56 protein-coding genes and 1 tRNA gene are annotated in these 55175 nt (G+C 49.6%); 41 read left to right on the forward strand and 16 right to left on the reverse strand.

The genetic code is table 11. From position 1 onward, the window contains the following. Window positions 1–291 precede the first annotated feature (291 nt). From AAH187_RS00920 to AAH187_RS00970, 11 genes are all read right to left on the reverse strand, one after another. Window positions 292–3426: a CusA/CzcA family heavy metal efflux RND transporter gene (locus AAH187_RS00920; RefSeq protein ID WP_342346553.1), complete on the reverse strand. Its 3135-nt coding sequence runs from the start codon at window positions 3424–3426 to the stop codon at window positions 292–294. Further along, a complete protein-coding gene (locus AAH187_RS00925; RefSeq protein ID WP_342346554.1) occupies window positions 3423–4640 on the reverse strand; it encodes an efflux RND transporter periplasmic adaptor subunit in 1218 nt (405 codons plus the stop codon). Before AAH187_RS00925 ends, AAH187_RS00920 begins: the two co-directional genes overlap by 4 nt. Continuing rightward, window positions 4637–5902, reverse strand: coding sequence for a TolC family protein (locus AAH187_RS00930; RefSeq protein ID WP_342346555.1), 1266 nt, complete (start codon window positions 5900–5902; stop codon window positions 4637–4639). Before AAH187_RS00930 ends, AAH187_RS00925 begins: the two co-directional genes overlap by 4 nt. A 735-nt stretch (window positions 5903–6637) precedes the next feature. Then, complete coding sequence (locus tag AAH187_RS00935; protein ID WP_342346556.1) at window positions 6638–7840, reverse strand: hypothetical protein; 1203 nt, start codon at window positions 7838–7840, stop codon at window positions 6638–6640. A gap of 363 nt (window positions 7841–8203) precedes the next feature. Then, the gene (gene mgtE / locus AAH187_RS00940; RefSeq protein WP_342346557.1) at window positions 8204–9508 is read right to left on the reverse strand and encodes a magnesium transporter; all 1305 of its coding nucleotides are present in this window, start codon (window positions 9506–9508) and stop codon (window positions 8204–8206) included. Continuing rightward, window positions 9505–10368 carry a CBS domain-containing protein gene (locus AAH187_RS00945; protein WP_342346558.1) on the reverse strand — a complete coding sequence of 288 codons (864 nt, stop codon included), beginning with the start codon at window positions 10366–10368 and terminating at the stop codon, window positions 9505–9507. Before AAH187_RS00945 ends, mgtE begins: the two co-directional genes overlap by 4 nt. Before the next feature lie 4 nt (window positions 10369–10372). Next, window positions 10373–11206: a hypothetical protein gene (locus AAH187_RS00950; protein WP_342346559.1), complete on the reverse strand. Its 834-nt coding sequence runs from the start codon at window positions 11204–11206 to the stop codon at window positions 10373–10375. 224 nt (window positions 11207–11430) lie between these two features. Then, window positions 11431–11907, reverse strand: a complete 477-nt coding sequence (locus AAH187_RS00955) for a hypothetical protein (protein ID WP_342346560.1) — start codon at window positions 11905–11907, stop codon at window positions 11431–11433. Between the two features lie 172 nt (window positions 11908–12079). Further along, window positions 12080–12217: a hypothetical protein gene (locus tag AAH187_RS00960; RefSeq protein WP_342346561.1), complete on the reverse strand. Its 138-nt coding sequence runs from the start codon at window positions 12215–12217 to the stop codon at window positions 12080–12082. Window positions 12218–12361: 144 nt separating this feature from the next. Beyond that, window positions 12362–13243: a mechanosensitive ion channel domain-containing protein gene (locus AAH187_RS00965; protein WP_342346562.1), complete on the reverse strand. Its 882-nt coding sequence runs from the start codon at window positions 13241–13243 to the stop codon at window positions 12362–12364. A gap of 990 nt (window positions 13244–14233) precedes the next feature. Further along, complete coding sequence (locus AAH187_RS00970; protein ID WP_342346563.1) at window positions 14234–14551, reverse strand: hypothetical protein; 318 nt, start codon at window positions 14549–14551, stop codon at window positions 14234–14236. A gap of 171 nt (window positions 14552–14722) precedes the next feature. Between AAH187_RS00970 and AAH187_RS00975 the strand changes: the two genes are divergently transcribed. The 22 genes from AAH187_RS00975 (at window position 14723) to AAH187_RS01080 (ending at window position 33035) form a co-directional block, all read left to right on the forward strand. Then, window positions 14723–15301: a CDP-alcohol phosphatidyltransferase family protein gene (locus tag AAH187_RS00975; protein WP_342346564.1), complete on the forward strand. Its 579-nt coding sequence runs from the start codon at window positions 14723–14725 to the stop codon at window positions 15299–15301. Between the two features lie 15 nt (window positions 15302–15316). After that, a complete protein-coding gene (locus tag AAH187_RS00980; protein ID WP_342346565.1) occupies window positions 15317–17134 on the forward strand; it encodes an ATPase, T2SS/T4P/T4SS family in 1818 nt (605 codons plus the stop codon). 24 nt (window positions 17135–17158) lie between these two features. Further along, a complete protein-coding gene (locus tag AAH187_RS00985) occupies window positions 17159–18271 on the forward strand; it encodes a type IV pilus twitching motility protein PilT (protein WP_342346566.1) in 1113 nt (370 codons plus the stop codon). A 49-nt stretch (window positions 18272–18320) separates the two neighbouring features. Continuing rightward, complete coding sequence (locus tag AAH187_RS00990; RefSeq protein ID WP_342346567.1) at window positions 18321–19553, forward strand: type II secretion system F family protein; 1233 nt, start codon at window positions 18321–18323, stop codon at window positions 19551–19553. A gap of 33 nt (window positions 19554–19586) precedes the next feature. After that, window positions 19587–20519 (forward strand): 4-(cytidine 5'-diphospho)-2-C-methyl-D-erythritol kinase, encoded by a 933-nt coding sequence (ispE, locus tag AAH187_RS00995; RefSeq protein WP_342346568.1) that lies wholly within the window; start codon window positions 19587–19589, stop codon window positions 20517–20519. Between the two features lie 112 nt (window positions 20520–20631). Further along, complete coding sequence (locus tag AAH187_RS01000; protein WP_342346569.1) at window positions 20632–21573, forward strand: ribose-phosphate pyrophosphokinase; 942 nt, start codon at window positions 20632–20634, stop codon at window positions 21571–21573. A gap of 51 nt (window positions 21574–21624) precedes the next feature. After that, entirely contained in the window at window positions 21625–22347 is a 723-nt protein-coding gene (locus AAH187_RS01005; protein WP_342346570.1) for a 50S ribosomal protein L25, read from the forward strand. A 12-nt stretch (window positions 22348–22359) separates the two neighbouring features. Further along, window positions 22360–22929, forward strand: coding sequence for an aminoacyl-tRNA hydrolase (gene pth, locus AAH187_RS01010; RefSeq protein WP_342346656.1), 570 nt, complete (start codon window positions 22360–22362; stop codon window positions 22927–22929). A 208-nt stretch (window positions 22930–23137) separates the two neighbouring features. Then, window positions 23138–23497, forward strand: a complete 360-nt coding sequence (rpsF, locus tag AAH187_RS01015) for a 30S ribosomal protein S6 (RefSeq protein ID WP_342346571.1) — start codon at window positions 23138–23140, stop codon at window positions 23495–23497. Beyond that, window positions 23475–23891, forward strand: a complete 417-nt coding sequence (gene ssb, locus AAH187_RS01020) for a single-stranded DNA-binding protein (RefSeq protein ID WP_342346572.1) — start codon at window positions 23475–23477, stop codon at window positions 23889–23891. Before rpsF ends, ssb begins: the two co-directional genes overlap by 23 nt. A 23-nt stretch (window positions 23892–23914) precedes the next feature. Then, window positions 23915–24142 carry a 30S ribosomal protein S18 gene (gene rpsR / locus AAH187_RS01025; protein ID WP_312646208.1) on the forward strand — a complete coding sequence of 76 codons (228 nt, stop codon included), beginning with the start codon at window positions 23915–23917 and terminating at the stop codon, window positions 24140–24142. Window positions 24143–24196: 54 nt separating this feature from the next. Further along, window positions 24197–24817: a DUF177 domain-containing protein gene (locus AAH187_RS01030; RefSeq protein ID WP_342346573.1), complete on the forward strand. Its 621-nt coding sequence runs from the start codon at window positions 24197–24199 to the stop codon at window positions 24815–24817. A gap of 38 nt (window positions 24818–24855) precedes the next feature. Beyond that, the gene (gene rpmF / locus AAH187_RS01035) at window positions 24856–25038 is read left to right on the forward strand and encodes a 50S ribosomal protein L32 (protein ID WP_312646209.1); all 183 of its coding nucleotides are present in this window, start codon (window positions 24856–24858) and stop codon (window positions 25036–25038) included. A 45-nt stretch (window positions 25039–25083) separates the two neighbouring features. Further along, window positions 25084–26079, forward strand: coding sequence for a phosphate acyltransferase PlsX (gene plsX / locus AAH187_RS01040; protein ID WP_342346574.1), 996 nt, complete (start codon window positions 25084–25086; stop codon window positions 26077–26079). A 21-nt stretch (window positions 26080–26100) separates the two neighbouring features. Continuing rightward, window positions 26101–27075 carry a beta-ketoacyl-ACP synthase III gene (locus tag AAH187_RS01045; protein ID WP_342346575.1) on the forward strand — a complete coding sequence of 325 codons (975 nt, stop codon included), beginning with the start codon at window positions 26101–26103 and terminating at the stop codon, window positions 27073–27075. 121 nt (window positions 27076–27196) lie between these two features. Beyond that, the gene (locus AAH187_RS01050) at window positions 27197–28012 is read left to right on the forward strand and encodes an SDR family oxidoreductase (RefSeq protein ID WP_342346576.1); all 816 of its coding nucleotides are present in this window, start codon (window positions 27197–27199) and stop codon (window positions 28010–28012) included. A 74-nt stretch (window positions 28013–28086) separates the two neighbouring features. After that, window positions 28087–29022 carry an ACP S-malonyltransferase gene (gene fabD, locus AAH187_RS01055; protein WP_342346577.1) on the forward strand — a complete coding sequence of 312 codons (936 nt, stop codon included), beginning with the start codon at window positions 28087–28089 and terminating at the stop codon, window positions 29020–29022. Between the two features lie 37 nt (window positions 29023–29059). Continuing rightward, window positions 29060–29806, forward strand: a complete 747-nt coding sequence (gene fabG / locus AAH187_RS01060; protein WP_342346578.1) for a 3-oxoacyl-[acyl-carrier-protein] reductase — start codon at window positions 29060–29062, stop codon at window positions 29804–29806. 59 nt (window positions 29807–29865) lie between these two features. Further along, complete coding sequence (gene acpP, locus AAH187_RS01065; RefSeq protein WP_312646215.1) at window positions 29866–30096, forward strand: acyl carrier protein; 231 nt, start codon at window positions 29866–29868, stop codon at window positions 30094–30096. Window positions 30097–30217: 121 nt separating this feature from the next. Continuing rightward, window positions 30218–31471: a beta-ketoacyl-ACP synthase II gene (gene fabF / locus AAH187_RS01070; RefSeq protein WP_342346579.1), complete on the forward strand. Its 1254-nt coding sequence runs from the start codon at window positions 30218–30220 to the stop codon at window positions 31469–31471. Window positions 31472–31642: 171 nt separating this feature from the next. Further along, window positions 31643–32392: a ribonuclease III gene (gene rnc, locus AAH187_RS01075; protein WP_342346580.1), complete on the forward strand. Its 750-nt coding sequence runs from the start codon at window positions 31643–31645 to the stop codon at window positions 32390–32392. A 16-nt stretch (window positions 32393–32408) separates the two neighbouring features. Next, on the forward strand, window positions 32409–33035 hold the full coding sequence (locus AAH187_RS01080; protein ID WP_342346581.1) for a peptidylprolyl isomerase: 627 nt from the start codon (window positions 32409–32411) through the stop codon (window positions 33033–33035). Window positions 33036–33078: 43 nt separating this feature from the next. Here the strand turns inward: AAH187_RS01080 and AAH187_RS01085 are convergent, their stop codons facing one another. Together AAH187_RS01085 and AAH187_RS01090 are read right to left on the reverse strand one after the other, a co-directional pair. Beyond that, on the reverse strand, window positions 33079–33651 hold the full coding sequence (locus AAH187_RS01085; RefSeq protein ID WP_342346582.1) for a hypothetical protein: 573 nt from the start codon (window positions 33649–33651) through the stop codon (window positions 33079–33081). Window positions 33652–33742: 91 nt separating this feature from the next. Continuing rightward, a complete protein-coding gene (locus AAH187_RS01090) occupies window positions 33743–34720 on the reverse strand; it encodes a hypothetical protein (protein ID WP_342346583.1) in 978 nt (325 codons plus the stop codon). A gap of 411 nt (window positions 34721–35131) precedes the next feature. Here AAH187_RS01090 and folD point away from each other — a divergent pair, with 411 nt between their 5' ends. The 17 genes from folD (at window position 35132) to AAH187_RS01175 (ending at window position 51116) form a co-directional block, all read left to right on the forward strand. After that, window positions 35132–35989, forward strand: a complete 858-nt coding sequence (folD, locus tag AAH187_RS01095; protein WP_342346584.1) for a bifunctional methylenetetrahydrofolate dehydrogenase/methenyltetrahydrofolate cyclohydrolase FolD — start codon at window positions 35132–35134, stop codon at window positions 35987–35989. A gap of 31 nt (window positions 35990–36020) precedes the next feature. Beyond that, complete coding sequence (gene panB / locus AAH187_RS01100; protein WP_342346585.1) at window positions 36021–36809, forward strand: 3-methyl-2-oxobutanoate hydroxymethyltransferase; 789 nt, start codon at window positions 36021–36023, stop codon at window positions 36807–36809. 352 nt (window positions 36810–37161) lie between these two features. Beyond that, the gene (locus AAH187_RS01105) at window positions 37162–37734 is read left to right on the forward strand and encodes a hypothetical protein (RefSeq protein ID WP_342346586.1); all 573 of its coding nucleotides are present in this window, start codon (window positions 37162–37164) and stop codon (window positions 37732–37734) included. After that, window positions 37701–38114 (forward strand): hypothetical protein, encoded by a 414-nt coding sequence (locus AAH187_RS01110; RefSeq protein ID WP_342346587.1) that lies wholly within the window; start codon window positions 37701–37703, stop codon window positions 38112–38114. Before AAH187_RS01105 ends, AAH187_RS01110 begins: the two co-directional genes overlap by 34 nt. A 151-nt stretch (window positions 38115–38265) precedes the next feature. Further along, complete coding sequence (locus AAH187_RS01115; protein ID WP_342346588.1) at window positions 38266–38565, forward strand: hypothetical protein; 300 nt, start codon at window positions 38266–38268, stop codon at window positions 38563–38565. Between the two features lie 372 nt (window positions 38566–38937). Next, the gene (locus tag AAH187_RS01120) at window positions 38938–39930 is read left to right on the forward strand and encodes a class I SAM-dependent methyltransferase (RefSeq protein WP_342346589.1); all 993 of its coding nucleotides are present in this window, start codon (window positions 38938–38940) and stop codon (window positions 39928–39930) included. A gap of 155 nt (window positions 39931–40085) precedes the next feature. Beyond that, complete coding sequence (gene pheA / locus AAH187_RS01125) at window positions 40086–41168, forward strand: prephenate dehydratase (protein WP_342346590.1); 1083 nt, start codon at window positions 40086–40088, stop codon at window positions 41166–41168. A 133-nt stretch (window positions 41169–41301) separates the two neighbouring features. Beyond that, a complete protein-coding gene (hisC, locus tag AAH187_RS01130; protein ID WP_342346591.1) occupies window positions 41302–42387 on the forward strand; it encodes a histidinol-phosphate transaminase in 1086 nt (361 codons plus the stop codon). Between the two features lie 22 nt (window positions 42388–42409). Next, window positions 42410–43423 (forward strand): 3-deoxy-7-phosphoheptulonate synthase, encoded by a 1014-nt coding sequence (gene aroF, locus AAH187_RS01135; RefSeq protein ID WP_342346592.1) that lies wholly within the window; start codon window positions 42410–42412, stop codon window positions 43421–43423. Between the two features lie 37 nt (window positions 43424–43460). Next, entirely contained in the window at window positions 43461–44348 is an 888-nt protein-coding gene (locus tag AAH187_RS01140; protein ID WP_342346593.1) for a prephenate dehydrogenase/arogenate dehydrogenase family protein, read from the forward strand. Continuing rightward, window positions 44345–45640, forward strand: a complete 1296-nt coding sequence (aroA, locus tag AAH187_RS01145; RefSeq protein WP_342346594.1) for a 3-phosphoshikimate 1-carboxyvinyltransferase — start codon at window positions 44345–44347, stop codon at window positions 45638–45640. Before AAH187_RS01140 ends, aroA begins: the two co-directional genes overlap by 4 nt. Before the next feature lie 67 nt (window positions 45641–45707). Next, complete coding sequence (gene cmk / locus AAH187_RS01150) at window positions 45708–46367, forward strand: (d)CMP kinase (RefSeq protein WP_342346595.1); 660 nt, start codon at window positions 45708–45710, stop codon at window positions 46365–46367. Further along, window positions 46364–47029, forward strand: coding sequence for a lysophospholipid acyltransferase family protein (locus AAH187_RS01155; RefSeq protein WP_342346596.1), 666 nt, complete (start codon window positions 46364–46366; stop codon window positions 47027–47029). Before cmk ends, AAH187_RS01155 begins: the two co-directional genes overlap by 4 nt. 60 nt (window positions 47030–47089) lie before the next feature. Further along, entirely contained in the window at window positions 47090–48796 is a 1707-nt protein-coding gene (locus AAH187_RS01160) for a 30S ribosomal protein S1 (protein WP_342346597.1), read from the forward strand. Between the two features lie 96 nt (window positions 48797–48892). Next, entirely contained in the window at window positions 48893–49732 is an 840-nt protein-coding gene (gene sppA / locus AAH187_RS01165) for a signal peptide peptidase SppA (RefSeq protein ID WP_342346598.1), read from the forward strand. Between the two features lie 100 nt (window positions 49733–49832). Then, window positions 49833–50126, forward strand: coding sequence for an integration host factor subunit beta (locus AAH187_RS01170; RefSeq protein WP_342346599.1), 294 nt, complete (start codon window positions 49833–49835; stop codon window positions 50124–50126). A 3-nt stretch (window positions 50127–50129) separates the two neighbouring features. Continuing rightward, a complete protein-coding gene (locus AAH187_RS01175) occupies window positions 50130–51116 on the forward strand; it encodes a PCP reductase family protein (protein WP_342346600.1) in 987 nt (328 codons plus the stop codon). Between the two features lie 64 nt (window positions 51117–51180). Here AAH187_RS01175 and AAH187_RS01180 read toward each other — a convergent pair whose 3' ends face one another. The 3 genes from AAH187_RS01180 to AAH187_RS01190 all read right to left on the reverse strand — a co-directional run bounded on the left by AAH187_RS01180 (window position 51181) and on the right by AAH187_RS01190 (window position 53337). Further along, on the reverse strand, window positions 51181–51807 hold the full coding sequence (locus AAH187_RS01180; protein WP_342346601.1) for a ribonuclease H family protein: 627 nt from the start codon (window positions 51805–51807) through the stop codon (window positions 51181–51183). Between the two features lie 95 nt (window positions 51808–51902). After that, window positions 51903–53084 (reverse strand): tetratricopeptide repeat protein, encoded by a 1182-nt coding sequence (locus AAH187_RS01185; RefSeq protein WP_342346602.1) that lies wholly within the window; start codon window positions 53082–53084, stop codon window positions 51903–51905. A gap of 178 nt (window positions 53085–53262) precedes the next feature. Beyond that, window positions 53263–53337, reverse strand: a tRNA-Val gene (locus AAH187_RS01190). 137 nt (window positions 53338–53474) lie between these two features. On the opposite strand from AAH187_RS01190, the gene AAH187_RS01195 reads away from it, so the two are divergent. Both AAH187_RS01195 and AAH187_RS01200 read left to right on the forward strand, forming a co-directional pair. Beyond that, on the forward strand, window positions 53475–53678 hold the full coding sequence (locus AAH187_RS01195; RefSeq protein WP_342346603.1) for a ubiquitin-like protein Pup: 204 nt from the start codon (window positions 53475–53477) through the stop codon (window positions 53676–53678). Between the two features lie 328 nt (window positions 53679–54006). Continuing rightward, window positions 54007–55175: RelA/SpoT family protein (locus tag AAH187_RS01200; RefSeq protein ID WP_342346604.1), on the forward strand; the 1169-nt coding region annotated here is incomplete at its 3' end.

A 55175-nucleotide genomic window follows, 5' to 3' on the forward strand; every position in this document is an offset into this window, starting at 1 on the left:
GGACACCAGTGGTGGCAATGCGCTCGCGTCCTTGGAGCGGATGCGCCTGGCCTAAGCTTGGACTAAATCGGTTGTCAAATTCTGATGCTAACCTATCCCAGCCGATTTCTGCCGACTCCATCTGAGGAATCGCCCCTCCTGGCATAGAGAAGATTGAAATCCACCATCCACCCGCTCGGTCAGATGAGGATGCTGCCAAATCACCGTTCATTCAATGGTGAATGAGTTGGCGGGTTTTCCGAAAATTGGGAGGATCGAGTATGGAGTTGTGAGGGCAAGCCATGCCAATTGTTAAGGATGCTCGCTTCTGTGAGTAGTGTCCGGGGCAGTGAGTTCATGATCTTCGGGATCGGGTTGAGATCGAGAACTTCTTTTAGAGTACTGACTGGTCAATTGGTACAAGATGGGAACAACGAATAAAATGAGGAATGTGGCGGTCAACATGCCGCCCACCACCACACGGGCCAAGGGTTTTTGAGCCTCCGAACCGATGCCACTCGCGAGCGCGGCGGGAACTAAGCCCAACGCGGCTCCCAGGGTGGCCATTAACACCGGTCGCATCTGCAACTCGGCTCCTGAAAGGATAGCCTCCTTGAGGGGGATGCCATTTTGTTCCAACTCCCGGATACTGGAGACGATTAAGACGCCGCCCAGAATGGCGATCCCCAATGTGGAAATGAATCCTACGGCTGCGGAAATGCTAAAGGGCGTATGAGTCAGGACCAGAGAGAGGACCCCTCCGATCATGGCAAAGGGAACGGTGGCGAGCACAATAAAGGCGTACCGGAATGATCCAAACGTGAGGTATAGCAAAAAGAGAATGAGAATCATGGTGAGGGGTACGACAATCATCAGGCGTTGTTGTTCTTTGACCAATTGATCATATTGTCCGGCCCATTCGAGATGATAGCCTTCCGGGAGTTGAATTTTTTTCTGTAAATGCCGTTGGGCTTCTCGAATCGTACTCACGAGGTCCCGGTCGCGGATACTGAACATGATAGGGATATATCGCTCGTGATTTTCTCGATAGATCATAAAGGCGCCGGTTTGTCGAACGATCGTGGCCAACTGCTTGAGCGGTATGCCGACGCCTTCAGGAGAACTGACTTGGATCTGTCCAATGGTCGTTTCGTCTTGCCGGTATTGGGGAAGGAATCGCACCACTAATTCAAATCGTCGGTCCCCTTCGATCACTTCCGTGACGGCTTCCCCGCCAATAGCGGCTTGAACCATGGCATTCACATCGCCGACTTGTATGCCGTACCGGGCACAGGCTTGCCGGTCAACTTGAATGAGGAGGTTGGGTTGTCCCATGGTCCGGTTGATACTGAGTTCCTTCACTCCCCGGATGTTTTTAAGTTCGCCCTCGACTTTTTCCGCAAGGGTTTGAAGTTCTGTTAGGTTGTGCCCATAGAGCTTAATGGAGTTTTCGCTTTTCACGCCGGACATGGCTTCTTCCACACTGTCTTGGATGAGTTGGGAGAAGTTGACCTTGAGCCCGGGGATCGTTTCCAGGCGTCCCTCAATTTCCTCGATCAGGCCTTCTTTGGTCAGGCCGGGGCGCCATTCATCCCGGGGTTTAAGATTGACGTAATATTCCACATTGAAAAAACTTTCTGGGTCTGTTCCATCATCCGGACGTCCGAGCTGTGAGACCGCAGTGGCGACTTCAGGGGATTCCATAAACATGTTCCGCATACGGCTGGCCAAGGCTGCGGCATCTTCAAACCGGATATCGATCGGCATGCGAATACGAACCCAGATGTTGCCCTCCTCTAGCGCCGGCATAAACTCTCCACCCATGAAGTTGAGTGCTAAAACGGTCACTACCAATAGGATACCCACCGCGCCTAGTACCAGCTTTTGATGATGAAGTCCCCAACGAAGAGCGGTCAGATAGCTTTGCCTGAGTATCGAAACCAGTTTAGGTTCTTGTTCGCGCATGGGTCCATTGAGCAGGAAGGAACACATGGCAGGCGCGAGGGTACAGGCCAGAAGCAGCGAACCAGCCAGGGCCAGGCCATAAGTAATGGACATGGGCGCAAAAATTTTTCCGGGCACTCCCGTCATCGTAAAAAGGGGAATGAACGCCACCACGATAATCACCGTGGAAAATAGGATCGGTCGTCCCACATGACGGGCGGCCCTCGCAATGAGCTGAGGAGGGGTGACCCCGGGTTTGGCATGGTGGCAGAGGTAATAGAAAATACTTTCGACCATGACCAGGGGGGCATCGACGATGATTCCGAAATCAATGGCTCCCAGAGAAATGAGATTCGCGGACTGTCCCATCATGACCATGGCGGAAAAGGTGAATAGCAGAGCAAGGGGAATCGTACAGGCGACGATCAGGGCGGTCCGGAAATGTCCCAGGAAAAAGAGGAGAACGATGAGCACCAATACCATGCCGTTGATTAATATGTGCACGACCGTCTCAATGACGGTGTTGATCATGGTGGTGCGATCATAAATGGTTTTGATTTTGACGCCGGTGGGGAGTTTTTTTTGGTTTAATTCCTCTATCTTTTGATTGACGCGTTCCAGGGTGGAGAGCGCCTGGGTGTCCCGTTGCAGAAGGATCACCCCTTCCAGAGTGTCTTCCACCTCGTTAATGCCGACTTGTCCTAAACGGATCGCAGTGCCAATGGACACTTTTCCCAGATTTTCAATAAAGATGGGAGTGCCGTCTTTGACCGCCACGACGACTTTGGCGACATCATCCAGGCTGTTGATAAATCCTACTCCCCTGACATTGTAACTCTGGGGTCCCAAGGCCAAATAACTGCCACCAACATTGGCATTACTATTGGCGAGGGCTGCTTTGATTTGAGCAAGAGTGACTCCATAGGTGAGAAGAGCTCCGGGATCCAGGTCCACGTGATATTCTTTTGTGGTGCCTCCAAACGCCGTCACATCAATGATGCCGGGCACCTGTTTGAATGCGCGCCGGACCTGCCAGTCCTGGATGGTTTTGAGGTCGGTGAGCGAATAGCCGTCTCCCACCAATTCATATCGATAGATTTCTGCGATGGCCCACCAGGGAGAGAGTTCCGGTTTGACGCCCTCGGGTAGATCAACAGTATGGAGCCGATTCAGCACTTCTTGGCGGACCGCATACCAATTGGTGCCAAATTCAAAATAGACCTTGAGTTCGCTCAAACCGAACAGAGACAAGGAACGGACATTGGTGAGGCCGGGAATGCCCTGGAGAGCGGTTTCAATGGGAATGGTGATGATTCGCTCCATTTCCTCTGCCGACCATCCCGTTTTTTGGGAAATGACTTCGACAAAGGGTGGCGAGGGATCCGGGTAGGCCACCACGTCAAGGATATGAAAAGCATAGAGCCCTCCAAATAGCAGGAAGATCCCGAAGGTGCAGACGAGAGCACGCTGAACGAGCGACAGCTCGACAAGTCTGCCGATCATGATGTCGGGGGAGAAGGGGGGGGCGTGTGTTCGGAGGACATTCCTTCGTCTTCGACATTCATGTCCTGGCCTTTGAGGAGTACGGCCCCTTTGACGACGATCGTTTCCCCTGGCTCAAGACCGCTGAGGACGGACATTTGGCCGGAAGAGGGGAGTCCGGTTTTAATCGGACGTTTCATGTAATGGTTGTCGCTATTCGCGACATAGACATACATATTTCCGTCAATTTCCAGAACCGCTTCTTGAGGAATAAGGGGATAGGGACGGCTTTCGCTCAATTTGACATTCAACCGAGCAAACATCCCCGGCTTGAGTTTGTGATCGCTATTGTTGACGACCGCCCGTATTTTAATGGTCCGAGTGGTCTGATCCACGACATCACCGATGGATGAGATGGTGGCTGGAAATGCCGTCTCCGGATACGCTTCGACGGTCACCATCGCCTGTTGTTTAATTTTTACAAGTCCGAGGTCTCGGTCGTAGACGTCCGCGATGACTTGCACGGTGTTTAAATCGGCTACCGTAAACAGTACTTGATTGGGATCTCCGCTGACCGATTGTCCCGGGGTCACGGCCCGGTCCACGATGGTGCCGGAAAGGGGGCTTCGGATTTGATAGATTGACGTAATCGTTTGATCGGCTATGGGTTTATCGAGTTCCTCCTTGGAGACCTGAAGGGCCAGGAGTCTTTCCCGCGCTCTCCGGAATTCCGCCTTGGCCTTGACGAAATCGTTTTCGGCTTGCTTCAAATCTTTTTGCGGGAGCGCTTTGATCTCATACAAATCTTTGGCCAGGCCGTAGGAACGTTGGGCGTAGGATAAGTCAGAATGTTCTTTGATGAATTCCGAATAGGCCGAAGCAATTTCCGGACTTTCAATGGCGACCAGGAGTTCTCCTGCTTTCACAAAATCTCCTAATTGTCCATGGATTTTTTGTACCCGACCGATTAAGGCTGAAGAGACCTTTGAATATCGATCCTCTCCATAGGACACTTTTCCTGCTAGGGACAAGACGGGGTGGGATGGCTCAACGGTCACTATGGCTGTGACGATTTGTGTCTCCGGTGTTGAGGGTGCGGGAATGGCCTTGTCACTTTTCGTAAAGGCAGGGTCCGTAGTCGCCGATGTTTGTGGTGGGCTTTCCTGACTGCAGGCAATCCCACTGAGAGTTATGATGAAAAGAACACACCGGAATACACGAGGTACGGTTGTCATAAAATATCCTGACCGGCAGCTCGTTCTAAGAGAAATAAATTTCGTTGGTAATCAAACAGGGCTTCCAAATAGTCTTGAAGAATGGTCTGTGAGCTGCGGGCGGCATCGAGCACATCTATCAGCGTCACGCCACCCTTTTGATAGGCTTTTTCGAGAATGGAGAATGTGGTTTTGGCATCGTCCAGTACTCCCGCCTGATAGGCCTCCACCAGACGTTGGGATTGAGTTAAATTCCGGTAATTCACTTCAATCTCATTTTGTACTTCCAAGGTGGTCTTGTGAAGATCGACTTGCGCCACTTGAATGGCGATTTCGGCCTGGGCAATGCCTCCCTGATTGCGGTCAAAGACCGGGAGCGGCACTTCCAGGTTGAGGCTATACAATTGTTGGTTGCTCCCGCCTTGCGGCCCCTGCATGGTGAACGCGCCTCCGATAATAGGGTCGGGAATTCTGAGTGATTTGGCTAATTTTAAATTGGTTTGTTGCTGGGAAAGGACGAACCGTCTGGCTTGAAGGTCCGGACGTTTGTTCATCGCCTCGGTCCGCAGTTTATCAATATCGGGTGTCACCCGTTTATAAAGGAGGTCGGAGGTTAATACAAGATCCGTTGTGGGCGGGAAGGCCAGGAGGAGTCGGAGGTCAGCGAGTGCCGTTTGGACTTCCTGCGTAAATTTAATGACCTGTGCTCCGAAGTCTACTGCCTGAAGGCGAAGACGAATGAGGTCCACTTCGGCGATGAAGCCTTTTTTAAAGCGTAATTCCCCAATGGTTAAGATTCGATGAAACCGCTCCTGATTATCTTTCGCGAGATCAAGACGACGGGATGCCAATTGAACTTGGTAATACGTGTCTTTGAGCGTGAGTGTCAGTTGACGAATGGCATCGGTGAATGTCGCCTCGGCAGCCTGGATGCCATAGCCTGCGCTTTCCATCCGATAGCCACGTTTGCCGGCAAGCAAAAACATCTGTTCGAGCTGAGGAGTAATATAGCGAGTGCCTTCAAAGGTCTGTTTCCCGGTAAATGCGGCTCCTCCATAGAGTAAAAAAGTCGGGTTGGGGAAAAGTTTAGCGGTGATGGCAATCCCCTTGGCATTGTCGATGCCGTATTTCGTCATCAAAAGATCAAGATTTTTCTCCAGAAACAAGGATAAGGAATCGTTCAAGCTCAAGGTCACCGTGGTGGGAACTGCGGCTGGTGCCTGCTTTGAAGTTTTGATTGAATCCGGTTGCGCCGATGCAGTTTCGAATAGAACCCCAACCATGACTACCGCAAGAAACAGGCAGTGGATGAAACGTATAGGGAAAGTCATGTTGATGGCTGGAAATGATAATCCGTTGACGCTTGGATTACCAAGAGAGGGAGGAGTGGAGAACAAAAGCTACCCAATGGCAACCTTTCCTTCCGCAATTCGAATCCTGGGAAACAAAGGAAGAGAAAGAAAACCCAGGCTGAAAAGTGGTCAACCATATCGCCGAGGAACCCCTAAGAGCAAGATGATACTTTTACCAATGTCGAAAATTTTTCCGAATAAGCTAAATACTTCCCCCTGCTCCCTTACTTTTTTTGTAATAGTTTTAGCGAAGAAGATCCTCAGGTGGTCTTAATAAATTTCAATGTGCAAGAGGCATTCCATGAGTTAGTTTCATTTACAAGGAGATGAGGCAAGAATATTTTTATAGTAAACAACAGATTTAAGCCGATTCCAGTTGAATGGAAGGCGTTCAGGTTGGAGCAGGAAGGAGATTCAGGAAAAGTCTGTCCCGTGAAAGGACAGGTTGTCATTTCCCAGTTTAGTAGGGTCGAGGGAGCGTGTGAGGATGGGAGGTTAACCCACTCTCATACCTCTTGGGACACATTGGAAATGATAGGGACCGCTGAAGGCGGAGATGTCTATGTTGAATCTCAACAGCCTCATCCCCCCCAATGTTCCCTGAGGATAGGGAAGTGAACGAGGTTTACTCCCGCAAGCGGAATGGATCGTTTATGCGCATAATTCTCATTTCGCGATGGTGATACTGGGGACATTCCCGCGTGGGGCATCGGTGACGGTCATTTGAAACAATTGATACAGCAAGCGGAAGGACTCCTGATTCCATGACCGTTTCTCCTCATCGGCGATGGAATAATAATGTCCCTCATGGGTGACGGAAAGTTTGGTATTAGGGCGTTCAATAGATGATTCGATAATGTCCAAGACCCGGACCGGATTTTCTGCGACGATTCCCGTTCCTGGATCCGGATCCACATGATACTCCGGCTCACTCGCAATGGATCGACCCAGAAAATTGAGAATGCCGTGAAAACTCCGGAGCCGAAAGGCCCCTTGTACCGGGTATTCCCCTCCCGGATTGTCGGGTCGGATATCGACCAGGATATCGTTCGGCGGCCAACGATCCGCCTTGGCCTGTAAAGTTAATCGCTCTTTATTGGAGATGGTGGTCGGGTCGTAGTTCGTGATTACGGTATGCCCGATTGACCGTTTTTGAATGATATAGATTTGTTTTTCCGCATCCACAATTATGCGATAGTTGTTTTCCAGGGTTTGAAAGTCTCCGGCAGAAAAGGAGGATAATGGAAAGGTCCATTCCCGGTCATACACCAAGGGTTCTATATAGAGTTGATTGTTATCTTGTAAACGGGAAAGATGAAGCACGATTTGTCGAAATATGGGGTATCCGGTCTTATCCGCCGGTCGATTATAGTAGGCGGTTTCGTGATTATTCGTGGTCGTACGGATTTCCCCGGCCATGAGCCGGAGGAGTAAATCAATATCGACCCCCTGTCTCAGCAGGAGTGTCAATTTTCCTTCCCGGAGAGGTGTCAGCAGGCGTTGGGTAAAATCTTCTCCTTCAATGGGACTAATGGTAAACGTGGGATTTTCAGCGATGCTGCCCCCAAAGACGGGTGCCAATGCAAATCCGCCATTTGTCCCGCCTAGCGGCGGGGTAGCCCCGGCGAAAAATTGATAATTAAAGGTGGCGGCAATACTGGAAATGGCTGTGAAATGCACGGGTTGATGATGATGGGATCTGGCAATATTGAGGAGCAATTGTTCGACCAGGGATCTGGTGACCGAATGGTCATACGCAATGACCACATGTTCCAGAGCTTTCGGGGAAAAACATCCGGATAGCATAACAGGCAGACTCCAGAGCATGACGCAGGACAAAAACGAGATTCGGGTTTGTTTTTTTTTCACGGTGTCCTGTTCCTTAAAACACGTGGAGGTTTTTCTTTGTATGTTGATCCTTACAAATAATAGAAGGATCTTCCCTGTCGGTGTTGTGCTTGGAAAGGGAGTCCCGTGGAGCAATTTCTTTGCCCATCCACCAGCGTTGAATCACTTCGGCGTAACCAGGGTTCATGTAATGCGAGAGTATCAAAGCCGCAGTTTCTGTCAAGGGAAGAGGACGTGCCGATCAAAAACCCACGTGTCCTAGACCGCGTTTTTCTTAGAGGTGGTGCTTTCATCCTGGTTGGTTCTTTTGCGGGAGACCCTGCTTTCAGGCCATGCCTTTATTCTGATGATGATAGTAATTCCCCATAATTCCCGGAGTATCAATTAACCCAAAAGGCTGGAAAAAATCGTGGCCAGTCCTAAAAAACTAAAAAACCCGGCTACATCGGTGACGGTGGTTAAGATGATTGATGATGACTGAGCCGGATCTTGTTTCAGGGATCGAAGAATGATGGGGATGATTGCTCCCGAAAACCCCGCCATGACCATGGAGATGATCATGGAGACGCCGATGACCATGGTTAATCCCCAGGAATGGCTCCAGAAAAATACGGCGGTACAGGTCGTCGCGGCCACAGCCACACCATTGGCCAAGGCGACGTAGGATTCTTTTAAGGTCACGCGGAACCATTGGGAAGGACGGATATCCCGTAACGCTAACCCACGCATGACTACCGCGAGCGCTTGAGCTCCCGTATTCCCTGATTGCCCGGCCACGACGGGGAGCAAGACCGCCAGGGCCGTAAATTGCGCAATCGTGTCCTCGAATAACCCCACGACAAAAGCCGCCAGAAATGCTGTGAGCAGATTGATTTGTAGCCAGGGGAGACGTTTCCGAATGGCAAACCCTGGCGGCGATAGGGCTCGTTCGTCTTTGCTGGCACCCACCATGGTTTGCATGCTTATGGTGGCCTCTTCTTTTTCAACCTGAATGATGTCTTGACTGCTGATGATTCCGAGTAGGCGGCCGTCCAAATCAGTAACCGGAATAGTCAGCACCTTCCATTCGTTACAAATTTCCACGACCTGTTCCTGATTTTCCAGGGGATGAATGGTCGGTAATTCTCGTTTCATCAGGACCGCAAGATTCTTCTTTGGAGAGGCTAAAAACAGATCTCTGAGGGATAGGACGCCCACGAGGACCTGTCTGCGATCAATAATGTAGATTTCATTGAGATGCTGGGTGTCATGGGTGCGAACCTGTCGGATGGCTTCCTCGACTGTCAGGTCTTCCGGGAGCGCAAGGAATTGGACATCCATGAGCATCCCGACCGAATCCTCCGAATACTCCATGAATGGACCAATATCGGTGGAAATGTGTTGGGGTAGGGCACCCAAAATAGCCACACGGGTCTCATCGGGCATTCGTTGGAGGAGCGAAGCGGCCAATGAGGGTTGGAGATGGGGAAGCGCACTCAGGAGTAACGCTTGCGGAATGATTCCGAGAAGGTCAGCGGCCAATGATGGTGACATGACCGAGAGGACTTTTGCGATCATGGTAGGGGGAAGATCGGCAAGTATGGGGATCACCTCCTGGGGATCATGGGACTCAAACACATGTGCGGCTTCATCGGGAAATTTGGCAATAAATGCCTGATGCATCGGTTCAGTCGTTGCAAGTGTCGTCATGGTGTGTCCTGTTCTTTCCGGGGAGAACCTGGCGGTGTCGATGTGGTCAGAGCGTCTCCCAAGGCGGTCATCAGTCCGATTCCGGAGAGGGAATACGCTTCCCATAGTTGCAGGAGCGCGTCGGAGAGAAAAGCCGGTTGATACTCAGCAGATCGTGACTGGAGAAATTGTCTCAATGTTCGATGTCGAAGGGCACCAATAAACGTGTGGTCTTGATCAATGACCGGAAGGCTGTCGTATTGAGCCCATGCGGGGTGGGCGACAATGTCGAGGGCATTGGCCGAGGCCGGGATCGCGTTTACGTCCTGCTTCATAATGGCGGATAGGGTGATGGTCGGCTCGGCTCCCAGAAGCTCTTTCATGAGGATGACTCCGCGTAAGTTTGTCTGATGATCAATGATATATAAATAGTAGATCGCTTGCCCGATGGTTTGGGACACGCGTTGGAGAGCCTGCGCGACGGTGATGTCCGGTGGAAGCGTCAGAACATGGGGGTCGGCAAGACTGCCAGCGGTATGATCCGGCAAATTGATTGATCGACGAAGATGTGCCCCCATGGCCGGGTCAATCTGATCCAGCAGAGAGGTTTGTGTTGGGGCGTCATATTGTCGGAGCACTGCCCGTGCTGAACGGGAGGATAGTCGGCTGAGTATGAGCGCGCTGGTTGCCGGTGGATACTGTTTGAGAATTTCGGCTGTTGGGCCGGGAAGACAATACTCCAGGAAGGCGGCGATATGTTGGGGCTCCATGGTGTGCAACATGTCTCCCGCTGACTGAGCCGGTAGTTCCTCCACGTAACGTGCCGCCTCTAATGGATGTTCCTGGATAAAGGCTTGCCGAAGCTGTTGGGTCAAATTCATCGGTCTACCCCTCCGTTGGAGAAAGAATGCTGGTGACTTCGGTAAATTGTGCGGCAGGAATTACCACCCGTCCTTTCTCCGTATCCAGGACGACGACCATGGGAGTTATGGCTGTAACGGTGCCAGTGTAGGCGCCGACCTGAATCTTTTCGCCAATTCGGACAATGGGTTGAATGTAGTGGGCGGCAATCAGATTTTTCACGGCAGAACGAGAACCGATTCCAAAAGATAACGCGGCTCCGGCAATGAGTCCGGCTATGAGAATGACGATGATTTGGTTGAGCAATGACGTGTCAATCCCCAACTCATTGATGGCCGTCACCAGAACAAGCAGGGTGGCGGCGATATAGACCGTTTGCGCGATGATGGTGCCTTGTCGGATTCCAGAAGAATCACATGCGACAGAGATGAGGTCGCGCACAAAGTTTGTGGCCAGGAGGCCCAGAACGAGAATAAGGGTCGCCATGCCGATTTTGGGCAGATAATGCACCAGTCCCGTTAAGGTTTCGGACAGGAGGGCTAGACTTAAGGCTTCGGTTGCGGAAATCAGAAAGAGGAGAAATACCAGCCAAAATCCCAGAAGACCGACAATTTGAGAAATTGTTTTTTGGCTACCGATTTTTTTGAGGAGCGTGAGAACGCCGGTGCCGCCCAGTAAACGATCGACCCCGATCATATGCAGGACGCGGCTCGTTCCCGCTTCAACGATTTTTCCCAATAGGATACCCAGGCCTAATAACATCAGGGCCCCAAGGGTTTTGGGGAGATAGGCCATAAACAGTTTGAAACTGTACTCAAACGATTCCTGAAGGGTCGCGGTCCAAAGGGTGATATCCACGGGATTGACCTCCTTAGAAATAAATAAGCAGAAATAGGGTACACACTTCGACAAAAAACGAGGCAATCAGAGAGACGAAATTCCTTATTGCGCCTGCTGGATCGATGAGTTTTACTGTGCGTTCAACCATCATGAGAGGGAATGTCCTCACTGGAGTGGCATTCGGTGTTGGTGAGCCCACGTGTTATTCAGTGGGCTATCCTTTTCTTCTGGGCCCTCAACCATTAATTGAGGGGGAGATGAGAAGATTCTGTGTCCTCAGATGTCTCTCCCGTTGGAGGTGAAGGATTCAACTGAGAGTTCGAGAGAGGTTCGGGCTCGATCGAAGAATGTGAGGGTTGGGCCGGTTCGGGGACCTGCTGTATGAGTTTGTTGACTTTAATGACTGGTGGGTCAGTCACGAAGGGTTCATATTGCTTGACGTCCAACGTGACCGAGTCCTGTTCCTCCACAAGTAGATCAATCTCTGGAACCTGTTTTTGAAAGGTTGCCAGGATGGTGCCGTCTTGCGTGGTGACAGTCATTAACAATCGGTCCTGTTGTCGTTCCTTATGTGTGACCGTCCCTGTTAGGGGATGAACCGTTTCCTGAAGAAACTGGGGTAGGTAGGGTTGAGCGTATTGGGAAACGAAAAACGGTGCCCCTAAACCCAATCCTACTCCTAACAACAACCATGCCGCGTAGACGATCAAGGATTTCATAAATGTATTCTCCAGAGTTGCAAAAGAATTTGTGAGCTCTACCTAATTCAGGCCAAAATTCAGTTGAAAAGGGTTTATCCTCGCCAAAAATGGAAGACCCGCAGCCATACAGGGTGTTTCCGGTCCTGTCACGTGGACCTTTCGTAGCCTGTTCACGTGTAATTGCAGTTTTTCAATTTTTGGGGAAATCGCGGCTGGCGCCTGGATCGTTATCAGTTAAGTGTTCGTAGGGCAACATAGAAAGAATGTTTGCAACACTGTAAAACGGTGCGAGGTGATCCGATTGTAAGGTCGTTTTTTTGCGAGACATAAGGCTGTTTCCTCATTCTAGCAATGCTATGAGAGCTTCTCAAACACCATGTGGGCAGGATGAAGGCAGCATGCAAGAGGAATAATCTCCACATATATCTTAACGCATTCGAAAACCTTTCTGCTCCGATTGACGATTGGGGCGTTATGTCCCGGTCGATGCGATGGGCAGCGGTACGGGAGTTCGGAGGTGAAGGTCCCTTTGAGGGAAAGGAATTTCCACACCATTTTTCCGAAATTTCTTGACGATGGCGCAATTAATATCGGATTGAACCTGCCTTCTGCCTTGTGGATCTTCCACCCAGGCTAATAAACGCATGTTCCAGGCGGAATCTCCGAAACTCATAAGCCAGGCCTTTGGTTCTGGGTGCGGTAGAACCATAGGGTTTTCCTTTGCTGCTTCCAAAAGTGAAATAATCACCTTGTCCAAATCTGAATTGTAAGAGACTCCCACCTCAATCTCCAAACGGGTTTTAGGGTCACCGTGCGACCAGTTGATAACCGTGGAAGAGATAAATTCGGAGTTGGGAACTACGATCGCAACGTTGTTCAGAGAACGAATAGTGGTAGATCGAATGTTGATTTCTGCCACATCTCCCTCAGTGTCTCCCACGGTGATGCGGTCCCCAATTTGTATGTGTTGTTCGAATAGCAACATGAGTCCCGCGATGAAATTGGACGTCAGATTTTGCAGGCCGAATCCGATTCCGACGGAGAGAAATCCAAAAATGACGACAAGACCGCTCAGGTCCACGCCGATGACTTGAAAGGCAATCACGGTGCCGACAAGGAGCAGGAAATATTGAATTATCCGGGTTAAGGTGTATTGTGTCGCCTTGGGCATCTTCGAGCGTTTAAGTAATTGGTTGCTGAGAAAACGTCGTATCAGGGTGTTGATGATTATGAAACCACCCATGATGAACGCAAAAAATGCCAGAGACGAGAGGGTAATCGGGGTCTGGTTGACGGTAAATAAGGGATAGGTGAAAAAGTGATCCAATGCGTTCAGGACCGTTGAAAGATCCATGGTTGTGCTCCTTTGAGGCATTATAGATATTCTGCCACGTTGTTACTGATGGTGAGACTCTTTCGGAGGTGTCCTGTTTATTGCCGTGTGGGGTTAGGTGAATAAACCAGAAAAATGTCAGAAAAGATAGAGGAGAAAAAAGCGGAGAGAAAAGCACATGACAGAGAAGGATGCCACTTGAGATCAAAAAATCCCGTCCGGGGCGATCAGGCGCGGCAGTATCAGGGTTGGATGACAGGAGCTGTATGGGTCGAGGGACTCAGGTATGTTTCTGTGAGCGAGTGGCGGTGGGTTCCCGTCGTGTTACTCGACCTTTCATAGGAACGGTTATTTCGGAGTGTCCAGGCGACGGGGGGCCTTCAGGAGGGGTAACTGACAATTCACCAAGGCCACCAAGATATTGGCGGATATCTGATGAGCTTTTACGATCATCACCGCATGGCGCCCAAATCCACATCCACATCTACAAAACTTCTGTACGCCTCTGGAACAAACACCACCTTAGTAAGCACCTCACGCGGTGTTCATAAATTTTTGACCACTACAATCACTGAATAGGTTTTACGACACATTCCCTTTCCTTCCAAAGTTTCACGAAAGACTCCGGAATGATTGCATGTTTGGAAATCGAAATGCGCGTTGGTGGTGTGCATTCCTACGGATCCAGCATTCCTTGGCCGTCCTTAAAAAACTTTTTCGATGGTGGCACTCAATACTGAGGATTCCTAAGATTCAGGCTAAGAATGGCGGAGAGACGGGGAAACGCTCAGGGATTGTTGGTGAGAGCTTGCACAGAGAGCCACAGATATGTAGTCGAGAGGCGCCAATTGTGAATTTGTGTAAAAATTTTGGCAATGTTTTGAAGGTGAAGGAGTTCAGGTGATGAATGCGGAACTCGATGGAAGAAACTGGGGGCTATTGTGGGTGATCGAGAAAGGGCAATTGGAATGGAAAGGGCATCAGGATGATGGTTGGGAATGAGCCCCAAAATTAGGCATCGAGATAATCAACCCAGGTTTCCTTTTCCGCCAGGTATGTTTGACCTTTGAAATTAAGGCGGGTGCGCATGGTGGTAAAGCCTAATTCGCGAAGTTGATCGGTGATGTCCTTCAGGCTTTCCTGCACGGTTCGATAGACTTGCGATTGGAGGTTTAGCGCTTCGTACATGACCGTTCCCGAATATCCGCGTTCCACCCGTTTAATTGGGATCATTCGATTGAAATAGCGGTCACTAGGGTCCATGCCCTCCAATTGATGCTTTTCCACGACGGCATTTCTGACTCGAAAGGATAAGGGAAGCGATGTCATGTGCTCTGGCTCCGGCTTAACGATAGGGTATAGGTATTTTTTCTTTCTGTGAAAACGGATTATAGGCTGCCCCGATGGGGGTCGCAAGCGTGGTTGACTTCCCTCAGAATCCCAACGTAACCTTCCCTACGCTTGGGAAAAATACGTTTGCGAGAAAGGGGTTGTGGCGAAATGCTCCGCGAGTCATCGGGTGCCGACATTCCAATCAACCTCCCCAACAGTCTCACCGTTCTTCGGATTCTCCTTGTTCCTGTCTTCGTTGGGTTTTTGCTCTACGAATACTATGATTATGCCCTAGTGACATTGTTAGTCGCGGCAGTGACCGATGGGCTGGATGGGGCAATAGCCCGTATCACCGATCAGCGCACTCGCCTAGGCGAGTACCTCGATCCTCTGGCTGACAAATTACTTCTCATGTCGGCCATCGTGACCCTATCTGTTCTCCATTTCATCCCTGTCTGGGCGGTGATTCTTGTGGTGAGCCGTGACGCCATTCTCCTCACGGGGACCATATTGGCCAATTTAACGGAAATCGACATTGATATTACTCCCACCTGGTTGGGAAAAGGTACCACCTTTGCACAAATTTGCTATGTCATCATGGTGATTCTCTTTGCGACCGGGCGTGTTCCCTCCGAAAGCATCATTCCTTTTCTCTCGGTAATGGTCATCCTGACAACCGGTTCTGGAGTGCATTATCTATTCCGGGGGATTCAACGGCTCAATTCTTCAGGCAAGAAACAAGGGTAAAACCGGAGGATATCGGTGAATCGAGAGCGTGTCGGCCTACAGCTGGTGGATGCGAAAGTGATCTCTTCAGATGATTTGTCTCAGGCGCTTGATATTCAGCAGGGAGAAGGAGGGCGCCTCGGGAGCATTCTGGTTCGGATGGGGGTTCTGTCTGAATCCACCTTATTGGAGTTTCTCAGCCAGCATTATGGGGTTGCCACCGTAGAATTGTCTACGTGCTCGATTGACGGGAGTCTTCGGGGGTTGGTTCCTTATGACGTTGTCCGCCGGCACCTCGTTTTGCCGGTGCGGAAAACCACTTCACGTCTGAGTCTGGCTATGGCCGACCCCACGAATGCGTCTTTGCTCGATGACTTGCGATTTCGTACAGGGCTGCACATCATCCCCATGGTAGCTACCGAGTCGGATTTACGGACAGCGATCTCCCATGTGTATGGCCAGGCTCCAGACGGATCTTCCTCAATCCCCGAACCTCTGCAAAAAGATGAGGAGGGTAATTTCAAAAACCGCGGAGATAGCGACCGGATTTCACCCAATTCGATGGGGAGGCCTGTTGGCCCTGTCTGTGCCTCGGCTAACGGGTTGAATGGTCAAGAAAGATCTAGCCTTCTTCATGACAACGCAGAAATGTCTCGTGTGAAGCGTCATATTAAAATTGATAAAGATTCTTCAGCTGTTGAGGTTGTGAATGGGCTTGTTCAGCAGGCCATTGAAATGGAGGCGAGTGATATTCATATTGAGCCGATGGAGACCATAATCCGGGTTCGCTTTCGGTTGGATGGCGTCTTGTGCCCGATTCAAAATCTTCCTAAGGATCTTCATCAGGCATTACTCGCCAGGGTGAAAATTCTTTCTGATCTGGATATTGCGGAGCGTCGGTTACCCCAGGATGGACGGATGAAGGTGGAGGGCTTTCCCCACGTCGATATTCGAGTAGCAATTCTGCCGTGTTTGTTTGGGGAAAAAGCGGTCCTGCGTCTCCTGAATCAATCAGGGCTTGCATTGCATTTGACCAATATCGGGCTCAACCAGCCTGATTTGGATCGGGTCACGACGGCTCTGGAAAATCCCTATGGGATGATCCTGGTGACAGGGCCTACGGGGAGCGGAAAGACGACAACCCTCTATAGCGCGTTACAATTTCTGAACACTCCTCAGATGAATATTGTCACTGTCGAAGATCCCGTGGAATACCAAATCCAGGGCATCAATCAGATGCAAATTCATGAAGAGATTGGATTGAATTTTGCCGCCGGGTTGCGTGCTTTTCTGCGGCAGGATCCTGACGTCATGATGGTGGGGGAAATTCGTGATCGGGAAACCGCGCAAATCGCGATTCAGGCTTCCCTGACTGGCCATCGAGTTCTTTCGACTCTGCATACTATGAATGCCCCAGGGGCGATTGCCCGCCTCATCGATATGAGCATTGAGCCATTTTTGGTGTCTTCCGCCGTCTCGCTCATTGTGGGCCAACGATTAGTACGGAAAATTTGTGATCATTGTCGGGAGCTGGATACGGTATCTCAATTTCAGCTGCAGGAGCTGGGGATTGATGCGAATGTATTCGGTGCGGTTCAAGCGATGAAAGGGCGGGGGTGTGCGTCCTGCCATCTGACTGGATTTAAAGGACGTATGGCCTTATTTGAGACATTGCCTATATTTGAAGGGCTCCATGAAAAAATTTTGGCCCGGGCATCGACGAATGACTTAATAGCCTGTGCGATAAGCGAGGGATTTCGCACACTTAGGCAAGCGGGGATGGCGGCTGTTCAAGGTGGTTTGACCACTGTTGGCGAGGTATTTGCCGAAACGAGGTCTGATGCTTTTGCGTAGGTACCCCGGAAGACAGGTGCTCCAATGGAATTGACTGTACTTCTAGGTGAATTATGCCGGCAGGGTGGCTCCGATTTGCACCTGGTCTCCGGCAGTGTGCCCCGCCTTCGAGTGGACGGGCATTTACGTCCTATGGAGTCTCCGACGTTGACCAGCCAGGACATATCTCGGTTCACAGCGAGTCTGTTGACAGAAGCACAGTATCATCAGGTTATGGAGGCCGGAGATTGGGATGGAGCCTACAGCGATCCTGCTATTGGTCGGTTTCGGGTCCATGTTTATTCCCAGCGGGGATCCTTGGCCATGGCCATTCGAACAGTGTCCGGGAAGATTCCGACGTTTGAAGAATTAGGCCTACCGCCTATTGTTGAGGAATTGTTGAGAAAGCCCCAAGGGCTGATTTTGGTGACCGGGCCGACGGGAAGCGGAAAAAGTACGACATTGGCCTCAATGCTGGACCATATTAATGAGGAGCGGTCTGCCCATATTATTTCATTAGAAGACCCTATTGAGATTCTTCATTCGCACAAAAAGAGTTTGGTTTCCCAAATGGAAGTCGGATCCGATGTCCGCGAATTCCAATCCGCACTGAAAGGTATTTTACGACAGGATCCCGATGTGGTGTTTTTGGGAGAATTGCGAGATCTCGAGACCATCCAGGCGGCTCTTATCATGGCCGAAACCGGTCATCTGACGGTGGCCACCTTGCACACGAATTCTGCTATTCATGCGCTGACACGATTGGTCTCGGTCTTTCCTTCCCACCAGCAACAAGAAATTCGCATTCAGTTGTCGATGGTGCTGGAAGGCATTCTGGCTCAGAGACTTCTGCCCCGCTATGAGGGAAAGGGCCGAGTGCTGGCTTTAGAAATTCTGATTACCTCTCCGGCAATTCGGAATCTGATTCGGGAAGACAAGCTTCATCAAATGTATTCCATGATGCAAACGGGACAAGCCCAATATGGCATGCAGACAATGAATCAAGCCTTGGCCGACTTAGCTGGCCAAGGAGTGATATCCTCTGAGTTGGCTATGGGACTCACAACACTTCCTGATGAGTTATCCAAGCTATTGGAACGCACCGGTCGGGATCGGTCTGGGGGGATGTCGTTGGCCAGGCTGCGTCCCCGGATGTAAATGATGACCTTCCTGATCTTTCACAGAGAACGCGAGTAAGAGATTCAAGATGCCTACGTTTGAATACCGCGCGAAAAATAGCACTGGACAGACGATGCAAGGAGAAGTGTTGGCTGGCACTTCAAGTGAGGCCTTACAGCTTCTTCGCAGGCAGGACGTCTTGGTGACCGGTCTCCACGAAAAAGGTGAAAGGGTATTCAATCTTAGTTGCCTGGTGACTGGCTGGAACCGCCAGGGGAGCTGGCGAGCTGTAAGAAGTAAAGAATTGGTGGTCTTTACCCATCAACTGGCAACCTTGATTCGTGCGGGCGTGCCTCTTTTGGAATGTCTGGACATTCTCTCCAGTGAAGCCGAAAACCCGACCTTGCAACAAGTTGTCAAACATATTCGAGTGGATGTGGAGGGCGGAACCTTGTTGGCTCATGCTTTAAAACGCCACCCAACCGTCTTTCATGAATTTTATCGGAGTATGGTTGAAGTAGGAGAGACGACAGGTCGCTTGGATGAGAGTTTGACCCAACTGGCAATGTACCTTAGTAAACAGGCTCAGTTGCGGGCGAAAATTTTTTCTGGATTAGCCTATCCGGCTTTGCTCGTCACTGTCGCGATGATTGTCCTGGTCTTTTTGCTGATTTGGGTAGTCCCTCTTTTTTCCGGCTTATTCCAAGATATGGGCGAATCCCTTCCCTGGTTGACACAGGTGGTGATTGATGTGGCTGAGGGGGTTCGAGATTATATCTTTTTGTTGGCGATTTTCGTGGGAAGTTTAGTTGTGGGTATCCGGTGGGTGCTGAAAAATCCGAAAAGTCGACAGGCCATTGATGGGTGGGTCTTACGAGTCCCCCTTCTGGGATCCGTTATCCAAAAGGCGGCTACGGTGCGCTTTTCCAGGACATTAGGGTTTTTAGTCCGTCGTGGGGTCCCGTTGTTGTCTGCCTTGGGTGTGGCGGGAACGGTGACTGGTAATAAAGTATTTGAGCAAAGCATCAAGCTGGCGACTACAGCGGTTCAAGATGGAATGCCCATTTCCGAGGCCTTGAGGGCTCGCCAGGTTTTTCCGCCCATGGTTCCCCAAATGCTCAAGGTGGGAGAATCAACCGGTTCTATCGATGTTATGCTGGAAAAAGTTGCTGATTTCTTTGAGCAAGAGGTCGATCGAACTGTAGCCACTTTAACGTCGGTGTTGGAGCCGTTTATTATCTTGGTCGTGGGCTGTGGGATTGCCCTTGTCGTTGTGGCCATGTATCTTCCAATTTTTTCCATCGGATCAGTCATTGGATGACTTTGAAGGTAATTCGTCGTGAGTGGGAGTGCTATGTCAGTTACTGAAATCCTGGTGCGGGCGCCGGCTAAAGTGAATCTATTGATTCGGGTACTGGATCAATTGCCCAATGGGTATCATAATTTATGGTCTCTCATGCATACGGTCGATGTCTTTGATCTCCTCCGAATCAGGCTTAACCCTGATCGGGAGGGCCTTGCCTTAACGTGTGGAGATGCCCCGTTGCCCTCGGATAAGGGAAATCTGGTTTATAGGGCGGCTGAATTGGTCCTTCAGCGGGCTGAAAAGAATGTAGGAGTTGATATTGAGTTAACCAAAATCATTCCCTTGTCGGCTGGTCTGGGAGGTGGGAGTAGTGATGCCGCCGCCACTCTGTATGGCCTCGCTCACTTGCTGGGGTTAAATTGGACTTTATCTGAATTGTGTGAGGCGGGAGCAACACTCGGAAGTGATATTCCCTTTTTTTTTAGAGCACCTTGTGCAGTGGTTCGGGGGTGGGGGCAGGAGGTGACCGCCTGTTGCCTCAAAGGTGAACGGTGGGTGGTTCTTGTCAATCCTGGCTTTCCTATTCAGACAAAATGGGCATATAAACAGTTGGCCTCTCAACGGGATGCTGTCCGTCCTTTAGGTGAATTTACTAAAATGGTAGATCGTGAGTTGAGCCTCTCCTGGGAGGAAGTGATCGGGATAATGGAGAATGATTTTGAGGCGCCGTTGTTTCCGTTTTATCCCATTTTGGGATTTATTAAAGATACTTTGCTTTCCTTTGGGGCTCAAGCCGCACTATTATCAGGTAGCGGAGCCACTGTATTTGGTGTTTTCCACACTCAAGAGGAAGCTCGGCAGGCTTCCACCCGGTTGCGCCGTGATACTAGTTGGCGAATCTTTGATATCCCGATGGGTTCGACTGATTTACCCCATGACGCAATCCATGTTAGTTCTTCTTCTCAGGCTTCCAAAATGTAGATTCAGTGCTTTGAGTTGACAAGCCGCCGATTGTAGAATTACCTTTGCTCTGCTTTTTTTCCTGAAAATCTGCTACGGTTCAGGTTTACCTAGGCAAGTTGAGACTACCACTATGCTCCGAGATTTAAAATTGTTCACGGGTAACTCCAACCTTGCGTTGGCCAAAGAAATTGCCCAGTATATTGGGCAGGATTTGAGTCAGGCGACGGTTACGACCTTTAGTGATGGGGAGATTAGGGTTAGAATTGATGAGAATGTGCGAGGAGGCGATGTCTTTCTCATTCAATCCTGCTGCCACCCGGTGAATACTTCGATCATGGAGTTGCTGCTTCTGATCGATGCGGTCAAACGATCATCGGCTTCCAGGATTACGGCGGTCATTCCTTATTACGGATATGGGAGACAAGATCGAAAAGATCAACCCCGAGTGCCAATTAGTGCCAAATTAATTGCGGATTTGATCACGGCAGCCGGCGCCAATCGGATTCTGACCATGGACCTTCATGCCGGACCTATTCAGGGATTCTTTAATATTCCTGTTGATCACCTTTACGCCATGCCTGTGTTGTTGGACTACATAAAAAAGCAAAATGTTTCTGATTTGGTGATCGTTTCCCCTGATGCGGGAGGGGTCGAGCGGGCGAGGGCATTTGCCAAACGACTGAATTCCTCCCTCGCGATTATCGATAAGCGGCGGGAATCACCCAATCAGGCTGAAGTGATGAATATTATTGGCGATGTCCAAGGTAAGAATGCCTTCTTGTTTGATGACATGATTGATACGGCCGGAACCATTGTCCAAACGGCTCAAACCTGTATGGATAATGGAGCCTTGTCGGCCTGGGCTGGGAGTACCCATGCCGTTCTGTCTGGTCCAGCTCTGGAGCGCTTGCAATCGTCTTGTCTCCGGGAGGTCATGGTGACGAACACCATTCCTTTGAATGGAAAGGATCAGCAATGTCCAAAATTGAAGACCCTCTCGGTTGCTCCTTTGTTGGGTGAGGCGATTTTGAGGATACATCGTGAAGAATCGGTGACATCCTTGTTTGTATAAATTAGCTAAGGAATTGTTCACATTCACTCCTATCTAGAAGAGGTCAAGACGATGAAATATGAACTTGAAGTAGAAAAACGGGATCAGGCTGGAAAAGGCGTGGCGAGGCAATTGCGGCGACAAGGAAAAATTCCCGGAGTCCTTTATGGAGGGGGGAAGTCTGAATTTGTGGCCATGGACCATAAGATAGCCAGAAGTTTGGTGATTTCTCAGGTTGGCCATACCGGGTTGCTGACTGTTCGAATTTCCGGGGCACAAGAAAGGATCGCGGTACTCCAAGACCACCAAATTGATCCCATTACCGGTGCAATTCTCCACGTAGACCTCTTTGAAGTCTCGATGAAAAAGGCCATTCGCGTCAAAGTTCCCGTGACGGTTATCGGAGAAGTCCCTCTTGGTGTGAAAGAGGGGGGTATATTGCATCAGGTGTTGCGCGAATTACATATTGAGTGTTTGCCGGCTCAAATTCCGGATCATATTGAAATCGATGCCTCAGGATTCGGGATTGGTGATGGGGTGCATGTAAAAGAAGTTGCAGTTCCCGCAGGCATCAAGATTTTGGATGATGAGGATCTCATGGTTGCCCATGTTGCCACGAAGATGTCTGAGGCGAAACTAGAGTCCCTTCTGGCTCGCGAGGCGGCTGAGGGAGTGTCTCCTGTTGCCACTGCAGAAAAAGCCGCGGTTGAAGGGGCGGCTGCTGGAGGGGCTGTGGCGGGGTCAGATAAAGCGAAGGCCGCACCAGATAGTAAAGCGAAAGAAGGCAAGAAGTAACCCTTGCATCTGGTGGTGGGACTTGGAAATCCAGGAGAGTCGTACAGACACACGCGACATAACATTGGCTGGATGGTTCTTGAGCAGGCTGCGGAGCGTTGGAATGTTACTTTGGCCAAGCAGGAGCATGGTTTTTTAGGAAAAGGTGACGTTAAGGGTCATCCGGTTTTGCTTCTTCTTCCCATGGCGTGGATGAATCAAACTGGGGTGGTGATTCGGTCTGTCCTTCAGGATTTGTCTCCAGAATCGCCTGATCTTATTGTTGTACATGATGATCTGGACCTATCGCTGGGAGCGATCAAGATCAAAGCCCGCGGGGGGGCAGGTGGCCATAATGGTCTGCGGTCGGTTTTATCGTGTGTGGGGACGGAAGAGTTCTCCAGAGTCAAGGTGGGAATAGGGCGTCCTCAGAATAATGACAGCCTTGCGAATTTTGTACTCTCACCATTTCTATCAGAAGAGTGGGAGAAAATTATCCCAATTCTTCCGAAGGCCATTGATTCGTTGGAATGCCTGATTTCTGATGGACCAGACATTGCCATGAATCGATTTCATGTGCGATCTTCTGAGATGGGACTGTAAGTATTCGTGTATTGGTCAGTTTTCCTGGCAACAGCCCTACTTTACTTAAAAATAATATCAGGTTTTTAGTTTCTGAATGGTCATATTCTTTTCAGGATAGGAGTTTGACACTCCAATTTACCCTATGGTAGCTTGTGTCCCCTTTTGTGGTACAACACGATTATTCTGCCTGAAAACTAGAAAATACTGTCAGAGGGAAAGGTTATGTATGAAACTGTATGAATCACTGTGTATTCTTCGTCCCGTTCAAGCGGAAACAGAAAATGAGCGGGTGATTGAAAAAATGAAGGAAGTCCTAAGTCAGGCGGGGGCCAATATTTTAAATTTCGATAATAGCGGGAAGAAAAAGTTGGCCTATGATATTCAACACGAACGGAAGGGGACCTATATTACGGTTCAATTCGAAGGCCCTCCTACCGTCGTATTTGAGTTGGAGCGCTTTCAGCGTATGGAAGATCAGGTAATGAAGTTTATGACCGTAAAGCTGAACCCAAGTGACTTGGTTGCAGTAGCTGAAGCTGAAGCAAGTGGAGAGGATGCTGGAGATGGTGGGAATCAATTTCAATAAAGTCATTTTGATTGGAAATCTGACCAGAGATCCTGAGCTTCGGTATACACCCAGCGGCACACCTGTGGTTAATTTCCCGTTAGCGGTGAATCGCCGATACCGTCAGGGCGATGAGCCAAAAGAAGAGGTCTGTTATGTTGATATTGTCGTGTTTGGGCGACAAGCCGAACATTGTGGGCAGTACCTCAATAAAGGTGACGGGGCCATCGTTGATGGTCGCCTACAACAACGTCGATGGGAAGCAGACGACGGGCAGAAGCGAAGCAAACATGAAGTGGTTGCTCAAACAGTAACCTTCTTGCCGAAAAAGTCCTCCTCCGGTAGCTCTGGGTCAGGAGTGTCTGAGGAGTCTACCTATGATTCGGAAGAGTATTATCCTGACCCTATGCCCTAATTTTTAGCCGAGGAGAGGTTTCTGTGGAAAAAGGACGATTGTTTCAGCGGAAAAGAGTGTGCCGCTTTTGCTTCGATAAAACACCATTGGATTACAAAGATGCAAATCTATTGAGGAATTTCCTCACGGAACGCGGACGCATTATTCCTCGTCGGACATCGGGAAATTGCTTGCGGCATCAAAGAAAATTAACCCAAGCGATTAAGCGTGCCAGGCATGTTGCTATCCTTTCATTTGCAGAAGAACACTGAGGTCATCAGTTTTCTTCGATATGGGGCAGTAGGGTAGAATGGTGTGGTAGTGAAATGTCGATAATCATCAATCTACTTGATGTCCCCTCAGCAGGGCTTCAAATTCATCATGAGGTTGAGCCCTCGGCCTTATTGCTCTCCAATGATGAGGGAAGACCTATTGGGAACTTAAGTTGTTATGGAGAGCTATTTCTGACTGGCGAGCGGTCTGCATATTTTCAAGGGAAAATAATTGGAAGGATGGCCAGGGAGTGCGTTCGTTGCCTGGATCAATTTGAGGAAGATCTGTCATTATCGTGCGAGGTTGAATTTAAAAAAGCTGTGAAAGCGGTGAATGTGATTGTGCCGCACAGGGATAAAGGCAAAGGGGTAAAGGGGAGCGATAAACCCGTCGATGAGGATGCGACCGAAGAGGATGTTTACCCTATTTCAGGAAATGAAATCGACCTTCTTCCAGCTATTCGAGAGCAAGTCATTCTTGCTAGCCCTCTCCAATCCTTGTGCGATGAAAATTGCCTAGGGTTGTGCCAGGTATGTGGGGGTAATTTAAATGATGGCATTTGTGGGTGTTGTACCCCAGTTACAGGCTCAGAACCGGTGCCAAATTTCCAGCAAACAATATCAAAAAAAAATCCATCCAAGCGCTCCTCCGCTTCCGTTCGAAGGGGATCGTGAAGGCATCAGTCACCTCTTAACTGAAAAGTTGGACTATTATGGCAAATCCCAAACACAAAATTTCTAAAGCCCGCAGGGATAAACGGCGATCCCATCTCAAGCTCACCCCGCCAAATTTGTCTACGTGCCCTCAATGTCATGAGCCCAAGCCATCTCATACGACATGTTTGAATTGTGGGACCTATAAGGGGATCGCCATTATTTCGGTTGAAGAGGGCTAAACGGCATTTTTCTTCTCGAGCCAGTCATCTTTTAACACCAAACTCATGAAAATAGCCGTGGACGCGATGGGGGGGGATCATGGATTATCTCCCAATGTCGAAGGAGCCATACAGGCTACAAGGGAATCCTCTCTCTCGATTATCTTGGTCGGAGACGAACCCTCTCTCCAATCTCATCTGGACAAACTCGGCGGTACCAAAGCCGGCATTGAGATTTTTCATGCGCCACAAGTTGTGGATATGCATGAATCTCCAGCGTTGATTGCCAGAAAAAAACGAGATTCTTCCATATGGAAAGCCACAGAATTAGTTAAAAATAAACAAGCCGATGCGTTGGTGTCTGCAGGAAATACCGGTGCCACCATGGTATCAGCGTTTTTTCTTTTGGGATTGATTCAAGGAGTTGAACGACCCGCAATTGCAGCGACATTGCCGACTCGCCAGGGCAAGGCAATCATGTTGGATGTCGGCGCCACTGTTGATTGTACTGCCAGACAACTCTTTCAGTTTGGAATAATGGGGCATGAATATGGGAGGCATCTCCTAGGAAATGATCGTCCAAGGGTAGGTCTGTTGAGTATTGGGGAAGAAGATACAAAAGGGAATGAAGTCACAAAAGAAACCTTTAAATTATTGAAGGATAGCCCCATTAATTTCATTGGTAATGTTGAAGGGCGGGATGTCTATAGTGGAAATGCCGATGTCATCGTTACGGATGGGTTTATTGGAAATGTGGCCTTGAAAATTTCTGAAGGGTTGGCGGATGCGATAAAAAAAATGCTGATGAAAGAAATTGCCCAGTCAGCCCTTGGTCGGCTTTCCTATCTGTTTGTGGCCGGACCCCTTCTGCGGTTACGGCGAAAAACGGATTATGCCGAATTCGGCGGAGCTCCTCTTTTGGGGGTTGAAGGTATCAGTATGATCTGTCATGGTCGTTCCTCATCGAAGGCGATTAAAAATGCTATTCTTCGAGCCCAGGCTTTGGCGGAAGGTGGTTTGATTGAGGCAATCCGAGGGGACATTGCGCATGGGTGCAGGTGAATTCAAAGCGGTGTCTCAAGTATGAATAGCGTGATTCTAGGGACAGGGGCCTATGTTCCCAAGCGAGTCTTGACCAATACGGATTTAGAGCGCATGGTTGACACTTCGGATACCTGGATTATTGAACGAACAGGGATCAGGGAGCGCCGGGTGGTTGAGCCAGGGCAGGCCTGTTCCGATTTAGCTGTTGAGGCGGCTCAGCGAGCGTTAATTGCTGCTGATGTGGCGGCATCCGAGATCGATCTGATCCTTTTAGCCACCTGTACAGGAGATTCTCCTCTTCCTTCCACAGCCTGTCTCATCCAACATCGGTTAGGGGCAACTCGGGCAGCGGCTTGCGATATTTCCGCCGCCTGTTGCGGGTTTATCTATGCGTTGGCTATTGCAGATGCCTATGTGAAAAATGGGATGGGGCACGTATTGGTCATTGGTTCCGAAGTCATGTCAGCGATAACCGATTGGACCGATCGCAATACGTGCGTCTTATTTGGCGACGGGGCTGGGGCGGTCGTGGTAGGTCAAGGCCCTGAAGGTTCGGGGATCCTTTCCACGCATTTGCATGCCAATGGCGGGCTTTCGGATATGATTCAGGTGCCTGGAGGCGGATCGCGGGAACCGGCCTCCAAAGAGGTTCTTGAAGAAAAACGATGTTTTATAAAAATGAAGGGTAATGAAACTTTTAAAATTGCTGTCAAATCAATGGAAGAGGCCACCAAAGAGGCATTAGACGCCAATAAATTAGAATTGGACGATGTCGATCTCTTCATTCCTCATCAGGCTAATATGCGGATTTTGAATGCCGTGGCCCAGCGATTGGGGTTGGCTCGAGAAAAGTTGATGATAAATTTAGATCGATTTGGTAATACCTCTGCAGCATCGATTCCGTTGGCGCTCGATCAAGCTGTCCAGGAGGGGAGAATTCATAAAGGGAGTGTGGTGCTCTTGGCAGCATTTGGTGCAGGTCTGACCTGGGCATCAACTGTTGTTCGTTGGTAATGTGACTGCCGGCGGGTGTCTCTTCCCTGAATGAGATCATTGCCACACAAGCAGGGAAAAAATCTGAGGCTTCCAACAAGAGCAAACCAAAAGATTTGGAAGGTTTAAAGAGAGGGGAATTATGTCTGGAACGACCTCATGGGGCGAAAATGATTGGGCGCTGATTCTTGGAGCTTCTAGCGGTTTCGGAGAGGCGGCAGCTTTGGAGCTGGCCAATTTAGGTTTGAATATCTGTGGGGTGCATCTTGATCGAAAATCAACACAGCCGAATGCAGAGCGTATTGCTTCCCAGATTCGTTCACTCGGGCGGGAGGTTCTATTTTTTAACGTCAATGCAGCCGATCCTGAAAAGCGTGCCGACATTTTGAAAGCGCTGAAGCAACGTGCGGAAGAATCGGGGAAGCCTGTTTGTGTGCGGGTGTTGTTACATTCGTTAGCTTTTGGGACACTGAAGCCGTATATTGCGGAATCCCATGCAGAAGCCATTAATAAAGCGCAGATGGATATGACGTTGGATGTCATGGCCAACAGTCTGGTGTACTGGACACAGGATTTAGTGGCACAAAAATTTTTGGTATCAGGGAGTCGAATCTTCTCCATGACCAGCGCCGGAGGGGCACGAGTCTGGCGAACGTATGGAGCGGTTTCCGCTGCGAAGTCGGCCCTGGAGTCCCACACCAGGCAATTAGCTCTGGAACTGGCTCCTCTGGGTATTACCGTAAACTCGCTGATGGCCGGTGTCACGGATACCCCAGCTTTGCGTAAAATACCAGGGTCTGATGAAATGCTGACCTTAGCCAAACGAAAAAACCCTTCAAACCGACTGACCACGACCCAAGATGTCGCCGATGCGCTAGGGCTGTTAAGTCATCCGAAAGCCCATTGGATCACTGGGAATGTGATTTGTGTGGATGGTGGAGAGTTTATTGTTGATTAATTTCTGGAAGTGAGAGGGGCCATGTTGTGGGCTGCTCCTGAGTCATGGAATTTTTTAGAGAGTGAGCGAAAAAGATGACGCCAGTCTTTGGTTTTCTGTTTCCTGGGCAAGGCTCGCAGTCAGTTGGCATGGGAAAGCCTCTTTTTGAGAGTAGCACCACGGTTCAGGCCCTCTACCAGGAAGCCTCGGATATCTTGGGATACGATGTGGGTGGATTGTGTTTTGAGGGGCCGTCGGAGCAACTCAATCGAACTGAATTTACGCAGCCGGCATTGCTGGTGACTAGTCTCGCAGCATTTCAACTGGTCCGTGAAGGTCCCCTTCTTCCCGCCGCAGTTGCCGGTCATAGCTTGGGTGAATATACCGCATTAGTGGCGGCAGGTGCGCTGGATTTTCGAGAAGCAGTTAATTTGGTGCAGAAGCGAGGACGTTATATGGCGGAAGCGGTGGCTCCTGGAAGCGGGTTAGTTGCCGCGATCTTAGGCCTTTCGGAAAAGGATGTCCGAAGCGTCTGTCAAGAAGCAGAATCTGTAGGAGTTGTGGCTCCAGCCAATTTCAATTCTCCAGGACAGACGGTCATTGCGGGAGAAAAAGCCGCAGTGGAACATGCGGCAGAATTGGCTAAAGCACGTGGAGCAAAGCGGGTCATGCCACTTCCAGTCAGTGTCCCGGTTCATACCCCATTGATGCAGGTTGCTGCTGACAGACTGAAAAAAGATATTGATTCTTTAAAGTGGTCTGCTTTAAATGTACCGTTGATTAATAATGTGGAAGCCAAAGCCTTGTTATCAGCGGAGGAGGTTCGTGAGTCCCTTGTGCGACAATTACCTTCCCCCGTACGGTGGCAGGAAACTATTCAGGCCATGGCTCTAATGGGTATCACGCATTTCGTGGAAATCGGTCCAGGGAAAGTCCTGACTGGATTAGTAAAGCGCATTGTTCCAGAGGCTACCACGTGGAATGTGATGGATCAGGAATCCTACGCTCACGTCCTGTCACACTGTGCCTAATGACAAACTGGGCCAAATTTTCAAGAAGGATTTGAGAATGTTGTTGACGGATAAAATTGCAGTAGTGACGGGTGGTGCCCAAGGAATCGGGCAGGCGATTGCGACCACATTGGCCAGGGAAGGTGCCGATGTCGTGGTTGCCGATCTTGATGCTGAACGTTGTCAAGAAACCGTGGAGCTTGTCCAACAATTGGGTCGCAAAGCGTTGGCGGTTTCGGTCAATGTTGGCGAATGGGAGCAGGCTAAGGGAATGATGGATCGCGTCCTCAAAGAATGGGGTCGAGTGGATATCCTGGTGAATAACGCAGGAATTACGCGCGATGGGTTGTTAATGCGGATGAAAGAAGAGGATTGGCTTGCCGTCCTGCAGGTTAATTTGACCGGCACCTTTTTCTGTGCAAAGGCCGTTCTGCCTTCCATGAGCAAGCAACGAAGTGGTCGAATCGTCAATATTGCTTCCATTGTCGGAGCGATAGGGAACATGGGCCAGGCCAACTATGCCGCGTCAAAAGCGGGAGTGATTGGTCTCACCAAAACCATTGCCCGGGAGTATGCCAGTCGAAATATTACCGTCAATGCCGTGGCACCGGGATTTATTGACACCGCGATGACCCAACATCTTTCGCCGGAAATTAAAGAGGGGTTACTGAATCAAATTCCATTAAAGCGGTTAGGGCAACCTTCGGATGTTGCCGATGCGGTGTGCTTTCTGAGTTCAGAGAAGGCCGGGTATATTAGCGGTCATGTGTTACATGTGAATGGCGGGATGCATATGGCGTCCTAAGCCCATGCGCAACAGGATGTGTCTCATTCGATAAACTTTGCAACGAGGAGGAGCCAACAATGGCAGTTGAAGAGCGTGTTAAAAAAATTATTGTGGAACAATTAGGTGTTGAAGAAGATGATGTGGTACCTGAGGCCAAGTTTGTAGAAGATCTGGGAGCTGATTCCTTGGATACGGTGGAATTGGTGATGGCCTTAGAGGAAGAGTTCGAAATCGAAATTCCTGATGAAGATGCAGAAAAAATTCAAACAGTCTCAGCAGCCATTGATTTTATTAAGGAAAAAGTCTAATAAGGACATTAATCGCTGTGCGAAATTGCGGTTCACCCATGGTTGATCGTGGGCATCGTGGAGGTAGGACCTTAGATTCAGTATCCGGGTTTTTCAACCATGATGCGTACGGAGTTCCTCAATGACTGAATGGACGCCACGACGAGTGGTCGTGACAGGATTGGGATTGGTTACCCCGTTGGATATTGGTGTGTCCAACACATGGGATAAACTATGTCAAGGCCAGTCCGGGATCGGACCCATTACCAGATTTGATGCTAGCCAGTATTCAGTGCAGATTGCGGGGGAGGTTAAGAACTTTGACCCCTCGACGTTCATTGAGAAAAAAGAAATTAAAAAAATGGATACCTTTATCCATTTTGCCATTGCAGCCAGTCAAGAGGCAGTGGATGATGCCAAGCTTGTGGTGAATCCGGATGAGGCGGATCGTGTAGGTGTCTATATTGGAGCAGGCATTGGAGGTCTTCCGGCCATTGAGCATTATCATAAGGTGTTGCTGGAACGTGGCCCGGACCGGGTTTCGCCATTTTTTATCCCGATGGTCATTATTAATTTGGCCTCAGGGCAGGTGGCGATTCGTTTTGGAGCCAAGGGTCCAAATGCCTGTACGGTCACGGCTTGTGCCACAGGGAATCATTGTATCGGGGATGGATTTCGACTGATTCAGCGGGGAGAGGCCGATGTCATGCTGGTTGGGGGAGCGGAATCAACCATTTGCCCGACAGCAGTTGCGGGATTTGCAGCGGCGAAGGCGTTGTCCAGGAGAAATGATGAACCGAAACGGGCCAGTCGGCCTTTTGATAAAGATCGTGACGGGTTTGTCATTGGCGAAGGAGCCGGGGTTTTAATCTTAGAGGAATTGGAACACGCCAAATCTCGTGGTGCGCGCATCTATGCCGAGGTGCTCGGCTATGCCATGAACAGCGATGCCTTTCATATAACCGCTCCGCCAGACGATGGTGCCGGTGCGGTGACTTGTATGGAGCGTGCGATTCAGGATGCGGGGATCGCTAAAGAATCTGTGGGATATATTAATGCCCACGCCACATCCACCTTTGCCGATCGGATTGAAACGCAGGTCATCAAAAAAGTCTTTGGGGACCAGGCCTATTCCATTCCTGTGGGTTCTACCAAGTCCATGACCGGCCACTTATTGGGGGCTGCCGGGGGAATTGAAGCGGTTTTTTCTATCATGGCCATGCACCATGGCGTCATTCCTCCGACCATCAATTTGGAGACGCCAGACCCCGAATGTGATTTGGATTATATTCCGACTCATGCCAGATCCTGTTCTGTCGATGTCGCCATTTCAAATGCATTTGGATTTGGTGGTGTCAATGCCTGTTTGGTGTTCCGCCGTTGGAAAGGCGAATAGGCAGCATTGTCATTTTCGATTGAATTGTTTTGAGAGATGTGCTTCTCCAGAACTTCAGTATCCGTTGCCCCGACCTCACCCCGAAAAGATATGATATACTACATTGTTTTGGTCAAAAGATAAGAGAATAACGATCATGCGTGTCAACATTAGCATTTCTTTGTAGATCTCGTGGCTGCTCTTGCATTTGAAGACCTTCAAGAATCCTTGGAGTATGTCTTTAAGCAGCAGGCTTTGCTGTGTGAGGCTCTCACCCACCGTTCATTTTCTCAAACTCAACCCCAGGCGGTGAGTCCCCACAATGAACGGTTAGAATTTTTAGGGGATGCGGTCCTGGGATTGATTGTGAGTGAAAGTCTTGCCGCGATGTTCCCAAGTGGCACAGAAGGCGAACTCTCCAAGATTAAAGCGGGATTGATTAGCCGATCCACTCTCTCGAAAGCGGCGAGTCGTCTCCAGTTGGGACAGTGGTTACGATTGGGTCGGGGGGAGGAAGCCACAAAGGGTCGAGAAAAAATATCGCTGTTAGCCAATGTCCTTGAAGCGATCATTGGTGCGGTGTATCTTGATGGTGGGTTGGAGGCCGCAAGAGCATTTATTCAAAAAGTCTTGACTACGGAATTTTCTTCCTTACAGAACTGTCCTGTGTCATCAGTCGGGTGGGATGGGAAAAGCCGTCTGCAAGAATGGACGCATAAACAATTTGGGGTAAGTCCGCAGTATCGACTTGTTCAGGAATCAGGCCCTGACCATCAAAAGGTCTTTGCTGTCACGGTGGAAATTCAAGGAAAAATTATGGGACAGGGAGAAGGGCGGACAAAAAAAGAAGCCGAGAAAGGTGCGGCAGCGCAAGCGCTCGCGCAAGCTGGACTTGTTGTTTCAGCCGAGCCAAATCATTTAATCAAGAGATCAACAGATTAGCCATGGAGGAGGAATTATGAGGGTTGTGTCGCAGCCACGGATTTTAGCGAGTGCTCTACGTCAGCTTATGATGGTGATCGGACTGTTCACCATTGTCACCGCAGGTGGTTCTCTCCTCCCAACCTGGGCGGCTGCGGAAGAACCATCGAAGGCTGAGACCAAGGCACCTCACGTACTGATCAAAACGAAATTCGGGGAAATGGAAGCCGTGTTATTTCCGGACTTAGCACCCAAGCATGTTGAAAGCTTTCTCAAATTAGCGAAGTCAGGATTTTATAACGGAACCATTTTTCATCGGATCATTCCTGGATTTATGGTTCAAGGGGGGGATCCTTTGACCAAAGATCCAGCCAATCGAAGCCGGTTTGGAACCGGTGGACCGGGATATACGGTTCCAGCAGAATTTAACCGGGTTGCTCACGAAAAAGGTATTCTCTCTGCGGCGCGCACGGCAGATCCCAATAGTGCGGGATCGCAGTTTTTCCTCATGGTGGATAAAGCCCCCCATCTGGATGGCCAGTACACCGTGTTTGGTGAAGTGGTGAAAGGCCTTGAAGTGCTTGATACAATTGTGAGCCAGCCTCGCGACTTGAAGGATAATCCACTAGAGCGGATTGAAATGACCATAGATGTGATGCCGTAACTCGGGAGAGGAAAGCCGGGGAAGGTTGGTGGAAGGTAGCCGATCAGCTGACCGGCTCGGTCGAAGGGTGGTCGGGTGCGTAATCAAATCCACTCGGGATAATGATGCGCCCTCCTGCCCCGGTTTGGCGGGCGAGTTGTTCTGCTACATCGGGATGGCGTTCCCGGATATATCCGAGTAATCCATGTAAAAATCGATGGGAACGAAGTCCTGGTCCGGAAAATTCTTGAATGAAGGTATGGGCCTGGTCTAGGACGTTGGTGACCAAATGAGATTCTAAGGGTTGGCGTTCGCCGAAGACCTTAAATTCCTTTCGTAATTCTTCACCGAAAGCGGGCATTCCTGAGTCTGGTATGTGGATCAGGCTGAAACTTCGTCGGAGGCTTTGGAGGCCTTCCAACACCTCGGCGTCCTGCGCGTCACGCCGGTCCTGGAAAAATCGATAAGCCAAGGCCTCAAAGACATAAAATATTTCAGTCGCCCGTTCACCCCCGAGATCCAATAATTGTCGATAGAATCCTCGACGTTCGAGTTCAAACCGGTTCCCCACTCGTTTTTGCTGATAGTCATCATTGCTTTCGAGAAAGACGCAGGATGTCGGGCAACTGATATTCATGATGCGGTTTGTCCCGCAACATTGGCTGCAAATCATTCCTCCAAGTGCGGGACACGTCCGTTTGCCCTTACGTTGATGACAATAGAGGCACTTACTCATTCGCCGCATCTTTCTTGAGCCAGCCTAATCCATAGTCAGACCAGGAGCGGGGCTTTTTGTTGGGGTTATCGTTTGAGGGACGCTCAAGACCATTAATTTCTGCGCCGTTCACATACAGATAGGGAACCATAATCACATGATTGACGCGGTCGATCCCGATCCCCGAGGGGGACAACAGAAACTCGGCAATCACCTCTTTTTTGTGATTGGCCAAAATTCTCCAGACTTTCCCTGCCGTTAAATCAGACACATACATGGTGCCATATTTGTCAAAATCAATACCGTCTAAATTATAAAATCCACCGGTAAAAAATGTATTGGCAAACAGCTCCTGAATCGTCCCGGTTTCATCAATCTCAAAAATCTTCCCATCCTCCCATCCAACACCGACGACATGCCCATTCCTGGGATGCATGGTGAGGCCGCGAGGGTGCGACAAGCTTTCATGCTGGACAAAGACCTTCACGGTATGATCGTGGCCAGGGTCATCAATGTGATAAATGGTATTGGAATCGGCATCAGACACATAAAGCCCGCCTTGACGATCCGCTGCCAGCCCGGCAAGCGATTGACTGTGAAATTGTGTGAAGGGAATGGTGTACAGGGATTGTCCGGTGTTTTTGTCAAATCCTCGGACCACATCCAGGTCCGTTACATAAAGGGTTGAGTCTACAAGAACCATTCCTTTTGGTGAGTTCAATGTGACCGACTTTTGACCGCCTTGTATAAAATGGAGGTCAATCATCTTTCCCTCAGGGGTCACTTTGCTGATAAACCCTTTATTTTCGCGTGTCCCGGGGTCTCCGTTGGCATTGGCGATGAAATAGACCTGCCCTTCATCGGCAATCATGCTTTGCGGGAACGCTAAATTCGCCACCTCCTCGGCATAGCCAGCAGTCCAACAACCCAGCACCAACACACTGGTGAGGATCGCATTCCTGAAAGAGACAGCAAGACAAGATGGATTCATGGAAATAACCGAACTTTCGCTGAGACGATGATGATGATCAGAGCGACAAGGGATGGTTAGGGGAAAACCTGAGGTGGCATGGTAAGTGAGGTTTTTATAGGGTGTCAAGGAAGGATGACGCATGCATTTCGTTGACGAAGATTTTCCCTGCCTGATATCGTAAACTTCTCTATGAGTTGCCTACCGCTTTTCTGTCAAGGCCCTGTTGAATGATTGAAATATTTTGCTATTGATCAGCATGCGTAGGTAACGAGAAACCATACGAAAAAATGATGGAGTGTTCAAAAATGTCCGACCAGCAAGGCCGCAGGCACTTGGGCGGACGGAGCGTACGAAGAAGTACGTGAGCACGGCCAAGTGGCGAGAACGCCGCTGGCGGCATTTTTCAACACTCCCGGAAAAGGAGTCAACGTGCCCGCACAGATCATTGATGGCAAAGCATTAGCCCAGGCGATTCGGGAGGGCATTGCTGAAGACGTTCGCCTTTTCGAAAAAGGTACAGGAATCAAGCCAGGATTAGCCGCAGTATTGGTAGGAGACGATCCGGCATCGGCCGTCTATGTGCGGAACAAGAAAATTGCCTGTGAAAAAGCCGGACTCTATCCTCAGGAACATCTTTTGCCGGCATCGACCCCACAAGAAACATTATTGAAGCTGGTCCATCAGCTCAATGCCGATCCTCGTATCCACGGCATTCTGGTCCAGCTTCCCCTGCCTCCAGGCATGGACAGTCAAGCGATTTTGCACGCCGTCTCTCCCGAGAAAGATGTCGATGGATTTCATCCGGTCAATGTCGGGCGTTTAGTAACCGGCGACCCGGGGTTTATCCCCTGTACGCCCAAGGGGGTCATTCAGATGATCGATTCGACCGGACAAGATATTGCCGGGAAACGAGCCGTGGTGATTGGCCGTAGTAATATTGTGGGAAAACCTGTGGCCATGTTGCTTTTGCACCGGCATGCCACCGTCACCATCTGTCATTCACGCACCAAAGATCTTCCCGGCGTGGTTCGTGAAGCCGACATCGTGATTGCGGCCATCGGGAAACCGCTTTTTGTCACCCCGGAGATGGTGAAAGACGGGGCGATCGTCATTGATGTGGGGATCAATCGATTAGCCGATGGAAAATTAGTCGGGGATGTGGATTTTGGTCGGGTTAAGGAGCGAGCGGGATGGATTACACCCGTTCCCGGTGGTGTTGGCCCGATGACGATCGCCATGCTGCTTCAGAATACGGTTGAATCCGCCAAGCGGGTTGCTGGCAAATAACCCTCATGGCATACAGAAGAAGTCGGCACACATGACGATTCCGGAATTTACACAACATAAGAAACAGGGTAAAAAGCTCACGGTCGTGACAGCCTACGATGCGCTGTTCACGCGGATTGTGGAGCAAGCCGGGCTTGACGTCATTCTCGTCGGAGATTCCCTTGGCATGGTCGTGCAAGGCAAGCCCAACACCTTATCCGTGACCATGGAAGACATGCTTTATCACACGCGGCTGGTGGCTCAGGCCGCCCAACGGGCGCTGGTGATTGGAGACATGCCGTTTATGTCCTACCAGGCGAGTGTGGAAGACGCGGTGAGGAATGCGGGACGGTTTCTGCAAGTGGGGGCCGCCGCTGTGAAACTTGAGGGTGGCGCGCCGGTGGTCGATCGGGTTGAGGCCATGACCCGGTTTGGCATTCCCGTCATGGGTCACCTGGGCATGACCCCACAGTCGGTCAATCAATCTGGCGGATATTCGGTTAAGGGCAAGGCGCAGGAAGAAGCGGAAACGATTGTGAGTGATGCCAAGGCCCTGGAGGCTGCGGGGGCATTTGCGGTGGTGTTGGAATGCATGCCGACCGGGCTCGCGCAACGCATTTCCGAAGCCCTCTCGATTCCGACCATTGGCATTGGAGCCGGGCAGGGATGTGATGGGCAGGTGCTGGTGCTCTACGACCTGTTAGGCCTGTTCGATGACTTTGTCCCGAAATTTGTCAAACCCTATGCCCATCTCAAAGCGGATGCCTTGCAGGCGCTCCGGCGGTATAAAGAAGAAGTTGAATGCGGAAAATTCCCAACCGACAATGAAAGTTATCATTAGTAAAGCCTCACGCCGGACTCCTCTCAATCTTTGGGCTAAACATTTTTCACATCCTGCCAACGTTCAATATTTCCAGGCCAACGGTTATCTATCAGCAACTTGACTAACTTCGTCAGTTAACCAAAAATTCCTATGGTCTATTCAAGGGTGTTCGGTTGGGGCCTGATGTCCTGCGAGACCGGCAGGGGGTTCGCAGTCGGTTAGACGTGATGTGAACCCATCAAAGGATTTGTTGTTATGCGGATTAATTTAAATATTTCCAATTTCTCCGGTACAAGAAATGAATGTCACTGAAGATAGCCTACGGGAATAGATAGGAGTATTCCATTCGTGTCTTTCGAATACAGCCGATATGTATCTTTCGTCCGAGATCGGGAAGGAGTTGCTTCATTTCGCCCTCTTGCCAGCTCGCATCATTGGATATGTGTCCACGCAATTTGGAACAGCCATCGAGTACTTCCCAGCTGAAGCTGCGGTTATCGAGGCACAGAGAGGCAGTGCAAGAATTGAAGACTTGCTGGTGTCTGCACCACCTTGGCTTCGCGAAACGGGCCATTTATTGAGCATTATTGGCTCCAATAGCGGCATTTCAGATGCGACGCTAAGCGGTGCTTTTCCATTTCGGCTTATGAATGACGGGACAGAGTTTTTTATTAACAATATCAATTTTGAAGCGAGGGACTGGAAATATCACATACATTATGCCGAAGTGTACGGTAACCGTTCTGCTCATTGTTGGAACCGAGAACGAGCTATTTCGCGAGCGAAGGATGAAGTCCTCGCAGCTCTTGTCGAAAGCAAAAGAGCTCAGGAACGACGCATTTCTATTCGTCAGTACATTGAACCTTTAAGCGGAAGACAGTGCTGTTCTTGGGCGATTATGAAGACGGAATGGCTCGTTTTGTCGACATCGGAGATGAATTAACGCGCCTCGGGTACGATCCTCTGCTGATTGAAAATGTTCCAGGCCACCTTTATCAGGATCTGGTGCAGAAAGTAGTGGCTATCGGTGCAATCGCTCGATTCGTCATAGTGGATGATTCTTCAAAATCGGGGCATCTGATGGAGTTTGAACTCTGTAAGCAGAATCGTTGGGTGACAGTTATCCTTCGGGGCGATGGCCAAGGTGCTTCGTGTATGACAGCTGCCGCCTCAATCTTTAGCAACGTCATCGTGGAGAAGGCATATTCACTAGACGCACCTGATGCCGCAATTTTCGAGGCTGCTGAGTGGGCAGAGACCAAGCTGGAAGAGGTTCAAAGAAACTTGGACGCAACCTACCCATGGCGGGAAAAGAGCAGCTAATATGGCAACCCACGCAAGGATTTTTTTTAGATCTACACATGACTGAATCCAACTTGGTAATGTCGAATGCGAGGTTTTCGTCGTGTCCGGTTAGTGGACAGAACAGGTATGCACAAGCAGTCTAAAAAGGCTTTTTGCTCATTTTCTACCTATGTTAGGTAAAATAAAACAGATCTACAAAATAACATATCCGACAGGGAAAATTTATATCGGAAAAGATAGTTACGGAAGCGCTCGGTATTTTGGCAGTCCAGATATGGCATTATTAAATGCCGATTTTGAGAAATTGCCAAAGGAGCAGCGTCTTGATTACACCATTAGAAAACAAATCTTGTGGGAATCTGAAACGGCTACAGAAGCTGAACTTTCTATAAAAGAAATAGAAATGATTAGAGAGCATCGTTCTAATGATTCTGAAATAGGTTACAATCGGTGGCCGAGATTCAAATAATCAAAAAGGTCATCGCAAGATTAGGTCACATTCCTAGTCCATCAGAAGTCTAAAAGAGTAGGAGTCTCTTGGCGAAGTAGACGCCTAAGGCCTATTTGGCTCTACAAATGACTGAATACAACTGTAGCGATCGGACTTCGAGATTTTTATTGTGGTTGGCGCGTAGATATGGCAGGAGAGTATGAGCAGCCTAAAAGACTTAGGACTCTTTTTTCGGTAGCTTCTTGCGGTGCCACGAGTGTGGTACAACTTGTCACTCAGGGATCTGGCGAATCTGCTATTTGCCGCCTGGGTCGTATTCCCTGTGCGATACCATTGGGTTTCTGTGGACCGACGTCCAATCTATCCGACGGTCTCAAAAGGAAATTGAATGTGGAGTATGTTCAACAGGCGATGAAAAATTTCATTAAAAAAATATTAAAACAATATGGCTTGAAACTGGTGAGGGAACTTCCATCCAAGTTTTCCGTGTCCGTGAGTGTGGATTCCATCAAAGACCATATGTTTGGGTATATCAAGGAGGTCATGCGTGCATTGGAGGATGACCCGGGGGTGGTCACTCGTCGTGATGCCATAATCGGCCTTCGTCAACTCAGTCTTGACGACTTCGGTCTGGTTATATTGTCCATGCCTGACCCTGAGTACCCCAAGCTTTCACGATTACTTCCTACTATGGCGAGTGATGAGGTTCAGCGAAGCTGGACGGGGAACCATGGTCTGGCATTGCTCAAGGAAACCACGGCGTTTGTGCGTGCGTTGAGTTACAACTACACGCGCGTGACTGGGAGACAATTGGATGATGCCACTGTCCTAGACTTTGGATGCGGCTATGGCCGTATCGCCCAATTACTCTATTACTTTACTGCCGAGGAACAAATCTTCGGAGTTGATCCCTGGGAACAGTCAATTGAGCTTTGTCGGGGGTCGGGACTGTGCACGAATTTCGCCGTATCCGAGTATCTACCTACCTCCCTACCGGTTGGGGAGACAAAGTTTGATCTCATTTATGCCTTCTCTGTGTATACTCATCTATCCCGCAGGGCGATGACGACTTCGTTGAACACCTTGCGAAAGTATATTGCGGATGATGGCCTGTTAGTCATGACCATTCGCCCTGTCGAAAACTGGGAGCATGACCCCCATACATCACCAGAGCAGAAAGTGGCCCTAGCCGTTCGACATCGCGAGGAGGGCTTTGCTTTCAATCCCCACAACCGGGCGCCGATCGACGGTGACGTGACCTATGGGGATTCCTCGATGACCTTGGATTGGATTGTCGCCACCTTCCCCGACTGGACGATCAAAGCGACCGATCGGTGTTTGAGTGATCGTCTTCAGCGGTATGTATTCCTGGTGCCACGCTGACCGGGGAAGACCCGGCGTTTATGGTCGGGAAATGTGGCCTTGTTTATGAAGGAAAGCCGCAAGCTGAAAGGGGGAAACGCTTGCTTGCCACAGCAGGGTATTCCTTGTATGCTCCTGCCTAAATTGCAGATTTTCCAGGATAAAGGATGAGTCTCATGGAGCTTCCAGAGGATATGCAACAATGCCGTCAAGAGATAGACCGGCTTGATGATGACATTCTCAATATATTGAATGAGCGATCCCAATACGTCATTAAAATCGGGCATCTGAAAAAACAACAGGATTCTTCGGCCCATCTTCATACGCCCGGTCGGGAAGTGGCGATCGTGGAACGGTTGATGCGCAAAAATCCAGGTCCGTTTCCTAGTGAAGCTCTTCGCCATCTTTACCGGGAGATTATGTCGGCGTCCCTCTCTCTCGAGGGAACGCAAACGGTCGCGTATTTAGGACCACCTGCCACCTTTACGCATCTGGCTGCCATGCGGAAGTTCGGGGGATCGGCCGACTATGTGTCGGTCAATAGCATCAAGGATGTGTTTGATGAAGTGGAGCGGGGACGTATGCGGTTTGGCGTGGTTCCCATAGAAAATTCGACGGAAGGGGTGGTCAATCATACGTTAGATCTGTTCGTGGACTCACCTCTGTTGATTTATGGTGAAGTGATGCTGGAAGTGTCCCATCACTTTCTTTCGAAGGCGGAAAAATTAGATGAGATCAAGACGGTCTATTCTCATCCGCATGCCATTGCCCAATGTCGAAACTGGCTGGAAACCAATTTGCCTTCTGTAAATTTTGCGGAAGAGCCAAGTACGGCTCGGGCCGCTGAGCGGGCCGTGAATGATCCAACCGCCGGGGCGATTGCCTCCGAATTGGCTGCTCAGTTGTATGGGTTAAACATTCTACGATCACGAATTGAAGATAACATTAATAATTTCACCAGGTTTCTCATTTTATCCCAAAAGGGAGCTGAGCCAACCGGTCGGGATAAAACGTCGATCATTGTTTCAGCCAAAGACCGGGTTGGAGCCCTGTATGACCTGATCCGCCCGTTTTCATCGCACGGCATTAGTATGACAAAAATTGAATCACGGCCTACCAGGCGAAAAGTCTGGGAATATCTGTTTTATATGGATTTGGAAGGTCATCAGGACGATGATCGTCTGAAGAAGGCCTTGGAGGAAGTTCGGTCACGTTGCTTGATGATGAAGGTTCTGGGGTCGTATTCTTCCCATCAGTAGGGTCTGACGCTACCTGTCCTCTGCCCTTGAGGAATGGAGATCAGGGAAGGGGCTGCTGCAACCGATCGTCTCAGGTAGACCAGAAATTTTCTGAATTTTTCCTGCATGTCCACAAGAGAAAGAATGTAAGCCCATGCCATTGCATGTCCATCCCACAATTGCCTCGTTAACACCGTATTCTCCAGGGAAACCTTTGGACGAATTGGAGCGGGAACTGGGAATTAGTCAGGCCATTAAATTGGCCTCCAATGAAAATCCTTGGGGTCCATCGCCGAACGCACTGCAGGTTCTAGCGGAGGCAGCAGCGTCGCTTCACCGGTATCCGGATGGCGGGGCGCACTATCTTCGCCAGGCGTTGGCGGAGCGCTGGAAGATTCACGATGATCAGGTTCTGGTGGGCAATGGTTCAGATGAAATCATTAGTCTCTTAGTCCGCGCCTTCCTCTCACCCGGTGATGAAGCGGTGATGGCCGATCTGACCTTTGTGATGTATAAGCTTTCCGTGTTGGGAGGGCATGGTGTGCCGGTAGAGGTGCCCTTAAAAAATTGGGTCCATGATGTGGCGGCCATGGTTGACGCGGTCACCGACCGCACGCGGCTCTTTTTTCTCTGCAACCCGAATAACCCCACGGGCACCATGCTGACGGCAAGAGAAATAGATGGATTCCTCTCCAGGCTTCCCGATCATGTGGTTGTCGTATTTGATGAGGCGTACTATGAATACGTGCGACATCCCGATTTTCCGGACAGCTTGCAGTATGTTCGCGACGGGCGACCGGTTGTGGTCCTGCGGACGTTTTCGAAAATTTATGGACTGGCAGGATTGCGCGTGGGATATGGGTTGACGACCAGAGAAATTGCCGGCTATGTGAATCGGGTTCGTCCCCCCTTCAATGTGAATAGCTTAGCTCAAGAAGCCGCACGAGCAGCTCTTTCCGATGACGACCATGTGGCCAAAAGCCGGGCCATGAATGAAGCCGAAATGACGTTTCTGGAAGACAGGCTGACCACCATGGGTTTAGAGCCCGTTCCCAGTCAAGCCAACTTTTTGTATTTCAATGTCGGGATTGACGGAAAGCGTGCGTATGACGCGTTGCTTCGGGAAGGCGTGATCGTTCGGCATATTCGTGGGTCAATGCTCCGAGTGACCATTGGCCAACCGACCGAAAATCGTCGTTTTCTTGAGTCTCTGACCCGAGTGCTTTCCACGGTGTCCTAAAGCAAGGATTCTGATTCATTTAATGGTTATTGTCTTAAAACCCGAAGCCACAGAGCAGAATATTGATCACCTGATTGATCGTCTTCGTTCGTTAGGGATGGTCACCCAAATCACGAAGGGGAAAGAACGGACTATTGTGGCGGTGCTCGGCGATGACCGGGTGCTGCAAGGACAGCCCTTGAGCGTGTTTCCCGGTGTGGAGAGTGTGACTCCGATTCTGGCTCCTTGGAAGTTAGTGAGTCGTGAATTTCAAAAACACGATTCCGTCATCGATGTGGCGGGCGTGAAGGTTGGGGGAAGCCGGATCGTGATTATGGCCGGTCCGTGCGCGGTGGAGAAATTAGAAATTACGGTGGGTATCGCCCAAGATGTGGCGAAGGCCGGCGCCACCATTTTGCGTGGCGGCGCGTATAAGCCTCGTACATCGCCCTATTCCTTTCAGGGATTGGGGCAGGAAGGATTGGAGTTTTTGGCTGAAGCCAGGCGACAAACCGGTCTTCCGGTGGTGAGTGAAATTTTGGATGCACGTGATCTCGGTCATTTTTTGGAAAAAGCCGATGTGATCCAAGTTGGCGCCCGGAATATGCAGAATTTCGAACTCTTAAAAGAAGTCGGGGCCTATGACAAACCCGTCTTGTTAAAGCGTGGGCTGTCGGCCACGATTAAAGAATTACTCTTATCCGCAGAATATATTATGTCCCGTGGTAATCGGAATGTCATGCTGTGTGAAAGGGGGATTCGCACCTTTGAGACTCAGTATCGCAACACGCTGGATTTGAGTGCGGTTCCTACCCTAAAGGAAATGACTCATCTGCCGGTCATCGTGGATCCGAGTCACGCAACGGGTAATTGGAAACTTGTGGCTCCTATGGCCAAAGCCGCGATTGCAGCAGGAGCTGACGGCTTGTTGATTGAAGTCCATTCTAATCCGGAATGTGCCTTGTGCGACGGAGAGGAATCGCTGAAGCCCAGCCGGTTTACCGAACTCATGAATGATTTGCAAAAGGTGGCGCAGGCTGTAGGTCGGGAACTTTGATTGTTCTCTTGTGAATTCGGCACTGTTGCCTTCCATCATGACGACTTCCCATTTAAAACCGCTGTTCGGGCACGTGACCATTATCGGGATAGGCCTGCTTGGCGGCTCTCTCGGCCTTGCGCTGAAGGAACAGGGTTTAGCCAAGATGGTCGTGGGAATCGGTCGTCGGCAAGAAAATCTCGAATTAGCCGTCCGAATGGGTGCCATTGATCAATTTGCCCTGGAGCCTCATCGGGCGGTGAGTCAATCGGATTTAGTAGTTCTGGCCACTCCTGTTGAGACCTATCTCTCCCAAATTGACCTTTGGGGAAAAGATCTGGCCCCGTCCGCCATTGTGAGTGATGTGGGGAGCGTGAAAGGCCAACTGGTCTCAAAAATTGAAGCCAAGTTGCCTCCCTCGGCGTTTTTTGTCGGCGCTCATCCGATTGCCGGAAAAGAAAAATCTGGTGTGGCTCACGCCGATTCGCATTTGTTTCAAGGCGCTCGATGTATGCTGACTCCGACTCCCCAGACGAATGCCCAGGCCCTGGAAAGGGTTCGTCATCTTTGGGAAACTGTCGGATCTGTGGTGGCGTCGATGGATCCCATGGACCATGATTGGGTCTTTGGTGCGGTGAGCCATCTGCCTCATATCGCGGCTTTTTCACTCATGCACACCCTGGAGTCGTTGCAAGAAAGAACATCCCAGACTGCGGACTTGCTGAAGTTTTCTGGTGGAGGATTGCGTGATACCACGAGGATTGCGGCCAGTTCGCCTGAAATGTGGCGGGATATTTGTGTCGCTAATCATGCGAATTTATTAGAGATGGTTGATCGGTATATTCAAAAGCTACAAGACTTTCGGGAGTTGTTGAACAAACGGGATGCAGCTGGATTGTACGATGCGATTGCCAGGGCTAAAGCCTCACGAGAACGGTTGATATGAGTCAGTTCACTATTCTTCCGACCAAACATCCCCTTCGTGGTAGCGTGTCGGTGCCAGGGGACAAATCCATCACGCATCGTGCCCTCATTTTTGGAGCTTTGGCGCAGGGCCAGACACGTATTACTGGCTACTCTAAAGGAGAAGATTGCCTGAATACCCTTAGTGCGATTCGTGCTTTAGGGGCTGATGTGCAGGAAACGCCTGAGGGACTTGAGGTGACCGGCAAAGGGCTCTGGGGGCTGCAGGAACCTTCGAATGTTTTGGATTGTGGAAATTCCGGGACGGGTTTGCGCCTATTAGCCGGTGTGTTAGCCGGGCAAAATTTCTTTTCCGTTCTCACGGGTGATGCTTCTTTAAGAAGTCGTCCGATGGGACGGGTGGTCACACCTCTTCGTCAAATGGGGGCCGTCATTTCAGGAAGGCGTGGTGGTGAGTTGGCTCCTTTAGCTATTCAAGGGACCGGACTGAAGGCGATCCTCTACGAATCTCCCGTCGCAAGCGCCCAAATTAAATCGTGTGTCCTCTTGGGCGGTCTCTTTGCCGAAGGGACGACTATTGTGAAGGAGCCTAGAAAATCCCGAGATCATACGGAGCGTCTCCTGGACTATTTTGGAGTCTCCCTCCAGGTTGATGGGTGCACCGTGCAGCTTCAAGGTCGACCCTCTTTTGATGGAAAACCGATTGCGGTCCCCGGAGATATCTCGGCTGCGGCGTTTTTCATGGTTGCCGCATCTATCGTTCCCGATTCGGATATCTTACTCACTGATATAGGGTTAAATCCTGAACGAACGGGTATTCTGGATATTCTCCTGGAGATGGGGGCTGATATCACCATCGTCAATCAACGTGAAATATCGGGGGAACCAGTAGGTGACATCCGTGTGCGGTCTGCTCCGCTGAGGGGAGTGACCATTGGGCCTGAACTCATTCCCAAAACGATTGATGAATTGCCTATAGTGTGTGTGGCTGCCGCTTTGGCCCATGGCCAGACACGCATTACCGGAGCACAAGAACTTCGGGTGAAAGAGACCGATCGCATTCGAGCTATGGCGACGGAATTATCGCGTCTCTGCGTTGAAGTTGAGGAACAGCCGGATGGATTAATCATCAATGGAGGTTCCCTTCTTAAGGGTGCGATTTGTCAGAGTTATGGCGATCATCGGGTTGTGATGTCATTGGCCATTTGCGGATTAGTGGCAGAGTCTCCGGTTACCATTGAGGATGTGGCTTGCGTTGAAACCTCTTTCCCGGGATTCAAGGATAAGCTGTTGGATTTATTGACAAATTCTTAGCGACCATTATAATGCTTCAGAAATTAGTTGATAAGAGGAGAACAGGGCCGTTCAACGTCGTCGGTTAATGATCACTATTGACGGTCCAGCTGGAGTCGGGAAAAGCACTGTGGCCAAGTGTTTGGCTACACGTCTCGGATATGTTTACCTGGATACGGGTGCTTTATATCGAGCGATTGCCTGGAAAGTTGAGGAAGACCAAATAGACCCGAACAATCCTGCTCACATCCAAGGACTTCTTGCACGGACAGATCTGAGACTGATGCTGAGTGGGGATGGCCTTTCCGTTTGGGTTGATGGGCAGGCTATTAACCAGGAGGCCATCAGAACACCAGCCATTAGCCAATTGGCATCCTGCGTTGCGGCAATTCAGCCTGTCAGGGACTGGTTACTCCCGATTCAGCGAAAAATTGGCGGTGAAGTTGGGGTTATCGCTGAAGGAAGGGATATGGGGACACGGGTGTTCCCAAGTGCTGATGTGAAGTTTTTTCTGGATGCGGAATTGGAGGTTCGAGCGAACCGGCGCCAACAAGAATTGGGTCAACAAGGGAAAGCCATTGATCTGGAGACGGTGCGTGACGACATGGCGGTCCGAGATGATCGTGACCGGACCAGAATGGTTGACCCGTTACGGCCGGCGCCTGAGGCGATCATGATCGACACCTCTAGACAATCTGTTGAAGAAGTTGTTGGACGTATGATGCAAATCATAGCGGATCGTTTGTGAGTGGAGCGGCCTACGGGCTGTTATGGATCCTGTTTAATGGGTTGGCGCGTCTCCTGTTTCGATTTCGGACAGAGGGTTCCCAACATTTTCCCAAGACAGGCGGAATCATCGTTGCGGCTAACCATGCCAGCTACCTTGATATTCCCCTGTTAGGGTGCGCGATTCCGCGGAGGGGGTTTTTTTTAGGGAGAGCGAGCTTATTCCCCAATCGGTACATGAATTGGGCCTTGCAAAAGCTTGGCTGGATCCCTCTGAAAACCCACAAACTGGACAGGAAAGCCTTTGGACAGGCACTCTCTCACTTGCAAGCAGGTGAACCCGTAGTTATTTTCCCTGAGGGAACAAGGACGGAGGACGGGTCCTTGCAAATCGGGAAGCCTGGCCTAGGCTATTTAGTGGCTGAATCAAAATGCCAGGTGATTCCTGTTTATATTTCTGGTACCTTTACAGTTCTTCCCATTCGTGCAAGATGGCCACGGTTGTTTCCGGTAAGGGTCAGCTTTGGGAAACCATTGAAATTTTGTAAAAAAGATAATGGGGAGAGTGCCAAATCATTTTATGAAGACGTATCGACAACTGTGATGGATCATATTGCTCAGTTGGGTGGGGTTCCCTCTCCAAACAGGCAGATGTATGAGACAGATTTAAGAAGCAAATTGTGAGACTAATCATGGCAATCACCATTTAACCCGCCAAACTCTGCTGGAGGTATCAAAAGTCGGATGAATACTCTTACTCAACAACCTGAAAAAATGGATCGCGAAACTCTTGCCGCGTTATACGATGAAACGTTTAAAAATATTGAAGAAGGAACGATAACCGAAGGCAGGGTCATTGATATCCAGCGAGATCGAGTGGTGGTGGATATTGGCTATAAGTCTGAAGGCATGATCCCTGCCGACCAATTCTCTCCGGAAGAGTTGGAACAGCTGGCGGTAAATGATCCGGTTCAAGTGTATATTGAGCAATGCGAAGATGCAGATGGTAATTTGCTCCTCTCCAAAGAAAAAGCCGACAAGATGAAAGTTTGGGAGGATTTGGAAGTTGCCCACAAAGATGAAAAACAAGTTCAAGGGAAAGTCATTTCTCGTATCAAGGGTGGCATGATCGTTGATATTGGCGTGAAGGCCTTTTTGCCAGGATCGCAAATTGACTTAACGCCGGTCAGAGACCTGGATGGGCTGGTCGGGAAAACGTATAACTTTAAAATTATTAAGATTAATCATCGTCGAGGCAATGTGGTGGTCTCCCGACGGGCTCTTCTAGAAGAAACCCGCGACAAACGAAGACAATCGACTTTGTCTACGTTGTCTGAAGGGCAGTTGATTGAAGGGACTGTGAAGAACATAACGGATTATGGGGCTTTCTTGGACTTGGGTGGCATTGATGGTTTGTTGCATATCACCGATATTTCCTGGGGCCGTGTGGGGCATCCATCCGACATGTTCTCCATTGGAGATCGTGTTGAAGTCCTAGTATTGAAATACGACCGGGAAACGGGACGTATCTCTCTGGGCGTTAAGCAAAAATCTCCAGACCCTTGGACCAAAGTTGAAGAAAAGTATCCGTCAAGAAGTCGCGTGAATGGTAGGGTTGTGAGCCTGACCGATTATGGGGCATTCGTCGAATTGGAGCCAGGTGTTGAGGGTTTGGTCCATGTGTCGGAAATGTCTTGGACCCATGAAGTTCGCCATCCCTCAAAAGTGGTGTCCGTGGGCGATACGATTGAGGCTCAAGTGCTTCATGTTGACCAGCATAGCCGGAAAATTTCTCTTGGTATGAAACAAACGGCTCCAAACCCCTGGGATATAATTGAGGACAAGTACCCTGAAGGTACAGAGATTGAGGGCAAAGTAAAAAGTGTGACCGATTTTGGCGCCTTTGTAGGTTTAGATGAAGGTGTCGATGGGTTGATCCATATTTCTGATATGTCATGGACCAAGCATATTAAGCATCCTTCTGAGCTGTTCAAGAAGGGGCAATCGGTCAAAGCCGTTATTTTGAAAATTGATAAAGAAAAAGAGCGGTTATCTTTGGGGTATAAGCAGCTGATCTCGGATCCATGGGTCTCTGATATTCCACAGCAATATCATGTTGGAGAAGTCACCAACGGCAAAGTTTCAAAAATCGCTGACTTTGGGGTATTTGTGGAATTAGACGGCGGGGTTGAAGGGTTAATACATATCAGTGAGATCGGGCCGGATGTACAGGAGCGGCTTGAGGAAAAGTTTGCTGTTGGTCAGGAAGTCGCCGCGAAAATCGTCAAGGTGGACTGTGATGATCGGAAAATTGCTTTAAGTCTTTGGGAGCATTTGAAGGATCTGGAGCAAAGCGAGGTTGAAGAGTTTAATAGCTCTCAAGGCAGTGTCGACCAGAGCCTTGGGCGAGTTGTTCAAAAGAAAGAAGACCAAGGGGATGAGGGCGAATAGGCCTCAGAGGCAGGATGATTGGATGAATAGGGGGCTTTATGGCCAATCCCGAATACTATGAGTAATGGGTATCCTCGATGGAAACGGGTTCTGTGGATGATTCTCGGAGGCCTTGTCCTGTTTAGTGTTGGGAAAAGCCTCATTCCTGAGTTATTGTTAGCAGGTAAGGATGGTGTCGCCATCGTTCGGGTTGAGGGTCCCATTCTTGATTCGTTTCAGACTGTCGAGGAACTTAAAAAATTTGCTGACGATCCCTTGGTCAAAGCAATCGTGGTGAGGATTGATAGCCCTGGTGGGGCCGTGGCGCCTTCTCAGGAAATTTACAATGCCGTCAAGAGAGTGAGAAAAGAAAAGAATAAAACGGTGATCGCATCCATGGGCACAGTGGCAGCTTCCGGAGGCTATTACATTGCGGTGGCCACTGATCGCATCCTGGCTAATCCTGGGACTTTGACCGGAAGCATTGGCGTCATTATGCAATTGGCGAATTTCCATGAGTTACTTGAAAAAATCGGTGTCAAAAATTTTGTAGTCAAAAGTGGAAAATATAAAGATATTGGCTCTCCCTTTCGTCCCATGAATGATGAAGATCGTAAGGTATTGGAGTTGGTGATGACTGATGTCCATCGTCAATTTATCGATGCAGTGGCCGAGGGGCGGTCTCTGGATGTAGCAGAGGTCGAGCAGTTAGCCGATGGGCGAGTCTTTACGGGGCAGCAGGCCAAGTCCATCTTATTAGTTGATGATATCGGCGATTTGCATGATGCCATTAAGTTGGCTGGCGAATTAGGCGGGATTGAGGGGGAGCCTCGGGTCATGGAGGTGAGCAAGCCGTTTGCATTCAGGGATTTACTTGAAAACACATTCCTTGGAAGCGTTCGCACCTTTGCTACGACTCATTTCTCCACCCCATTGCTGTACCTTTGGGTGGCTTGACCCGGATAGGCAAGATGGATCAATTACTCCTATTGAGGAGCTATACTCATTCGCAAAATTCAAGTTTGGAAAAGCGAGGCTCTGTGAGAAGGAGGATCGGATGACAAAAGCGGATCTCATCGAAAAGTTGGCGGAAAAGGCTCCCCAATTGAGTCGAAGACAAGCCGAGTTAGTGGTCAACACCATTTTTGATTCTATCCGTGATTCCTTAAAGCGTGGAGAAAAAACAGAAATTCGCGGGTTTGGAAGTTTCCGTCTCAGGCACCGCCAGACCAAAGAGGGGCGTAACCCCAAAACCGGAGAATCGGTGTCTGTCCCAGAAAAGCGCATGCCGTTTTTTAAAGCCGGTAAAGAGATCAAAGAATTGTTAAACCCTGAATTACCCTCTGTCTAAGACATGTCTACGGCTGAGCCATCTCAAACTGAGCAAGATATTCCCTGGACGGAAGAGGCTTCGTCTCGACTGGAACGCGCTCCTTCGTTCCTGAGAGGCATGGTGCGCCGTCTTGCAGAAAAAAAGGCCAAAGAATTGGGATATGCAGAAATTACGGCTGAAATTTTAGACCAATTTAAGCAGCAAATGATGGGCTCGATGGGGGGGGCGGCAGGCATGACTCAGGCCGTCGAAGATATGGCTCAAGGCAAACTCCCCTGGACCGCCGAGGCGCGGAAGCGACTTGAGGCCGTTCCAGAGTTCATGCGAAGCATGATTGGCAGGATCGCTGAAGATGTGGCCAAAGAACGTGGCCATATGGAAGTGAATGTGGAATTATTTGAAAAGGTCGAATCTTTAGGTGATTTTCCGCTCGAAAAGAGCGTGCCTATGGAATGGACAGATGAAGCTTTGGCTTTGTTGAATAAACGCATTGAGGATTCACCTCCGATTGCCATGGAATTTGTGACGGATATGTTAAAGCGGGACGCCGAAGATTTAGCCCGTGAGCAAGGGATCGTGAAAATTGATGCTGAGACGTTGATTCGCCTCTGGGAGGCTCCGCCCACACAGGTGGCATGGACGGATGAGGCTTGGAAGCGTCTTCATACCTCACCGGATTTTGTCCGAAGCGGCATTCGAAAAGCTGCGGAACGCCGTGCGAGAAAACTCGGGCTTACCACTATCGACTCTGAACACCTCACCACCTTTCGAAATGAAGCAATGATGAAAGCCGTCAAGCGGATTCGAAGTTTTGGCTATCAGGAACTGACCTTTGATGCGTTTGGCGATGCCATGCAAAAAGTTAAACGATTAAAGGGGAATGAGCAGGCGGAACATCGCTTGGATGAGATCCGGGATTACATGAAGAAAAAGCCCGATGTAGGTTTATTGGGTGATGAACTGATGACCCGCTTCCGGAAATTTTTAAAAGGAGAGGGCAAGCTGTAACTGGTTTTGATTCTTCCTGTTTTGGATTGTGACGTTTTGAAATCTTCCTGAAATTGCCCTCTTCTTACTTCCCCTGAGCCCCTTCTTTCGCGAGTTGATCGACAAGATCATTTTCCGGATTACCGGAGTGAGCCTTCACTTTGACCCAGTGAATAGAGATGCCTGATTCGATGACCGTCTGAGCGTAGGCTTGGGTAAACGGCAGTTTGGTGCGCCAGGTTCCGGTTACCCAATTTTCCAATCCTTGGTAATCAAAGTAGATCGTCATTTCTGTAATCCCTTGGGATTGACACCATTTGACGGCTTTGAGGATGGCAAGAATTTCACCAGCGACATTTCGGTGGTTCATGGCGGACTGCGGAATATCGTTCCCCTTGTCCCGATAAATTTCTACACCATTTTTTTTGGCCAGTAACCCCCATCCCAGTCGAAGAGAGCCATCCTTTTGTGGAAAGCAGGATCCATCTACCCAAACTTCTATCGTCGAGGCCGATGTTGCTGCTGCTACTGAAGCTGGCTTCTTCTTGATTGGTTCACTGCTTAAACGAAAAGAAAGAAATGCTTCGGCTTCTTCTCGGGTGGAGAAAGCTTTATATTCGGCTCCTGGAAAATGATGTACTTGGGCACGGCAGGCATCCCAACTCTCAAAGATGCCAATCTTGCGACCGCAGCGAACGGCATAGAATTTCATGAAGGCTTAGCGTGTGGGGTATTCACAATGGAGATCTTTTCGCTACGAACACTGCTTAACCCGGGCATTTCCCATAACGTTTGATTTTAGATTTGCTACGGTCTGGCTCCGCCTTGCAGGGCTTTGATTCTACCTTTAGCCAGGTCAACTTTTGTCATTTCCCCAGGATTGTCCCCTGCCAGTATTAGGAAAGTTTCATATTCTTGAATGGCGCGTTTGGGATTATGGGATTCATAAGCTTCCGCCAAATTGAATCGGGCTTGGGCATAGTTTGGCTGCAAGGCCAAAGCCTGCTCATAGGTTTCGATAGCCTTGGGTAATTTTCCAAGTTGCGCCAGGACTGAGCCGTAACTATTTAGGATAACTGCTGAGTATGGCTGGATGGTCAGGGCCTGCTCCAGGGTGGTTGTGGCTTCTGGAAGTCTGCCCATGCTTCGTAATGCCAATCCAAGACGATGGTGGGCTTCCGCTAATTGTTTCGGATCAGAAAATCCATATTGAATGGCTTTTTGATAGGCGTCAACGGCTATTTCTGGCTCCTTGTTGCCACAGGACGCAAATAAGGCAATCTCCCCCCTGGCAAATTGCTGAAGTCCTAAAAATTCTTTTTCGGACCCTAATTGTCCTCTTGTGCCCGGGAGGTCCTTCTCCGGGAGATCTGGATCCTCAATAAAAGAAAGAAACTTTGAATGATTGCCGTCTAAAAGCGTTTCATAGGGATCAAGAACGAAAACCGCCATGACCAGTTGGTCCTCTTTCCCATGGGTGTGGCGCATGAAATATTGATGGGTGGAGGTGGCTTCTCCCGTCCGATGCAGTGTGCCAGAATCGGGGGTTTGCTCTCTTAGGAGTTGAGAAGAATGAAAAAAGAATTCACGAGCCGGAGGTAATTGCGCCAGAGTATGGCGGAGTTTCGGATAATCTTCTAAGGAAAGACCAAGCGGGAATACGGTGATGACCCCCACAAGGGTCTGGTCTTCATTAAACATAAACCATTGTGCTTGCTTGTTGGGTGAGGCGGTTTCACGAAAGATTTCGTTTCCTCCACCCCATGGAGACGCCTGCAACCCTGGTTGCAGCCAACTTGTTTGAGCCTCTGCTTTGGTTTGGCACAAAGTGGCCTTTCCTAAGAGATTGAGGTCGCTCTCGGAAGGCGGAAGGTCGGAGGGAGGGGGGGCGCTGGCGCAATGTGGGAGTAAGCAAAAAAGTAGAAATGCTTTGAGGAAATTTGTCGGCTTTTTGCGGAGTCGATTATGATAGATGATCGTTTTTACCATTATCATCGTCTCTTGGGGATGGATGGTCGATGGTGGAAGGGAATTGTGACTTGGGTGCTAGAGTCCGAGTTTGGTAGTGGGTGCCACATGCACAATCAAGAAGGTCTCCATCCTACTTGAGATGACACGACCCACAACCGTGCGGAGAAGGAATTGATTCAGAAAAGTTGCAATATCATGGTGGGCGATACTGGGATCGAACCAGTGGCCTCTTCCGTGTGAAGGAAGCGCTCTTCCACTGAGCTAATCGCCCGCGGGAGGCAATTTATCACAATGCTATGAAGGGAGCAACGAAGTCTGAGGTGGCGGCAATGCTTTTCTTGACGGTTGGAGAAAGTGTGGAGTAGGCTGAGAAGAGGTGTTTCATCGACTTGACCAAGGAGGTGCACCATGGATAAGCAAGAGCGCAAATATGAATCTCGAAAACCGAGTTCTCCCAAAGAATCAGAGGACGTTCAGGCTGATCCGAGTGTTGCGGAAGCCGGGCAACGCTTGAAAGAAGAAATGGATGACCTGGTTGATGAAATTGATAAAGTTTTAGAAGAGAATGCAGCTGAATTTGTCAAAAACTATGTGCAAAAAGGTGGAGAGTAGATGCGTAAGATTCGTTGATTTCTAAAATTCTCGCCTGTTCTCTTTCACTCGCCAGACCTACTAAAGCCCTTGCTGTTCCCTGTTCCTTTTAGAAACATTTTCAGGTGAGGTGCTCCGGCCTCACAACCCCTTCCATATTAACATCGCTGGTTCGTTGCGATGGATGCGTCTCTTGCATGACGTGTCCCTTTATGGGGAAATTGAGTTTTTTCTTTTTATGCCACCGGAGGCCGATCGCCGTCCCTGATATGAAAAAAAGCATTTTTCTCTCTTTTTTGTTATGATTCATAGTCAATGCCGTGAGACACTTTGATGAAGGATTGAAAAAATGGGCGTGACGCACTTGACGGATATTGAACAGCTTATGGATCAGGTGAAAGCCTATTACCCGGAGGCTGATACCAACTTCATCAGGCGAGCTTATGACTATTCCGCGAAAGCGCATGATGGGCAAATGCGACAAACGGGCGAACCCTATGTTCAGCATCCGTTAGCAGTCGCTGGGATTTTAACTTTTTTAAAATTGGACGTTCCTGCGATTGTTGCTGGACTATTACACGACACTCTCGAAGATACCATAGCGACCAGAGCCGAGTTAGAAAAAGAATTTGGAAGTGACGTGGCTCGTTTAGTTGAGGGTGTTACAAAAATCGGGCAAATTCCTTTTAAAACTGATGAAGAGAAGCAAGCGGAAAATTTCCGTAAAATGGTTCTCTCTATGGCTGATGATATCCGAGTGGTGTTTATCAAATTAGCGGACCGACTGCATAATATGCAGACTCTTGAAGCCTTGTCGGACGAGAAACGAAAAAAAATTGCGCAAGAAACCATGGAAATTTATGCGCCTTTAGCCAATCGGCTTGGTATGAGTTGGATTAAGCAGCAGCTAGAGGATTTGTGTTTCCAGTATTTGGAACCGGATGCCTGGTCTCATTTGAAGTTACGTTTGGCCAAAAAGGATGAGGAGCGACAGGAATATATTCAATCCCTGATTCACCTGGCTCAGCAGGCACTTTTGGACGTCGGATTACCGGGACAGATTGACGGGCGACCCAAGCATCTCTTCAGCATCTATCAGAAAATGGAGCGCCGGTCCGTCTCTTTTGACGAAATCTTTGATTTGACGGCTGTTCGCATTGTGACTGATACCAAAATGAATTGTTACGCCATTTTGGGCTTGCTGCATTCCATTTGGCCTCCCGTCCCTGGTCGCTTTAAAGACTACATTGCGACTCCACGTTCAAACTTGTATCAATCGTTGCACACGACGGTTGTTGGTCCACAAGGTGAGTATGTGGAATTCCAAATTCGGACGGCGGATATGCATCGAATTAATGAATACGGTGTGGCAGCCCATTGGCTGTATAAGGAGCCTGGGAAAGTTGGGGGACGGGACGAACAGGTGTTCAGTTGGCTCAGACAGTTTGTGGAATGGCATAAGGACCTTGCCGATAACCGCCAGTTTATGGATTCGGTTAAATTGGATTTATTCCATGA

It is taken from the genome of uncultured Nitrospira sp., assembly GCA_902500695.1.
GTDB lineage: Bacteria > Nitrospirota > Nitrospiria > Nitrospirales > UBA8639 > Nitrospira_E.

Excerpts from the sequence above, each read along its gene's own strand:
- AAH187_RS00920 (WP_342346553.1), bottom strand. The coding sequence starts at position 3,426 with ATGATCGGCAGACTTGTCGAGCTGTCGCTCGTTCAGCGTGCTCTCGTC.
- AAH187_RS00925 (WP_342346554.1), bottom strand. The coding sequence starts at position 4,640 with ATGACAACCGTACCTCGTGTATTCCGGTGTGTTCTTTTCATCATAACT.
- AAH187_RS00930 (WP_342346555.1), bottom strand. The coding sequence starts at position 5,902 with ATGGTTGGGGTTCTATTCGAAACTGCATCGGCGCAACCGGATTCAATC.
- mgtE (WP_342346557.1), bottom strand. The coding sequence starts at position 9,508 with ATGACGACACTTGCAACGACTGAACCGATGCATCAGGCATTTATTGCC.
- AAH187_RS00945 (WP_342346558.1), bottom strand. The coding sequence starts at position 10,368 with ATGAATTTGACCCAACAGCTTCGGCAAGCCTTTATCCAGGAACATCCA.
- AAH187_RS00955 (WP_342346560.1), bottom strand. The coding sequence starts at position 11,907 with ATGAAATCCTTGATCGTCTACGCGGCATGGTTGTTGTTAGGAGTAGGA.
- AAH187_RS00960 (WP_342346561.1), bottom strand. The coding sequence starts at position 12,217 with ATGTCTCGCAAAAAAACGACCTTACAATCGGATCACCTCGCACCGTTT.
- AAH187_RS00965 (WP_342346562.1), bottom strand. The coding sequence starts at position 13,243 with ATGGATCTTTCAACGGTCCTGAACGCATTGGATCACTTTTTCACCTAT.
- AAH187_RS00970 (WP_342346563.1), bottom strand. The coding sequence starts at position 14,551 with ATGACATCGCTTCCCTTATCCTTTCGAGTCAGAAATGCCGTCGTGGAA.
- AAH187_RS00975 (WP_342346564.1), top strand. The coding sequence starts at position 14,723 with ATGCTCCGCGAGTCATCGGGTGCCGACATTCCAATCAACCTCCCCAAC.
- AAH187_RS00985 (WP_342346566.1), top strand. The coding sequence starts at position 17,159 with ATGGAATTGACTGTACTTCTAGGTGAATTATGCCGGCAGGGTGGCTCC.
- AAH187_RS00990 (WP_342346567.1), top strand. The coding sequence starts at position 18,321 with ATGCCTACGTTTGAATACCGCGCGAAAAATAGCACTGGACAGACGATG.
- ispE (WP_342346568.1), top strand. The coding sequence starts at position 19,587 with ATGTCAGTTACTGAAATCCTGGTGCGGGCGCCGGCTAAAGTGAATCTA.
- AAH187_RS01000 (WP_342346569.1), top strand. The coding sequence starts at position 20,632 with ATGCTCCGAGATTTAAAATTGTTCACGGGTAACTCCAACCTTGCGTTG.
- AAH187_RS01005 (WP_342346570.1), top strand. The coding sequence starts at position 21,625 with ATGAAATATGAACTTGAAGTAGAAAAACGGGATCAGGCTGGAAAAGGC.
- rpsF (WP_342346571.1), top strand. The coding sequence starts at position 23,138 with ATGAAACTGTATGAATCACTGTGTATTCTTCGTCCCGTTCAAGCGGAA.
- ssb (WP_342346572.1), top strand. The coding sequence starts at position 23,475 with ATGGTGGGAATCAATTTCAATAAAGTCATTTTGATTGGAAATCTGACC.
- AAH187_RS01030 (WP_342346573.1), top strand. The coding sequence starts at position 24,197 with ATGTCGATAATCATCAATCTACTTGATGTCCCCTCAGCAGGGCTTCAA.
- rpmF (WP_312646209.1), top strand. The coding sequence starts at position 24,856 with ATGGCAAATCCCAAACACAAAATTTCTAAAGCCCGCAGGGATAAACGG.
- plsX (WP_342346574.1), top strand. The coding sequence starts at position 25,084 with ATGAAAATAGCCGTGGACGCGATGGGGGGGGATCATGGATTATCTCCC.
- AAH187_RS01045 (WP_342346575.1), top strand. The coding sequence starts at position 26,101 with ATGAATAGCGTGATTCTAGGGACAGGGGCCTATGTTCCCAAGCGAGTC.
- AAH187_RS01050 (WP_342346576.1), top strand. The coding sequence starts at position 27,197 with ATGTCTGGAACGACCTCATGGGGCGAAAATGATTGGGCGCTGATTCTT.
- fabD (WP_342346577.1), top strand. The coding sequence starts at position 28,087 with ATGACGCCAGTCTTTGGTTTTCTGTTTCCTGGGCAAGGCTCGCAGTCA.
- fabG (WP_342346578.1), top strand. The coding sequence starts at position 29,060 with ATGTTGTTGACGGATAAAATTGCAGTAGTGACGGGTGGTGCCCAAGGA.
- acpP (WP_312646215.1), top strand. The coding sequence starts at position 29,866 with ATGGCAGTTGAAGAGCGTGTTAAAAAAATTATTGTGGAACAATTAGGT.
- fabF (WP_342346579.1), top strand. The coding sequence starts at position 30,218 with ATGACTGAATGGACGCCACGACGAGTGGTCGTGACAGGATTGGGATTG.
- AAH187_RS01080 (WP_342346581.1), top strand. The coding sequence starts at position 32,409 with ATGAGGGTTGTGTCGCAGCCACGGATTTTAGCGAGTGCTCTACGTCAG.
- AAH187_RS01085 (WP_342346582.1), bottom strand. The coding sequence starts at position 33,651 with ATGAATATCAGTTGCCCGACATCCTGCGTCTTTCTCGAAAGCAATGAT.
- AAH187_RS01090 (WP_342346583.1), bottom strand. The coding sequence starts at position 34,720 with ATGAATCCATCTTGTCTTGCTGTCTCTTTCAGGAATGCGATCCTCACC.
- panB (WP_342346585.1), top strand. The coding sequence starts at position 36,021 with ATGACGATTCCGGAATTTACACAACATAAGAAACAGGGTAAAAAGCTC.
- AAH187_RS01105 (WP_342346586.1), top strand. The coding sequence starts at position 37,162 with ATGTATCTTTCGTCCGAGATCGGGAAGGAGTTGCTTCATTTCGCCCTC.
- AAH187_RS01110 (WP_342346587.1), top strand. The coding sequence starts at position 37,701 with ATGGCTCGTTTTGTCGACATCGGAGATGAATTAACGCGCCTCGGGTAC.
- AAH187_RS01115 (WP_342346588.1), top strand. The coding sequence starts at position 38,266 with ATGTTAGGTAAAATAAAACAGATCTACAAAATAACATATCCGACAGGG.
- pheA (WP_342346590.1), top strand. The coding sequence starts at position 40,086 with ATGGAGCTTCCAGAGGATATGCAACAATGCCGTCAAGAGATAGACCGG.
- hisC (WP_342346591.1), top strand. The coding sequence starts at position 41,302 with ATGCCATTGCATGTCCATCCCACAATTGCCTCGTTAACACCGTATTCT.
- aroF (WP_342346592.1), top strand. The coding sequence starts at position 42,410 with ATGGTTATTGTCTTAAAACCCGAAGCCACAGAGCAGAATATTGATCAC.
- AAH187_RS01140 (WP_342346593.1), top strand. The coding sequence starts at position 43,461 with ATGACGACTTCCCATTTAAAACCGCTGTTCGGGCACGTGACCATTATC.
- aroA (WP_342346594.1), top strand. The coding sequence starts at position 44,345 with ATGAGTCAGTTCACTATTCTTCCGACCAAACATCCCCTTCGTGGTAGC.
- cmk (WP_342346595.1), top strand. The coding sequence starts at position 45,708 with ATGATCACTATTGACGGTCCAGCTGGAGTCGGGAAAAGCACTGTGGCC.
- AAH187_RS01160 (WP_342346597.1), top strand. The coding sequence starts at position 47,090 with ATGAATACTCTTACTCAACAACCTGAAAAAATGGATCGCGAAACTCTT.
- sppA (WP_342346598.1), top strand. The coding sequence starts at position 48,893 with ATGATTCTCGGAGGCCTTGTCCTGTTTAGTGTTGGGAAAAGCCTCATT.
- AAH187_RS01170 (WP_342346599.1), top strand. The coding sequence starts at position 49,833 with ATGACAAAAGCGGATCTCATCGAAAAGTTGGCGGAAAAGGCTCCCCAA.
- AAH187_RS01175 (WP_342346600.1), top strand. The coding sequence starts at position 50,130 with ATGTCTACGGCTGAGCCATCTCAAACTGAGCAAGATATTCCCTGGACG.
- AAH187_RS01180 (WP_342346601.1), bottom strand. The coding sequence starts at position 51,807 with ATGAAATTCTATGCCGTTCGCTGCGGTCGCAAGATTGGCATCTTTGAG.
- AAH187_RS01185 (WP_342346602.1), bottom strand. The coding sequence starts at position 53,084 with ATGGTAAAAACGATCATCTATCATAATCGACTCCGCAAAAAGCCGACA.
- AAH187_RS01195 (WP_342346603.1), top strand. The coding sequence starts at position 53,475 with ATGGATAAGCAAGAGCGCAAATATGAATCTCGAAAACCGAGTTCTCCC.